At 71.4% G+C, this 56,877-nt stretch carries 51 protein-coding genes and 1 tRNA gene (1 of these 52 only partly in view); 28 read left to right on the forward strand and 24 right to left on the reverse strand.

All coding sequences use genetic code 11. The annotated features are described in order from the left end of the window. The first annotated feature begins 40 nt into the window (after positions 1–40). The 4 genes from ACFYOP_RS16580 to ACFYOP_RS16595 all read left to right on the forward strand — a co-directional run bounded on the left by ACFYOP_RS16580 (position 41) and on the right by ACFYOP_RS16595 (position 3,319). Positions 41–124 (forward strand) — tRNA-Leu (locus tag ACFYOP_RS16580). Between the two features lie 412 nt (positions 125–536). Then, positions 537–2,009, forward strand: coding sequence for a DUF2252 domain-containing protein (locus tag ACFYOP_RS16585; RefSeq protein ID WP_356898082.1), 1,473 nt, complete (start codon positions 537–539; stop codon positions 2,007–2,009). 33 nt (positions 2,010–2,042) lie between these two features. Continuing rightward, on the forward strand, positions 2,043–2,888 hold the full coding sequence (locus tag ACFYOP_RS16590; protein WP_356898034.1) for a J domain-containing protein: 846 nt from the start codon (positions 2,043–2,045) through the stop codon (positions 2,886–2,888). A gap of 86 nt (positions 2,889–2,974) precedes the next feature. After that, positions 2,975–3,319, forward strand: coding sequence for a rhodanese-like domain-containing protein (locus ACFYOP_RS16595; RefSeq protein ID WP_356898035.1), 345 nt, complete (start codon positions 2,975–2,977; stop codon positions 3,317–3,319). 109 nt (positions 3,320–3,428) lie between these two features. Here ACFYOP_RS16595 and ACFYOP_RS16600 read toward each other — a convergent pair whose 3' ends face one another. From ACFYOP_RS16600 to paaA, 6 genes are all read right to left on the reverse strand, one after another. Further along, on the reverse strand, positions 3,429–4,571 hold the full coding sequence (locus tag ACFYOP_RS16600; RefSeq protein WP_356898036.1) for an acyl-CoA dehydrogenase family protein: 1,143 nt from the start codon (positions 4,569–4,571) through the stop codon (positions 3,429–3,431). 178 nt (positions 4,572–4,749) lie between these two features. After that, entirely contained in the window at positions 4,750–5,805 is a 1,056-nt protein-coding gene (locus ACFYOP_RS16605; RefSeq protein ID WP_356898037.1) for a 2Fe-2S iron-sulfur cluster-binding protein, read from the reverse strand. Further along, positions 5,806–6,387, reverse strand: coding sequence for a 1,2-phenylacetyl-CoA epoxidase subunit PaaD (gene paaD, locus ACFYOP_RS16610; RefSeq protein ID WP_356898038.1), 582 nt, complete (start codon positions 6,385–6,387; stop codon positions 5,806–5,808). Further along, entirely contained in the window at positions 6,381–7,163 is a 783-nt protein-coding gene (gene paaC / locus ACFYOP_RS16615) for a 1,2-phenylacetyl-CoA epoxidase subunit PaaC (protein WP_388451874.1), read from the reverse strand. Before paaC ends, paaD begins: the two co-directional genes overlap by 7 nt. 41 nt (positions 7,164–7,204) lie before the next feature. Continuing rightward, complete coding sequence (gene paaB, locus ACFYOP_RS16620) at positions 7,205–7,495, reverse strand: 1,2-phenylacetyl-CoA epoxidase subunit PaaB (RefSeq protein WP_356898040.1); 291 nt, start codon at positions 7,493–7,495, stop codon at positions 7,205–7,207. Continuing rightward, a complete protein-coding gene (paaA, locus tag ACFYOP_RS16625) occupies positions 7,492–8,457 on the reverse strand; it encodes a 1,2-phenylacetyl-CoA epoxidase subunit PaaA (protein ID WP_356898041.1) in 966 nt (321 codons plus the stop codon). Before paaA ends, paaB begins: the two co-directional genes overlap by 4 nt. Before the next feature lie 453 nt (positions 8,458–8,910). Here paaA and ACFYOP_RS16630 point away from each other — a divergent pair, with 453 nt between their 5' ends. From ACFYOP_RS16630 to ACFYOP_RS16645, 4 genes are read left to right on the forward strand one after another with little or no spacing between them, the layout of a single operon-like run. Further along, entirely contained in the window at positions 8,911–9,564 is a 654-nt protein-coding gene (locus ACFYOP_RS16630) for a DUF5819 family protein (protein WP_388451795.1), read from the forward strand. Beyond that, the gene (locus ACFYOP_RS16635) at positions 9,561–10,871 is read left to right on the forward strand and encodes an HTTM domain-containing protein (protein WP_356898043.1); all 1,311 of its coding nucleotides are present in this window, start codon (positions 9,561–9,563) and stop codon (positions 10,869–10,871) included. Before ACFYOP_RS16630 ends, ACFYOP_RS16635 begins: the two co-directional genes overlap by 4 nt. Next, complete coding sequence (locus ACFYOP_RS16640) at positions 10,868–11,542, forward strand: TrmH family RNA methyltransferase (protein ID WP_356898044.1); 675 nt, start codon at positions 10,868–10,870, stop codon at positions 11,540–11,542. Before ACFYOP_RS16635 ends, ACFYOP_RS16640 begins: the two co-directional genes overlap by 4 nt. After that, complete coding sequence (locus ACFYOP_RS16645; RefSeq protein ID WP_356898045.1) at positions 11,500–11,658, forward strand: hypothetical protein; 159 nt, start codon at positions 11,500–11,502, stop codon at positions 11,656–11,658. The genes ACFYOP_RS16640 and ACFYOP_RS16645 overlap by 43 nt, the downstream gene beginning before the upstream one ends. Positions 11,659–11,782: 124 nt before the next feature. On the opposite strand, the gene paaN is transcribed toward ACFYOP_RS16645, so the two are convergent. Continuing rightward, positions 11,783–13,459 carry a phenylacetic acid degradation protein PaaN gene (gene paaN, locus ACFYOP_RS16650; protein ID WP_356898046.1) on the reverse strand — a complete coding sequence of 559 codons (1,677 nt, stop codon included), beginning with the start codon at positions 13,457–13,459 and terminating at the stop codon, positions 11,783–11,785. A gap of 121 nt (positions 13,460–13,580) precedes the next feature. On the opposite strand from paaN, the gene ACFYOP_RS16655 reads away from it, so the two are divergent. Continuing rightward, positions 13,581–15,116 carry a 3-hydroxyacyl-CoA dehydrogenase gene (locus ACFYOP_RS16655; protein ID WP_356898047.1) on the forward strand — a complete coding sequence of 512 codons (1,536 nt, stop codon included), beginning with the start codon at positions 13,581–13,583 and terminating at the stop codon, positions 15,114–15,116. Continuing rightward, positions 15,113–15,706 carry a TetR/AcrR family transcriptional regulator gene (locus ACFYOP_RS16660; protein WP_356898048.1) on the forward strand — a complete coding sequence of 198 codons (594 nt, stop codon included), beginning with the start codon at positions 15,113–15,115 and terminating at the stop codon, positions 15,704–15,706. The genes ACFYOP_RS16655 and ACFYOP_RS16660 overlap by 4 nt, the downstream gene beginning before the upstream one ends. Positions 15,707–15,832: 126 nt before the next feature. On the opposite strand, the gene ACFYOP_RS16665 is transcribed toward ACFYOP_RS16660, so the two are convergent. After that, complete coding sequence (locus ACFYOP_RS16665) at positions 15,833–16,363, reverse strand: Lrp/AsnC family transcriptional regulator (protein WP_356898083.1); 531 nt, start codon at positions 16,361–16,363, stop codon at positions 15,833–15,835. 237 nt (positions 16,364–16,600) lie between these two features. On the opposite strand from ACFYOP_RS16665, the gene pdhA (ACFYOP_RS16670) reads away from it, so the two are divergent. From pdhA (ACFYOP_RS16670) to ACFYOP_RS16700, 7 genes are all read left to right on the forward strand, one after another. Next, entirely contained in the window at positions 16,601–17,740 is a 1,140-nt protein-coding gene (pdhA, locus tag ACFYOP_RS16670) for a pyruvate dehydrogenase (acetyl-transferring) E1 component subunit alpha (protein WP_356898084.1), read from the forward strand. Beyond that, positions 17,737–18,741, forward strand: a complete 1,005-nt coding sequence (locus ACFYOP_RS16675; RefSeq protein ID WP_356898049.1) for an alpha-ketoacid dehydrogenase subunit beta — start codon at positions 17,737–17,739, stop codon at positions 18,739–18,741. The genes pdhA (ACFYOP_RS16670) and ACFYOP_RS16675 overlap by 4 nt, the downstream gene beginning before the upstream one ends. Beyond that, positions 18,741–20,183 carry a dihydrolipoamide acetyltransferase family protein gene (locus ACFYOP_RS16680; protein WP_356898050.1) on the forward strand — a complete coding sequence of 481 codons (1,443 nt, stop codon included), beginning with the start codon at positions 18,741–18,743 and terminating at the stop codon, positions 20,181–20,183. The genes ACFYOP_RS16675 and ACFYOP_RS16680 overlap by 1 nt, the downstream gene beginning before the upstream one ends. Positions 20,184–20,353: 170 nt before the next feature. Further along, on the forward strand, positions 20,354–21,283 hold the full coding sequence (locus ACFYOP_RS16685) for an NTP transferase domain-containing protein (protein ID WP_356898051.1): 930 nt from the start codon (positions 20,354–20,356) through the stop codon (positions 21,281–21,283). After that, entirely contained in the window at positions 21,280–22,704 is a 1,425-nt protein-coding gene (locus tag ACFYOP_RS16690; RefSeq protein ID WP_356898052.1) for a molybdopterin molybdotransferase MoeA, read from the forward strand. The genes ACFYOP_RS16685 and ACFYOP_RS16690 overlap by 4 nt, the downstream gene beginning before the upstream one ends. After that, positions 22,647–23,780, forward strand: a complete 1,134-nt coding sequence (locus ACFYOP_RS16695; RefSeq protein ID WP_388451877.1) for a potassium channel family protein — start codon at positions 22,647–22,649, stop codon at positions 23,778–23,780. Before ACFYOP_RS16690 ends, ACFYOP_RS16695 begins: the two co-directional genes overlap by 58 nt. A 10-nt stretch (positions 23,781–23,790) precedes the next feature. Continuing rightward, complete coding sequence (locus ACFYOP_RS16700; protein WP_356898053.1) at positions 23,791–24,780, forward strand: NAD(P)H-quinone oxidoreductase; 990 nt, start codon at positions 23,791–23,793, stop codon at positions 24,778–24,780. A gap of 83 nt (positions 24,781–24,863) precedes the next feature. Here the strand turns inward: ACFYOP_RS16700 and ACFYOP_RS16705 are convergent, their stop codons facing one another. From ACFYOP_RS16705 to ACFYOP_RS16730, 6 genes are all read right to left on the reverse strand, one after another. Then, positions 24,864–25,406 carry a bacterial proteasome activator family protein gene (locus ACFYOP_RS16705; RefSeq protein ID WP_356898086.1) on the reverse strand — a complete coding sequence of 181 codons (543 nt, stop codon included), beginning with the start codon at positions 25,404–25,406 and terminating at the stop codon, positions 24,864–24,866. A 259-nt stretch (positions 25,407–25,665) separates the two neighbouring features. Further along, positions 25,666–28,530, reverse strand: coding sequence for an ABC transporter permease (locus ACFYOP_RS16710; RefSeq protein ID WP_356898054.1), 2,865 nt, complete (start codon positions 28,528–28,530; stop codon positions 25,666–25,668). Continuing rightward, complete coding sequence (locus ACFYOP_RS16715; RefSeq protein WP_356898055.1) at positions 28,527–29,288, reverse strand: ABC transporter ATP-binding protein; 762 nt, start codon at positions 29,286–29,288, stop codon at positions 28,527–28,529. Before ACFYOP_RS16715 ends, ACFYOP_RS16710 begins: the two co-directional genes overlap by 4 nt. A 299-nt stretch (positions 29,289–29,587) precedes the next feature. Further along, entirely contained in the window at positions 29,588–30,229 is a 642-nt protein-coding gene (locus ACFYOP_RS16720; protein WP_356898056.1) for a PadR family transcriptional regulator, read from the reverse strand. 84 nt (positions 30,230–30,313) lie between these two features. Then, positions 30,314–30,904: a hypothetical protein gene (locus ACFYOP_RS16725; RefSeq protein WP_356898057.1), complete on the reverse strand. Its 591-nt coding sequence runs from the start codon at positions 30,902–30,904 to the stop codon at positions 30,314–30,316. Positions 30,905–31,114: 210 nt separating this feature from the next. Then, on the reverse strand, positions 31,115–32,752 hold the full coding sequence (locus ACFYOP_RS16730; RefSeq protein ID WP_356898058.1) for a protein kinase: 1,638 nt from the start codon (positions 32,750–32,752) through the stop codon (positions 31,115–31,117). Between the two features lie 370 nt (positions 32,753–33,122). On the opposite strand from ACFYOP_RS16730, the gene ACFYOP_RS16735 reads away from it, so the two are divergent. Continuing rightward, complete coding sequence (locus ACFYOP_RS16735; protein ID WP_356898059.1) at positions 33,123–34,676, forward strand: protein kinase; 1,554 nt, start codon at positions 33,123–33,125, stop codon at positions 34,674–34,676. Between the two features lie 40 nt (positions 34,677–34,716). Here the strand turns inward: ACFYOP_RS16735 and ACFYOP_RS16740 are convergent, their stop codons facing one another. From ACFYOP_RS16740 to ACFYOP_RS16750, 3 genes are all read right to left on the reverse strand, one after another. Continuing rightward, complete coding sequence (locus ACFYOP_RS16740; protein WP_356898060.1) at positions 34,717–35,724, reverse strand: phosphotransferase; 1,008 nt, start codon at positions 35,722–35,724, stop codon at positions 34,717–34,719. A gap of 15 nt (positions 35,725–35,739) precedes the next feature. Next, a complete protein-coding gene (locus ACFYOP_RS16745) occupies positions 35,740–36,156 on the reverse strand; it encodes a pyridoxamine 5'-phosphate oxidase family protein (protein ID WP_356898061.1) in 417 nt (138 codons plus the stop codon). A 196-nt stretch (positions 36,157–36,352) separates the two neighbouring features. After that, positions 36,353–37,018 carry a response regulator transcription factor gene (locus ACFYOP_RS16750; RefSeq protein ID WP_356898062.1) on the reverse strand — a complete coding sequence of 222 codons (666 nt, stop codon included), beginning with the start codon at positions 37,016–37,018 and terminating at the stop codon, positions 36,353–36,355. Between the two features lie 326 nt (positions 37,019–37,344). On the opposite strand from ACFYOP_RS16750, the gene pdhA (ACFYOP_RS16755) reads away from it, so the two are divergent. The 5 genes from pdhA (ACFYOP_RS16755) to ACFYOP_RS16775 all read left to right on the forward strand — a co-directional run bounded on the left by pdhA (ACFYOP_RS16755) (position 37,345) and on the right by ACFYOP_RS16775 (position 43,140). Continuing rightward, entirely contained in the window at positions 37,345–38,496 is a 1,152-nt protein-coding gene (gene pdhA, locus ACFYOP_RS16755) for a pyruvate dehydrogenase (acetyl-transferring) E1 component subunit alpha (protein WP_356898063.1), read from the forward strand. A gap of 3 nt (positions 38,497–38,499) precedes the next feature. Beyond that, complete coding sequence (locus ACFYOP_RS16760; protein ID WP_356898064.1) at positions 38,500–39,480, forward strand: alpha-ketoacid dehydrogenase subunit beta; 981 nt, start codon at positions 38,500–38,502, stop codon at positions 39,478–39,480. Between the two features lie 14 nt (positions 39,481–39,494). Continuing rightward, positions 39,495–40,913, forward strand: coding sequence for a dihydrolipoamide acetyltransferase family protein (locus ACFYOP_RS16765; protein WP_356898065.1), 1,419 nt, complete (start codon positions 39,495–39,497; stop codon positions 40,911–40,913). A gap of 245 nt (positions 40,914–41,158) precedes the next feature. Further along, the gene (locus tag ACFYOP_RS16770; protein WP_356898066.1) at positions 41,159–41,815 is read left to right on the forward strand and encodes a GntR family transcriptional regulator; all 657 of its coding nucleotides are present in this window, start codon (positions 41,159–41,161) and stop codon (positions 41,813–41,815) included. Continuing rightward, positions 41,812–43,140, forward strand: a complete 1,329-nt coding sequence (locus tag ACFYOP_RS16775) for an MFS transporter (RefSeq protein WP_356898067.1) — start codon at positions 41,812–41,814, stop codon at positions 43,138–43,140. Before ACFYOP_RS16770 ends, ACFYOP_RS16775 begins: the two co-directional genes overlap by 4 nt. Positions 43,141–43,261: 121 nt before the next feature. Here the strand turns inward: ACFYOP_RS16775 and ACFYOP_RS16780 are convergent, their stop codons facing one another. Continuing rightward, positions 43,262–44,086 carry a maleylpyruvate isomerase family mycothiol-dependent enzyme gene (locus ACFYOP_RS16780; RefSeq protein ID WP_356898068.1) on the reverse strand — a complete coding sequence of 275 codons (825 nt, stop codon included), beginning with the start codon at positions 44,084–44,086 and terminating at the stop codon, positions 43,262–43,264. Between the two features lie 167 nt (positions 44,087–44,253). Between ACFYOP_RS16780 and ACFYOP_RS16785 the strand changes: the two genes are divergently transcribed. Then, positions 44,254–45,057 (forward strand): carbon-nitrogen family hydrolase, encoded by an 804-nt coding sequence (locus ACFYOP_RS16785; protein WP_356898069.1) that lies wholly within the window; start codon positions 44,254–44,256, stop codon positions 45,055–45,057. A gap of 52 nt (positions 45,058–45,109) precedes the next feature. On the opposite strand, the gene ACFYOP_RS16790 is transcribed toward ACFYOP_RS16785, so the two are convergent. Further along, positions 45,110–45,604 carry an LURP-one-related family protein gene (locus tag ACFYOP_RS16790; protein ID WP_356898070.1) on the reverse strand — a complete coding sequence of 165 codons (495 nt, stop codon included), beginning with the start codon at positions 45,602–45,604 and terminating at the stop codon, positions 45,110–45,112. Between the two features lie 219 nt (positions 45,605–45,823). On the opposite strand from ACFYOP_RS16790, the gene ACFYOP_RS16795 reads away from it, so the two are divergent. Next, complete coding sequence (locus ACFYOP_RS16795; protein WP_356898071.1) at positions 45,824–47,629, forward strand: NHL domain-containing thioredoxin family protein; 1,806 nt, start codon at positions 45,824–45,826, stop codon at positions 47,627–47,629. A 58-nt stretch (positions 47,630–47,687) separates the two neighbouring features. Here the strand turns inward: ACFYOP_RS16795 and ACFYOP_RS16800 are convergent, their stop codons facing one another. The 5 genes from ACFYOP_RS16800 to ACFYOP_RS16820 form a co-directional block, all read right to left on the reverse strand. Then, positions 47,688–50,045 (reverse strand): hypothetical protein, encoded by a 2,358-nt coding sequence (locus ACFYOP_RS16800; protein ID WP_356898072.1) that lies wholly within the window; start codon positions 50,043–50,045, stop codon positions 47,688–47,690. A gap of 72 nt (positions 50,046–50,117) precedes the next feature. Continuing rightward, entirely contained in the window at positions 50,118–50,609 is a 492-nt protein-coding gene (locus ACFYOP_RS16805; RefSeq protein WP_356898073.1) for a hypothetical protein, read from the reverse strand. A 528-nt stretch (positions 50,610–51,137) separates the two neighbouring features. Then, positions 51,138–51,476 (reverse strand): hypothetical protein, encoded by a 339-nt coding sequence (locus ACFYOP_RS16810; RefSeq protein ID WP_356898074.1) that lies wholly within the window; start codon positions 51,474–51,476, stop codon positions 51,138–51,140. Positions 51,477–51,562: 86 nt separating this feature from the next. Then, entirely contained in the window at positions 51,563–52,858 is a 1,296-nt protein-coding gene (locus tag ACFYOP_RS16815) for a M18 family aminopeptidase (protein WP_356898075.1), read from the reverse strand. 209 nt (positions 52,859–53,067) lie between these two features. Beyond that, positions 53,068–54,894, reverse strand: coding sequence for an acyl-CoA dehydrogenase (locus tag ACFYOP_RS16820; RefSeq protein WP_356898087.1), 1,827 nt, complete (start codon positions 54,892–54,894; stop codon positions 53,068–53,070). Between the two features lie 217 nt (positions 54,895–55,111). On the opposite strand from ACFYOP_RS16820, the gene ACFYOP_RS16825 reads away from it, so the two are divergent. The 3 genes from ACFYOP_RS16825 to ACFYOP_RS16835 form a co-directional block, all read left to right on the forward strand. Next, entirely contained in the window at positions 55,112–55,561 is a 450-nt protein-coding gene (locus ACFYOP_RS16825) for an SseB family protein (protein ID WP_264245562.1), read from the forward strand. A 116-nt stretch (positions 55,562–55,677) separates the two neighbouring features. Beyond that, the gene (locus ACFYOP_RS16830; RefSeq protein ID WP_356898076.1) at positions 55,678–56,634 is read left to right on the forward strand and encodes a pirin family protein; all 957 of its coding nucleotides are present in this window, start codon (positions 55,678–55,680) and stop codon (positions 56,632–56,634) included. A 112-nt stretch (positions 56,635–56,746) separates the two neighbouring features. After that, a protein-coding gene (locus ACFYOP_RS16835) for an AI-2E family transporter (RefSeq protein ID WP_356898077.1) crosses the window boundary here: on the forward strand, positions 56,747–56,877 show its 5' portion. Its footprint extends 946 nt past the window's final position; the window shows 131 of its 1,077 coding nt (coding positions 1–131); it begins with the start codon at positions 56,747–56,749; its stop codon lies beyond the right edge, outside the window.

Consider the following 56,877-nt stretch of genomic DNA (forward strand, 5'->3'; position numbering starts at 1 on the left):
CGGACCGGACAGGTCGGGCCACCGAAGGACAACACCCAATGCGCGGGTGGCGGAATAGGCAGACGCGCTGGATTCAGGTTCCAGTGCCCGAAAGGGCGTGGGGGTTCAACTCCCCCCTCGCGCACAGCGGAGACGGGTCTCCACCGGACGAAAGTCCTGGTGGGGGCCCGTTTCTCATGTCCGGGGCAGGATTGCGGCAGGTCTCTGGTGGTCTGCGGCAGGTTTGCGGCAGGCCTGGTACAGGTCTGGTCGCGCGCTGGTCCCGTCCGCGATGTTTCACGTGGAACATCCGCCGGGCGACCGGTGTGTCGGCCTCGGGGTTCCCCCTGGTCAATCGGGCCCGCGAGGGGTTGTCCACAGGGGGAGACGGCTGTCCGGGCTCGGCGGTACGGTCGTGGCACTTGACGGTGATGACCTTCGTCGCCGGGGGAGGCGCGGGCATGAGCGAGATCACGGCGTCGGTGCCGGAGCAGCGGCCGGATTCCGGCGGGGACGGTTCGGCGGGCGTGGCGCGGACCGGCTCGGGGAGTCCGTCCATGATCGGCGCCGGTGGGGTGTCCGGCGCGTCCGGGAGCGGCTCCGGTGGCGGGCGGCGCATTCCTGTCGTTCCGGGCTTCGCACCCCGTGCGGCGACACCTGACGGCGTGCGGTCACCGAAGGAGATCGGCAAGGCGCTGCGCGAACGCGTGCCGCGCTCTTCGCACCACGTGATGCTGCCGACGTCCGGGCGGCCCGATGCCGTGCAGGCGGTCGAGGAGTCCAGTCGCGGGCGTGTGCCGGAGCTCACTCCGATCCGGGTGGGGCGGATGGCGGCTTCCCCGTTCGCCTTCCTGCGGGGCGCGGCCGGCTTGATGGGGCACGACCTGGTGGGCACGCCGGTCACCGGTATCGGCGCACAGCTCTGCGGCGACGCCCACGCGGCGAACTTCGGGCTGTACGGGGACGCCAGAGGCCGTCTCGTGATGGACCTCAACGACTTCGACGAAACCGTCGTCGGTCCGTGGGAGTGGGACCTCAAGCGGCTCGCGGTCTCCCTGGTGCTGGCGGGCCGGGTGGCAGGGGCCGACGAGGACGTGTGCCGGGCGGCGGCCTTCGACACCGTGGGCGCCTACCGCCGCACCATGAGGTTGCTGGCCAAGCTGCCGGCGCTCGACGCGTGGAACGCGATCGCCGACGAGGAACTCGTCTCGCACACGGACGCGCGGGACCTGCTCGGGACGCTGGAACGGGTCGCGGCGAAGGCGCGCAACAACACCAGTGCGCGCTTCGCGGCCAAGGCGACCGAGGCCGTGCAGGACGGCGAGGACGGTACGGAGGGCGCCACCGGGCGCCGCTTCGTGGACGCGCCTCCGGTGCTGCGACGGGTGCCCGACGCGGAGGCCGCGGCCGTCGCCGCCTCCCTCGGCGACTATCTGACCACGGTCGGCGAGGACCGCCTCCCGCTGCTCGCCCGCTACGCGATACATGACGTCGCCTTCCGGGTGGTGGGCACCGGAAGCGTCGGCACCCGGTCGTACGTGGTGCTGCTCCTCGACCACCGCGGCGACCCGCTGGTGCTGCAGGTGAAGGAGGCGCGTCCCTCCGTACTCCTGCCGTATCTGGAATCCGTCGGCTTCCCCGCGCCGGAGCCGGTGCACGAGGGGCGCCGGGTGGTACGGGGCCAGAAGCGGATGCAGGTCGTCAGCGACAGCCTGCTGGGCTGGACGACCGTGGAGGGGCGTCCCTACCAGGTGCGGCAGTTCAGGAACCGCAAGGGAAGTGTCGACCCCGCGGCCCTGACGCCCGCCCAGCTCGACGACTACGGCCGGATGACGGGCGCCCTGCTCGCCCGCGCCCACGCCCACAGCGCGGACCCGAGGCTGCTCGCCGGGTACTGCGGCAAGAACGAGGAGCTGGACGAGGCCGTGGCGGCGTTCGCGGTGATGTACGCGGACCGGACGGAGGCCGATCACGCGGATCTGCTGACGGCCGTCAAGAGCGGTCGGACGGCCGCTGAGCTGGGGGTGTGACAGGCCCCCGGGCATCGCCCGTAGGCTGGAGCGGTGACTCAGGATGCCGCCGGGGGACCGACGACCCGGAACGACGAAGAGCAGGCCGCGCCCCACGCCGAGCAGGACCGGCCGGAGGCCCGGCTCGCCAAGGCGGTGGGGGCGGCCGAGCACGCGCTGATCGAGTTCGAGATCGCCGTCGAGACGTTCCGGGTCGAGGTGGAGAACTTCTCCAGGCTGCACCACCAGAAGCTCGGCCCGATGTACGCGCGGCTGGACGAACTGGACGCGCAGATCGCGGAAGCGCGGGCGGCGCACAGCGGTGACCCGGAGGACCTGCGCAAGGCGAAGGAGGCACGGGCCCTGGTGATGCCGATGCCGGGCGTGGACGAGCTGTTCCACGACTGGATGGATTCCGACGGCCTCTCCCCCGAGGCCGCCGCGATGCTCACCGAGCAGCCCGTGCGGGCGCCCAAGCGGGTCCGGCCGAGCGACGAGGCGCGCAAGCTCTACCGCGAACTGGTCCGCAAGTCCCATCCGGACCTGGCACAGGACGAGAGCGAGCGGGCCCGTCGCGACGAGTTCATCGCGCGGGTCAACGCCGCATACGGGCTGGGCGACGAGGCGTCGCTGAGGGAGCTGGCCGAGGAGTGGGCCGCCGGGCCCGTTCCGGCCGCGCCCCGGCCCAGCGAGCGTGACGAGCTCTATGCCCGGCTCGAGTGGCTGGCGCAGCGCAAGGAGCTGCTGACCGTGGTTGCCCGGGAGCTGGAGGAGAGCGCCATCGGAGCGATGCTCAGGATGGCGCCGGACGACCCCGACCGGCTACTGGAGGAGATCGCCGAGCAACTGCTGGCGCAGGTCGCCGAGCGTGAGGCCGACCTGGCCGGGCTGGTGAAGTAGGTTTTCTGGGGCCCTCGGTGGGGCGGGACCGGGAAGGTTCCGCCGACGAACCGGGGTCCTCATACGTACGAGAGAAGGCATCACTCATGAACTTCGCCCCGTTGCCCTCCGTGAACGTCGCGGAGGTACCGGCCGACGGCCTTGTGCTGGACGTACGGGAGAACGACGAGTGGGCGGCCGGGCATGTCGAAGGCGCGCTGCACGTCCCGATGGGCGACTTCGTGGCCCGCTTCGGCGAGGTGACCGAGGCGGTGGCCGACGGACGGCGCGCCCATGTGATGTGCCGGGTAGGCGGCCGCTCCGCACAGGTCACCCAGTACCTGGTGCAGCAGGGAATCGACGCGGTGAACATCGACGGCGGCATGCTCGCCTGGGAAGGCGCGGGACGCCCCATGGTCACGGACAACGGGATCCCCGCCTTTGTGCTCTGATCACCGCGGCCGGCCGGGCGGCCCCGGACGGACGGATGGTTCGGTCGGCGCGGACGGCTCGGGGCGGGTCGGCGCAGGGTTGTGTCCGGCCCGGCGGCGTCGCCGGCCGCTAGCCGAGCGGATGGGCGGCGAGGAGATCGCCGAGAGCCTCCTCGTGGGCGGCCGCGGGACCGAGCGAGAGTTCGAGCTGCTTGGCCCAGGCGTGATAGCGGTGGAGCGGATAGTCGACGTCCGCGCCGAAGCCGCCGTGCAGATGCTGAGCGGTCTGCACCACCCGCCGTACCCCCTCCGACGCCCAGATCTTGGCCACCGCGATGTCCGCCGCCGGCGGCAGCGCCCCCTCGGAGTCGGTGGTGATGCGCCAGGCGGCCTGCCAGAGGGTGGCCTCCATGGCGCGTAGATCGATGTACCGGTCGGCGGCCTGCACGGCCACGGCCTGGAACGTGGCCACCGGGAAGCCGAACTGCTCCCGCTTGCCCGTGTATTCGCCCGTCATGGCCAGCACCCGCTCACCCAGCCCCAGAGCCAGGGCACAGGTGCCCGTGGCGAGCAGCCCGTGGAGCCACTCCCAGGCATCCGGATGGTCGATCAGCTCCCCGTCTTCGATCCGTACCGCATCGAGCCGGACCTCCGCCAGTCGCTCGCCACTTGTGGAGACCTGTTCGGCGAGGCTGACGCCGTCGTTGCCGCGAGGTACGAGGGTGAGGACCGTCCTGCCGTCGACGGCGCGTGCGGGTACAGCGATACGGTCCGCGCACTGCGCCCACGGCACAGCCGTCTGCATCCCGTCGAGGACCCAGCCGCCGGCCGGCCCGTCGGGGCGGTGCGCGGTGACGGCGAGCTCGGCGGGACCGTGGCCGGTGCGGCCGTTGGCCGCCGCCGTGAGCACCAGGTCGCCGCGGCCGGCCTGGGGGAGGACCTCGCTGCGGAGGCCGATGCTTCCATAGCGCTCCACGGCCATCGCGACGGCGCAGGTCTCCAGCAGCGGCACGCGTGCCAGCACCTTGGCGGACTCGCGCAGCACCAGGCAGAGCGCGATGGGGTCGAGTCCGGCACCCCCATGCTCGACCGGCAGCACCAGACCGAGCAGGTCGGAGCCGGCGAGACGGGCCCACAGCGGGCGGTCGAAGTCGTCGGCGACGGCCCCCGCGCTCATCACCGGGCTCGGCACCGCATCGGGCGCCACGCCCGAGAAGACCGCCTCGGCCGCCTCCACGGCTGCCAGGTGCTCCTCGGTGAAGGTGAAGTCCACTGCTCGCTCCCTCCGCGCCACGGCCGTACCTGACGGTTCGTCAAGATAGGTCAGGCCGGGCGCGAAGGGAATGGCCGTGGAGCACGGACCGGGCTGCCGATGGGCGGCGGCCTCCCGGCCGATGGCGCCGGCCGGGCCGGTGGCCGCGCCGGGGAGATCAGCGGTCAGCGGCCATCGATCAGCGGTCGAAGTCCAACTCCACTTCGGTCGTGGCGGGATGGGACTGGCAGGCCAGGACATAGCCGGCGTCCGTCTCCTCCGGCTCGAGCGCGAAGTTCCGGTCCATGCGAACCTCGCCCGACACCAGGAAGGCCCTGCATGTGCCGCATACGCCGCCCTTGCAGGCGTACGGCGCGTCGGCCCGGCTGCGCAGCACCGTCTCCAGGAGCGACTCCCCTTCCTGGACCGCCCAGGTGCCCGACCGGCCGTCGAGCGTGGCCGTGAGGGCGGCGTGGGCCGGCGAGGCGACGGTGGTGGAGAGCGGCGCCGAGCCGTCGTCGACGTGGAAGATCTCCTGGTGGACGCGGCCGCGGTCCACGCCGAGCCCGCGCAGAGCGCGCTCGGCGGCCTGGACGAGTCCGAACGGTCCGCAGAGGAACCAGCCGTCGACAGCGGTCACCGGAAGCAGCGCCGGCAGAAGACCGGCCAGGCGCTCCTGGTCCAGGCGCCCCGACGGCAGGCCGGCCTGCTGCTCCTCGCGGGACAGCACGGTGACGAGCTGGAAGCGGTCCGGGTAGCGGTCCTTGAGGTCCGCCACCTCGTCGAGGAACATCGTGGAGGCCGCCGTGCGGTCGCTGCGGATCAGGCAGAACCGGGCTTCCGGCTCGCTCGCCAGCAGCGTCGCGGCCATGGACAGTACGGGCGTGATGCCGCTGCCGCCCACCACGGCCGCGAAGTGACCCGGCCTCGGCGGGAAGAGGAACCGGCCGGTCGGCGGCATCACCTCGACGGTGTCGCCGACGGACAGCTCCTTGAGGGCGTACGTCGAGAACTCGCCGCCGTCCACAAGGCGGATGCCGACCCGCAGCACGGGAACGCCGCCGTCCGGAGCGGCCGGGGTACAGATCGAGTAGGTGCGGCGGGTCTCCACGCCGTCCACGAGCCGGCGCAGCGCGACGTGCTGGCCGGGTGTGTGGCGGAAGGTCTCGCGCAGCCCGGCGGGCACGTCGAAGGTGACGGCCACCGAGTCGTCCGTGAGCCGTTCGACCGCGCTGACCCGGAGCGGATGGAACATCTACAACTCCTTGAAGTGGTCGAAAGGTTCGCGACAGGAGACGCACCTGCGCAGGGCCTTGCAGGCGGTGGAGGAGAACCTGCTCAGCAGCTCCGTGTCGGTCGAGCCGCAGTTCGGGCAGCGGACGGAGAGCGTCAGCGGCACCGGCTCGCCGGCCGCGTGATGACGGGGCGGCGCTATGCCGAACTCGCTCAGCTTCCGGCGTCCCTCGGCACTGATGTCGTCCGTCGACCAGGCCGGCGCGAGGACCTTGACGACCGAGACGGCCGCCATGCCGTGGTCACGCAGCACCTGTTCGATGTCGGACGTCATGGCCTCGATGGCCGGGCAGCCCGTGTACGTCGGCGTCAGTTGGACCTCGACGCCGGCGGGACCGAGCAGACGCACGCCCCGGATGACGCCGAGCTCGCCGAGCGTCAGCACCGGCAGCTCCGGGTCGGGGACCGAGCCGGCCAGCCTGCGCAGCTCCGCCTCCAGGCTGGTGTCGGCCCCGGGCGCGTCCTGAAGACGCGGCGCGTCCTGGATCTCGGGCCCGCGCTCGGCCTGAGCGTGGGCGGCCCTTCCGGCCGTTCCCGTCACCATGACGCCCCCGGGTGGCTCCGGTGCAGATGCTGCATCTCGGCGAGCATCCGTCCGAACGACTCGGTGTGCAGGCCCTGCCGCCCCGCTCCCGCGGACCAGGCGCCGGTGCGCGCACCGGACGGAACGGTCAGCGTCGCGCGCTCCAGGACCGCCGTGACCCGCTCCAGCCAAAGCCCTTCCAGGGCCGCGAGATCCACCTCGAGCCCGTCCACCGGCTGGAACATCTCGCCCGTGAACCGCCACAGCGCATCGCACGCCCGCTGCATCCGCTCGTGGCTCTCCGCCGTGCCGTCGCCGAGCCTGGCGATCCAGTGCTCCGCGTGGTCCTGGTGGTACGCGACCTCCTTGACGGCCTTCGCGGCGAGCCCGGCGAAGGGCCCGTCGCCGGCCGCCAGCCGCCCGTAGAGCAGGCGCTGGTGGACGGAGAAGTAGAACTGCCGGGCGATGGTGTGCGCGAAGTCGCCGTTCGGCTGCTCGACCAGCTGGAGGTTGCGGAAGGAGCGCTCCTCACGGAGGTAGGCCAGCTCGTCCTCGTCGCCGACGAGGGAGAGCAGCACCCGTGCCTGCCCCAGCAGATCCAGCGCGATGTTGGCGAGGGCCACCTCCTCCTCGAGGACCGGTGCGTGCCCGGCCCACTCCCCCAGCCGGTGGGAGAGCACCAGTGCGTCGTCGCCGAGAGCCAGCGCCGCCGCCGTGTGCCCCGCGGGGCGGTCCGCCGTGGCCGTGGCCGGAGGCGGGGTGTGCTGTGTCGTCGGTGTCGCGGCTGCCGGGGACATCATGGCTGCCGGGGGCGTCGAGGACGTGGTGGGCGTCGTGGTCACAGGTGCTTCACCCCTTCCGGGATCTCGTAGAACGTCGGGTGCCGGTACGGCTTGTCGGCGGCCGGCTCGAAGAACGGGTCCTTCTCGTCCGGTGAGGAGGCGGTGATCGAGGTGGAGGGCACGACCCAGATCGAGATGCCCTCGCTGCGCCGGGTGTACAGATCGCGGGCGTTGCGGAGGGCCATTTCCGCGTCCGGTGCGTGCAGGCTCCCCGCGTGGGTGTGGGACAGTCCGCGGCGAGAACGCACGAAGACCTCCCACAGCGGCCATTCGGTCGAGCTGTTCATGCCGTCGCCTCCACGGACTCGGTGTGCTGTGCCTGGCGCTTCTCCGCGTACGCGGCGGCCGCTTCCCTGACCCAGGCTCCCTCTTCGTGCGCCTGCCGGCGCTGGCTGATCCGCTGCTCGTTGCAGGGGCCGTTGCCCTTGAGGACTTCCTGGAACTCGGCCCAGTCGATGGCGCCGAAGTCGTGGTGTCCGCGCTCCTCGTTCCACCGGAGGTCCGGGTCCGGGAGAGTCAGGCCCAGGGACTGGGCCTGCGGGACGCAGATGTCGACGAAGCGCTGGCGCAGTTCGTCGTTCGAGTGGCGCTTGATCTTCCAGGCCATGGACTGCGCCGAGTGCGCCGACGCGTCGTCCGGCGGGCCGAACATCATCAGCGACGGCCACCACCAGCGGTCCACCGCGTCCTGCGCCATGGCGTGCTGCTCCGGCGTCCCCTGGGACAGGGCGAGCAGCAGCTCGTACCCCTGGCGCTGGTGGAAGGACTCCTCCTTGCAGACCCGCACCATCGCCCGGGCGTAGGGCCCGTACGAGCAGCGGCAGAGCGGCACCTGGTTGGTGATCGCCGCTCCGTCGACCAGCCAGCCGATCGCGCCGACGTCGGCCCAGGTCAGGGTCGGGTAGTTGAAGATCGAGGAGTACTTCTGGCGGCCCGAGTGCAGCTTGTCGAGCAGCTCGTCGCGGCTGGCGCCGAGCGTCTCCGCGGCGCTGTACAGGTAGAGCCCGTGGCCGGCTTCGTCCTGGACCTTGGCCATCAGGATCGCCTTGCGGCGCAGGGACGGCGCGCGCGTGATCCAGTTCGCCTCCGGCTGCATGCCGATGATCTCCGAGTGCGCGTGCTGCGCCATCTGGCGGACCAGCGTCGCGCGGTACGCGTCCGGCATCCAGTCGCGCGGTTCGATGCGCTCGTCGGCGGCCACGGCGGCGTCGAACGCCGCCTGGTACCCATCCGCAGTCACTGCCGTCATCCGGACTCCCCTACCGACCGATCGTTCGGTTCATTGACTTCAATGGTCGGTCGGCGGGCCGTAGGGTGTCAACCCTGTGGATAACCGGGGGGACCGGCGGCGATCGGGGCGGGGATGGATTCCTACGAGGACGAGAAAGGCAATGGGGGCGGAAAAGTGAGCTCCGGGCTGCCTGCGCCACGCCGTGCCCGGCAGCCGGAAGGCGCCCGACCGGACGGTCGCCGAGGGGGCGAGCCGTCGGCCGGGCTCGACGTACGCCGTTCAGGTGACGGCGTAGGCGCCGAGAGCGCCCCTGCGCGCACCGAGGGCCTTCCCGGACAGCGCGAGGCGTCCAAGGCCCCGGTTTCCGCGGTTCCCGGCTCCCTCGCGCCCTCTGCGCGTCCCGACGCTCCCGGGCCGCCCGGCCGGCCCGTCGACTCCGCCGCCCCCGCGGCCTCCGCCACCACCGGTGGAATGGCGGGACTGTCGCTCCCCTATCAGGTCGCGGCCGCCGTGGCGCTCGCGCTGATAGCGGCCCTCGCCTGCGTCCACCTGGCCATGGTGTTTCTGCACGTAGCCCCCTCCAACACCGTGACCAAGCAGCACGGCGAAGTGGTGGACGGCTGGGTGTATCCGGAGTTCGAGCAGAACTGGAAGCTGTTCGCCCCCAATCCGCTCCAGCAGAACATCGCGGTACAGGCCCGGGCCCAGTACACCGCCCGGGACGGCAGCCGCCGCACCAGCGAATGGATCGACCTGTCCGCGCAGGACGGGCGGCACATCCGCCACAACCTCCTCCCGAGCCACCTCCAGCAGAACCAGCTCCGCCGCGCATGGGACTTCTACGCCGGCTCGCACAACAGCGAGAACGAACCCGACGGACTGCGTGGCCGACTCTCTGAGGGCTACATGCGCCGCATCGTGATGCTCCGCCTCGACCGCTACGATTTCGGCGGCCCCGTCGAGCGCGTCCAGCTCCGTGCGTCGACCAGGGCCATCAAGGCCCCGGACTGGAGCGACGAGAAGACCGACACCCGGCCCGCCCACCGCGAACTGCCGTGGTGGACCGTCACCGCCGCGGACCTCCCGGGCGGGGTCGGCGACGACAGGACAGAGGCGGCCCGGTGAAGCAGGTCCAGGACCGCAAGGTCGCCCGCGCCGTCCAACTCGTCACCTCCACGGCCCTCGGGCCGTACCAGAGTGCCGTCGTCCGGATCGGCTTCGCGGCGACCTGGCTGCTGTTCCTGCTGCGCGAGCTGCCCCACCGGCACGAGCTCTACGGACCGGACGGTGCCTGGAGCTGGGAGATGGGCCGGGAGCTGGTCGCCGGCAACAACGCGTTCACCGTGCTCCTGTGGTCGGACAGCGCGCTGTGGTTCGAGTTCGTTTACGGCCTCTGTGTGCTGTCCAGCCTGCTGATGGTACTGGGCTGGCATACCCGCGCGGTGTCGGTGCTCTTCATGGTCGGCGTCCTGTCGCTGCAGAATCGCTCGATCTTCGTGGGGGACGGTGGCGACAACGTCATCCACCTCATGGCCGTCTACCTGGTGCTGACGCGCTGCGCGCAGGTCTGGTCCCTGGACGCCCGGCGGGCGGCACGCAGGCGCGGCCCGGAGCGGACCGGCCCTGGACCCACAGGCACCGAACCCACAGGCACCGAACCCAGGGGCCCCGAACCCACGGACCCCGAACTCGCGCCCCCCGAACGGACAGGATCAGGATCCGAACGGTCCGGCTCCGACCTGGCGGGGCCCGTCCTCTGGGCGGTGCTCGGCGCGGCGCTCTTCGCGGGCACCCTTGTGGGAAGGGTCGGCGGAGACGCGTGGATCCTCGTCCTGTTCTGGGGGGTGTGGGCTGCCCAGGGCCTGTGGTGGGCGGTGAACCGCTTCGCGCCCGACGGCCAGCCGCGCACCCTGCTCGACGTCCTGGCGAACCTGACCCACAACGCCGCACTTGCCGTGATCATGGCCGAGGTCTGTCTGATCTATGCGACCGCCGGCTGGTACAAGATCCAGGGGTCGCGCTGGCAGGACGGCACCGCGCTGTACTACCCGCTCAAGCTGGACTACTTCACCCCCTGGCCGGAGATCTCGGGGATCCTGGCCTCCGGCGGGGTGATGGTCATGCTGCTGACCTACGGCACCGTCATCGTGCAGGTCGCGTTCCCCTTCACGCTGTTCAACCGGCGGGTCAAGAACATCCTGCTGGTGGTGATGATGCTCGAGCACGCGGCCATCGCGGTGCTCCTCGGACTGCCCTTCTTCTCGCTGGCGATGATCGCGGCCGATGCCGTGTTCCTGCCGACGGGCTTCCTGGTCGCCCTGGGAGCCGTGGTGACCCGCGGGTTCTACCGCATGCTGGACGGAAAGGACGCTGCTCCTTCGCCCCAGGTGGAACAGGGGAGCGACGAGCAGCCCCGTACGCTCGTCGGGTGAGCACCACCCAAGAACCGCTTCAGGAAGAACCGCTTCAGTACGACGAGGGGTACGCCCCCGAGGTCGGCGTCGGCCCGCACCCGCTGCCCTGGCCCGAGGACGAGCGGTACGACCGGGAACTGCTGGCCCGGGGCGACCGGCGGAACGTCGTGGACGGCTACCGGTACTGGACGCGCGAGGCGATCGTCGCCGACCTGGACACGCGCAGGCACGGCTTCCACGTGGCCGTGGAGAACTGGGGCCATGACTTCAACATCGGCTCGGTGGTGCGCACGGCCAACGCGTTCCTGGCGAAGGAGATCCACATCGTCGGACGCCGCCGCTGGAACCGGCGCGGCGCCATGGTCACCGACAGGTACCAGCATGTGCGGCACCACCCGGACACGGTCTCGCTCACCGAGTGGGCCGCCGCGGAGGAGCTGCCCATCATCGGGATCGACAACCTGCCGGGGGCCGTGCCCCTCGAACGGACCGAGCTGCCGCGCCGCTGCGTGCTTCTCTTCGGACAGGAGGGCCCCGGGCTCACCGACGAGGCCCGCAAGCACGCCTCCATGGTCTGTTCGATCGCCCAGTTCGGTTCGACACGGTCGATCAACGCGGGCGCGGCAGCGGCCATCGCGATGCACGCGTGGGTGCAGCGGTACGCGGACGTACCGGCGCCGGGCGCCTGACCAGGACGTCCAGCGGCCTGCCCGGGCGTTCCTCGCGGGCCGCGACCCCGGACGCCATGTTCCTGGCGATCGGCACCCCGGAGCAGATCGCCGAGGTGCTCCGCCGCGGCCTGTGAGGCTGGCTGTGGAGCCCGCCGGCGAGTCCTGTGAGGCCGGTTCCTGAGCGGGTGCGGGTGGCGCGGGCCCGTACCCGCCCGGCCCCGCGCCACCCGCACCCGCCTCGTCCCGACAGCCAGACCGTCAGGCCTGGCGGCGGACCTCCACCACACGGAAGCGGTTGGAGACGAAGGCGCCGTCGCACAGCGCCGCGTTCGCCGCGGGGTTGCCGCCGGAGCCGTGGAAGTCGGAGAACGCGGCCGTCTGGTTGACGTACACCCCGCCGGTCAGGTTCAGCGAGAGCTGCGCCGACTCCTCCAGGCAGACCTCCTCGATCGCCCGCTCCGTCTCCTCGGAGGTGGTGTAGGCCCCCACCGTCATCGCGCCCTTGTCCCGGACCGTGCGGCGCAGCAGCTCCAGCGCGTCGGCCGTGGAGTCGACGGCCACCACGAAGGACACCGGGCCGAAGCACTCGGAGAGGTACGCCGGCTCGGAGTCCGCGGAGTCCCAGTGCTTGCGGGCGCCGTCGAGCTTCACCATGACCGGGGTCCGCACCGTCGCGCCGGGGAAGTCCGGGTTGACGACCTCGCGGGACTCCAGCGCGACCTCGCCCAGCTCGGACGCGGCCTCCAGCCGTGCCTTCACGTCGGGGTTGACCAGGGCTCCCAGCAGGGCGTTCGCCCGGGCGTCGTCGCCGAGCAGGCCGCCCACGGCGGCGGCCAGGTCCGCGGCCACCTCGTCGTAGCTCTTGGGGCCGGACTCGGTGGTGATGCCGTCCCGGGGGATCAGCACGTTCTGCGGGGTGGTGCACATCTGGCCGCTGTACAGGGAGAGCGAGAAGGCCAGGTTGGACAGCATGCCCTTGTAGTCGTCGGTGGAGTCGACCACGACCGTGTTGACGCCGGCCTTCTCCGTGTACACCTGCGCCTGGCGGGCGTTGGCCTCCAGCCAGTCGCCGAAGGCGGAGGAACCCGTGTAGTCGATGATCTTGATCTCGGGTCGTGTCGCCAGCGTCTTCGCGACGCCCTCGCCCGGGCGCTCGGCGGCGAGGCAGACCAGGTTCGGGTCGAAGCCGGCCTCGGTGAGCACCTCGCGGGCAACCTTCACCGTGAGGGCCAGCGGGAGCACGGCGCGGGGGTGCGGCTTCACGAGGACCGGGTTGCCCGTCGCCAGGGAGGCGAAGAGCCCCGGGTATCCGTTCCACGTCGGGAAGGTGTTGCAGCCGATGACCAGCGCGATGCCGCGGCCAGCGGTGGTGAACGTCTTCCGGAGCTCCAGCGGGTCGCGCTTGCCCTGCGGCTTCGACCAGTCGGCGGCGGCGGGGGTGCGGGTCTGCTCGGCATACGCGTACGCCACGGCCTCCATGCCGCGGTCCTGGGCGTGCGGGCCGCCTGCCTGGAACGCCATCAGGAACGCCTGCCCGCTGGTGTGCATCACCGCGTGCGCGAACTCATGGGTGCGGGCGTTGATCCGGGCCAGGATCTCCAGGCAGACCAGCGCGCGCGTCTCCGGGCCTGCCTCGCGCCAGGCGCCCATGCCGGCGCGCATCGCCGGCAGCAGCACGTCCAGGTCCGGGTGCGGATACTCGATCCCCAGCTCCGGCCCGTACGGAGAGATCTCGCCGCCGGTCCAGCCGTCGGTGCCCGGCTGGTCCAGGTCGAAGCGGGAGCCGCGCAACGCCTGGAAGGCCGCCAGGCCGTCGGCGGGCGCGCTCTCGCCGTACGCCTTGGGGTGCTCCGGGTGGGGGGACCAGTAAGCGCGCGTGCGGATCGCATCGAGGGCCTGGTCGAGCGTGGGCCGGTGGGTCTCGGTCAGCTGCATGCGGACCAACTCCTCGTCGAGCTGGGCAGGGGAGGATGACAGAGTTAGAGTAACCGAACGATCGGTCGGTACAAGGGGGCCTGTCGAACCTGTGGACAACTCATCCGGGAGGATCGCCTCCATGACCGTCTTCGACTCCACGACCGCGATCGACGTGAGCCGTACCGTCGCCGTCGTCGGCACCGGAACCATGGGACAGGGGATCGCGCAGGTCGCCCTCGTCGCAGGCCATCCCGTACGCCTCCACGACGCCGCTCCCGGACGGGCCGAGGAGGCCGCGGCGGCGATCGTCGCGCGCCTCGACCGGCTCGTGGAGAAGGGACGGATGGCTCCCGCGGCCCGTGACGCCGCCCGCGGCAGGCTCCACCCGGCCGCCGGCCTCCCGGAGCTCGCCGACGCGGCCCTCGTCGTCGAGGCCGTGCTCGAACAGCTTCCGGTCAAGCAGGAGCTCTTCACGGAGCTGGAGAAGATCGTCGCCGACGACTGCCTGCTCGCCACCAACACCTCCTCCCTGTCCGTGACGGCCGTCGCGGGAGCCCTGCGCAACCCGGGCCGCTTCGTCGGCCTGCACTTCTTCAACCCGGCCCCGATCCTGCCGCTCGTCGAGGTCGTCAGCGGCCACGCCACCGAAGAGGAAGCGGCCGCACGGGCCCACGCGACCGCCCTGGCCTGGGGAAAGACGCCGGTGCGCTGTGCCGACACCCCCGGCTTCATCGTCAACCGCGTCGCACGCCCGTTCTACGCGGAGGCGTTCGCCGTCCATGAGGAGCGCGGCGCCGACCCCGCCACCATCGACGCGGTCCTGCGGGAGTCCGGCGGGTTCCGGATGGGGGCCTTCGAGCTGACCGATCTGATCGGCCAGGACGTCAACGAGGCGGTCACGCGTTCCGTCTGGGACTCGTTCTTCCACCACCCGAAGTTCACGCCGTCGCTGGCCCAGCGCCGGCTCGTCGAGTCCGGCCGGCACGGCCGTAAGTCCGGTCACGGCTGGTTCTCCTACGAGGACGGCGCCGACAGCCCCCGGCCGCGGACACAGCCGCCCGCCGCCGCCCCCGCGACCGTGGTCGTCCAGGGCGACCTCGGGCCGGCCGAGCCCCTGGTCGGCATGATCGAGCGAGCCGGGATCACCGTCCACCGAGAGGAGGGCGGCGGCTGCATCGCACTGCCGGGCGGTGTGGAGCTCGGGCTGGTGGACGGCGAGACCTCGTTCGAGTTCGGCGACGGAATCGTCTACTTCGATCTCGCCCTCGACTACGAGAAGGCGACCCGGATCGCACTGTCGGCGTCCGACAGCACCCTCAGGACCATGCCCGAAGCGGTCGACGAGGCCGTCGGACTCTTCCAGGCGCTCGACAAGGACGTCTCACTGATCGGCGACGTACCGGGCATGATCGTCGCCCGCACGGTGGCGATGCTGGCGGACTTCGCGGCGGACGCGGTCGACCGCGGGGTGGCCTCGGCCGAGGACGTGGACACCGCGATGAAGCTCGGCGTCAACTACCCGGCCGGCCCCCTGGAATGGGGCGAGCGGCTGGGCTTCGGTTGGGTGTGCGAGCTGCTGGAGACGCTGCACAAGCGGTACCCCACCGGCCGGTACGCGCCCTCCCTGGCCACCGCTCGCCGTGCGTACGCCGACGACGGGGCGGAGAGCCGATGACCACGGTCAGGCGCGACACCTACACGCCGGAGACGCTGTTGACGGTCGCCGTGCGGATATTCAACGAGCGCGGCTACGACGGGACCTCCATGGAGCATCTGTCGAAGGCGGCCGGGATCTCCAAGTCCTCGATCTACCACCATGTGACGGGCAAGGAGGAGCTGCTGCGCCGGGCCGTCAGCCGGGCACTGGACTCCTTGTTCGCCGTCCTCGACGAGAGCGGCGCACAGCGCGGCCGCGCCATTGAGCGGGTGGAGTACGTCACGCGGCGCACGGTCGAGGTGCTGATGGCCGAGCTGCCCTATGTGACGCTGCTGCTGAGGGTGCGGGGCAACACGAAGACCGAGCGGTGGGCGCTGGAGCGGCGCCGTGAGTTCGACCAGCGTGTCGCGGACCTGATGAAGGCGGCGGCCGCGGACGGCGATCTCCGGGCCGACGTCGACATCCGGCTGGCGACGCGGCTGCTCTTCGGCATGGTGAACTCGCTGGTCGAGTGGTACCGCCCGCAGCCGGGCGGCAGCCACGACGGCGACCAGCTGGCCGAGACCGTGGTGCGGCTCGCTTTCGACGGGCTGCGTACGGCCCCCTGACCGGGCTGTCCGCGACCGGGCTGTCCGCGCCGACAGACCCGGCGGCTCCTGGAGCGGTCCGGCCGGGGCGGGCTCGGCGTACGGCCGGGCCCGTGCTCCGGACGGGCAGGCCGGCCCCGCGGCCGGTCAGGGCGTCTCCGTGTCCGGACCCGTACCGGGGCCGGAGGTCTGTCCCGTCGCGTGATCGAGGTCCGTCTCCTCGAACACCAGCAGCGTCCGGGTCGACAGCACTTCCGGGATGGACTGCAGTTTGGTCAGGACGAGTTCGCGCAGCGTCCGGTTGTCGGGCGTGTGCACCAGCAGCAGCACGTCGAAGTCTCCGCTGACCAGCGCGATATGAGCGGCGCCGGGCAGCGCCTGCAGCTGTTCCCGCACCGTCCGCCAGGAGTTCTGCACGATCTTGAGCGTGATGTAGGCGGAGGCCCCCTGGCCCGCCCGCTCGTGGTCCACCCGGGCGCTGAATCCCCGGATCACGCCGTCGTCGATCAGCCGGTTGATCCGTGCGTACGCGTTGGCACGGGACACGTGCACCCGCTCGGCGACCGAGCGTATGGAGGCGCGCCCGTCCGCCTGGAGCATGCGGAGGATGTCGCGGTCTATCGGGTCCAGCGGGCGAGGCAGCGGCGGCCGTCCCGCGCGGTCCCCGCCGTCGGCCATTTGTTCAGTTGCCACGTCCCCCCGCCTTCCTAGCATGGACGACCTGTCTCCATCTCAAGCTGTGGAGAACCGTTTGTCCACAGGCTGCCCGTGCCTGTAGCCAAAATGCGTCCTCGACCGAACAATCGGTAGGTGAGCACGCCACACCCACGCGTCCTCGACCCGTTTTCTCGTCACCGTTTCTTCATCGTTCGTCGTCGCTCCCACGAGGAGGTGCTCGCGTTGAGAAAGAGCAGCATGACGGTCCAGGAGCTGCCCGGTTCCGCTGCCGTCTACCGGCCCACACCGCCGCCCGCGTGGCAGCCCCGCACCGATCCCGCGCCGCTGCTCCCCGACCCGGAGCCGTACCGCGTGCTCGGCACCGAGGCCGCCGCCTCCGCCGACCCCGAGCTGCTGCTCCGGCTCTACGCGGAGCTGGTGCGCGGCCGGCGGTACAACACGCAGGCCACCGCTCTCACCAAGCAGGGCCGGCTCGCCGTGTACCCGTCGAGCACAGGTCAGGAGGCGTGCGAGGTGGGCGCCGCCCTGGCGCTGGAGGAGCGGGACTGGCTCTTCCCGAGCTACCGCGACACCCTCGCGGCCGTGGCACGCGGCCTGGACCCCGTTCAGGCGCTGACCCTGCTGCGCGGCGACTGGCACACCGGCTACGACCCGCACGAGCACCGCGTCGCGCCGCTGTGCACCCCGCTGGCCACCCAACTGCCCCATGCCGTGGGCCTGGCGCACGCCGCCCGCCTCAAGGGCGACGACGTCGTGGCGCTGGCCATGATCGGCGACGGCGGCACCAGCGAGGGCGACTTCCACGAGGCGCTGAACTTCGCCGCCGTGTGGAACGCGCCGGTGGTCTTCCTCGTACAGAACAACGGCTTCGCGATCTCCGTCCCGCTGGCCAAGCAGACCGCAGCGCCGTCCCTGGCCCACAAGGCCGTCGGTTACGGGATGCCCGGCCGGCTCGTCGACGGCAACGACGCGGTCGCGGTCCACGAGGTCCTCGGCGACGCCGTGGCCCGGGCCCGCCGCGGCGGCGGCCCCACCCTGATCGAGGCGGTCACCTACCGCATGGACGCCCATACGAACGCGGACGACGCCACCCGGTACCGCGCGGACAGCGAGGTCGAGACCTGGCGCGCGCACGACCCGATCGAGCTGCTGGAGCGGGAGCTGACGCGGCGGGGCCTGCTCGACGACGAGGCCAGGCAGGCCGCCACCCGGGCGGCGGAGACGATGGCGGCGGATCTGCGCGAGCGGATGAACGCCGACCCCGTCCTCGACCCCATGGATCTGTTCGAGCACGTGTACGCCCGGCAGACCGCGCAGCTGCGTGAGCAGGCGGCGCAGCTGCGGGCAGAGCTGGACGCTGAGGAAGAGGCGCGATGACCACGGCCGCGGTGAAGCCCGCAACCATGGCCCAGGCCCTGCAGCGCGCGATGCGCGACGCCATGGCCGAGGACCCGACCGTCCATGTCATGGGCGAGGACGTCGGCACGCTCGGCGGCGTCTTCAGGGTCACGGACGGGCTCGCCAAGGAGTTCGGCGAGGACCGCTGCACGGACACCCCGCTGGCCGAGGCGGGCATTCTCGGCACTGCCGTCGGCATGGCGATGTACGGACTGCGGCCGGTCGTGGAGATGCAGTTCGATGCGTTCGCCTACCCGGCGTTCGAGCAGCTGATCAGCCACGTCGCCCGGATGCGCAACCGCACCAGGGGCGGCATGGCCATGCCGATCACCGTGCGGGTGCCCTACGGCGGCGGGATCGGTGGGGTGGAGCACCACAGCGACTCCTCCGAGGCGTACTACATGGCGACCCCGGGGCTGCACGTCGTCACGCCCGCCACGGTCGAGGACGCGTACGGCCTGCTGCGGGCCGCCATCGCCTCCGACGACCCGGTCGTCTTCCTCGAGCCCAAGCGGCTGTACTGGTCCAAGTCCCAGTGGTCCCCCGAGGCGCCCGCCGCGGTGGAGCCGATCGGCCGGGCCGTGGTGCGCCGCCCCGGGCGCAGCGCCACCCTCATCACCTACGGCCCTTCCGTGCCGGTGTGCATGGAGGCGGCACAGGCGGCCGAGGCGGAGGGCTGGGACCTGGAGGTCGTCGACCTGCGCTCCCTGGTGCCGTTCGACGACGAGACGGTCTGCGCGTCGGTCCGGCGCACCGGGCGTGCGATTGTCGTGCACGAGTCCACCGGCTTCGGCGGTCCCGGAGGCGAGATCGCCGCGCGGATGACCGAGCGCTGCTTCCACCACCTGGAGGCGCCGGTGCTCCGGGTCGCCGGTTTCGACATCCCGTACCCGCCGCCGATGCTCGAGCGGCATCATCTGCCGGGAGTGGACCGTGTGCTGGACGCGGTGGCGCGACTGCAGTGGGAGGCGGAAGGCTGATGGCTCAGGTGCTGGAATTCAAGCTTCCCGATCTCGGCGAAGGACTGACCGAGGCCGAGATCGTCCGCTGGCTGGTCTCGGTCGGTGACGTGGTCGCGATCGACCAGCCCGTGGTCGAGGTCGAGACGGCCAAGGCCATGGTGGAGGTCCCCTGCCCCTACGGCGGTGTGGTGACCGCCCGCTTCGGCGAGGAGGGCACGGAACTGCCCGTCGGCGCACCGCTCATCACGGTCGCGGTCGGTGCGGTCGAGGCGCCCGGGACGGGCACGTCCGCCTCGGGCGGCGGCGCGGCGCCCGCGCAGCCGGACGCCTCCGCGTCCTCCGGCGGCTCCGCCGAGTCGTCGGGCAACGTCCTGGTCGGTTACGGAACCGGCGCCCCCGCGGCGCGACGGCGTCGTATCCGCCCGACGCCGGTCGCGCCGACGCCCACCGCGTCGGCCTCCGCCTCCGGAGTCTCCGGCGCGACCAGGGCCTCCGGAGGTTCTACGGCTCCGGTGACCGCTGCCAACGGCAGCCGCGCCGCCGCACCGGCTTCCGCCCGCGGCGCCTCGGCCGGCGCGCAGAACGGTCCCGTGGCCGTCATCTCCCCGCTCGTCCGCAAGCTCGCACGCGAGCACGGCGTGGACCTGCGGACACTCACCGGCTCGGGCCCCGACGGCCTGATCCTCCGGGCCGACGTCGAACGGGCCCTGCGGGCTCCCGAGACGCCGACCACCGCTGTGCCCGCCGCGCCGGCCGTAGCGGCCCACGCGCAGGCCGAGCGCGTCCCGCTGCGCGGGGTGCGCGGAGCGGTGGCCGACAAGCTGTCCCGCAGCCGCCGTGAGATCCCGGACGCCACCTGCTGGGTCGACGCCGACGCGACCGAACTGATGGCCGCGAGGGCGGCGATGAACGCCGCGGGCGGGCCGAAGATCTCGCTGCTCGCGCTGCTCGCCCGGATCTGCACCGCCGCGCTCGACCGCCACCCGGAGCTCAATTCCACGGTGGACATGGAAGCCCGGGAGATCGTGCGGCTGCCGGCAGTGCACCTCGGCTTCGCCGCCCAGACCGACCGCGGACTGGTCGTTCCCGTCGTGAAGGACGCCCACAACCGGTCGGCGGAGTCGCTGACCGCGGAGTTCGCCAGGCTCACGGAGGCGGCCCGCCAAGGGACGCTCACCCCGGCGGATCTGACGGGCGGCACGTTCACGCTGAACAACTACGGGGTGTTCGGCGTCGACGGCTCCACGCCGATCATCAACCACCCCGAGGCAGCGATGCTCGGCGTCGGCCGGATCATTCCCAAGCCGTGGGTGCACCGGGGAGAACTGGCCGTCCGGCAGGTCGTCCAGCTCTCGCTCACCTTCGACCACCGGGTGTGCGACGGCGGCACCGCGGGAGGCTTCCTGAGGTACGTGGCCGACTGTGTGGAGAACCCTTCGGTGCTGCTTCGCACTCTGTAGGGAGCCGGCTGCCGAGCACCGGCCGAGAGACCGAAGAGCCGCAGGCAGGCCGGCGGAAGGGCCGGCACAGCACCAGCAAAGGGTCAGCCGACGGCAGGCAGCAGGGGAGCAGCGGCAGAGAGATCGAACCGGGGCTCCCCGCCCGGACGTTCGCGGACCATACTTCAGGCATGACCGCGACTACGGCGTACGACGCCATCGTCCTCGCCGGCGGCGCCGCCAAGCGGCTCGGCGGCGCCGACAAACCGGCGGTGAGCGTGGGCGGGCGGCCCCTGCTCGACCGCGTGCTGGCCGCCTGCCGGGACGCCGGGCGCACCGTGGTCGTCGGCGGGCGCCGGCCCACCGCGCGCCCCGTCGTATGGGCACGCGAGCAGCCCGAGGGCGGCGGACCCGTCGCCGCCCTCGACGCGGGAGTGCGGCAGACCGGGGCACAGGCCCTCGTCGTGCTGTCGGCCGACCTTCCCTTCCTGGAGACCGGGACGGTGCGGCAGTTGGTCGCCGCCCTCGCACAGCGGGACAGCGAGGCGGTCGTACTGACCGATGCCGACGGCCGCGACCAGCCGCTGGTCGCCGCCTACCGTGCCGAGCCGCTCCGACGTGAACTTGCTCTCCTCGCGACCGAATACGGGAGCCTTTCCGGGCTGCCTCTGCGTCTACTGACCGGGGAACTGGACCTGGCCCGGATCGAGACCGACCCCCTCGCCTCCTTCGACTGCGACACCTGGGGGGACGTCTCCACAGCCCGGGCCCGCATCAGGGAGCATGGGTACGTGCTGGACGAATGGATCACCGCAGTCAAGGACGAACTCGGCATCGAGCTGGACGTGGACACCCACGTCCTGCTCGACCTCGCCCGCGACGCCGCGCACGGCGTCGCCCGGCCCGCCGCACCGCTCACCACCTTCCTGGTCGGCTACGCGGCGGCCAAGGCCGAGGGCGGGCCCGACGCCGTCGCGGAGGCCGCCCGCAAGGCGGCGGCCCTGGCCGCCCGCTGGGCGGACGAGGCCGCGGAGACACAGGGCGGGACAGGGACGGCGGAACCGCCCGGCCGCCCGGCCGACACCGCACCGGGCGCGAGTGGTGGGGACGCCGCGGGATGACCGGTCACGACCGCGAGGCCGCGGCGGCGGCCGGCGGCGAGCGGGCACGGCACGCCACTGCCGGAGCGACTCCGCCCGCAGGGGGCGAGCTGGACGGCGTCGACGAAGCGCTCGCCCTGGTCGGCCCGCGGCCCCCGGACGCCGCGGCACCGGACGCTGCCGCCAAGGGCTCCGCCACGCGCCGGCACCGAGCCGCCGCCTGGCCCGAGGCCCGGGCGCTGGCCGCCCGTACCGGACTCACCGCACCGCCGCGCAGCCGGCGCGTACCACTGGAGCAGGCCGTCGGGCAGGTACTCGCCGAGCCGCTCACCGCGCTGTGCGACCTTCCCTCGTTCGACACCTCCGCCATGGACGGCTGGGCCGTCGCGGGCCCCGGACCGTGGGCCGTGGAGGGCGAAGGGTCGATCCTCGCCGGGCACGGCGCCGACGGGCCCCTGCCCGACGGCACGGCGGTACGGATCGCCACCGGCGCCCGCGTCCCGCCCGAGACCACCGCCGTGATCCGCAGTGAGCACGGCCGTGTCGACGCGGCCGGGCGCCAGCTTCATGCCGACCGCGAGGTGGTCCCCGGGCAGGACATCCGCCCGCGCGGCCAGGAGTGCCGCTCCGGTGACCGGCTGCTGCCCGCCTCTGCCCTGGTCACCCCGGCGGTACTCGGCCTCGCCGCGGCCGCCGGCTACGACGAGCTGGTGACCTTCGTCCGTCCGCGGGTGGACGTGCTGGTGCTGGGCGACGAACTGCTCACCTCCTCGCTCCCCCACGGCGGACTGATCCGGGACGCCCTCGGGCCGATGATCGGCCCCTGGCTGCGGGCGCTCGGAGCGGAGGTGTCGGCCACGCGCCGCCTCGGGGACGACGCCGAAGCGCTCCACCGAGCGGTCACCACCTCCGAGGCGGATCTGGTGATCACCACGGGCGGCACGGCGGCCGGCCCCGTCGACCATGTCCATCCGGTCCTGCGGAAGGCGGGCGCGGAGCTGCTGGTCGACCAGGTCGCCGTACGGCCGGGCCATCCGATGCTGCTGGCCCGGCTGGCGTCCGGGCGCCATCTGGTGGGGTTGCCGGGCAATCCCCTCGCCGCCGTCTCCGGGCTCCTGACCCTGGCCGAGCCCTTGCTGCGCGGACTCGCGGGACGGCCCTCGCCGGCCCCGTACCGGGCGCCCGTACGCGAAGAGGTGCACGGGCACCCGCACGACACCCGGCTCGTTCCGTTCGTGCACCGCGACGGACAATTGGTCGCGCTGCACTACAACGGGCCGGCGATGCTGCGCGGAACTGCGGCGGCCGACGGGCTCGCGGTCGTCCCGCCGGGCGGCGCCCGGCCCGGCGACGAACTGGAGGTCCTCGACCTCCCTTGGGCGACCTGGGCGACCTGGTCGCCGTGGACGCCCTCCGACGAGCCAGGAGGGTGTTTCACGTGAAACTTCCCGGTCACGACGCCATGGCCCGGCACGCGGACGAACATCTCGTCACCGGTCGTGTGAAGCTCCCCCGTAGGATCGTCGAGCAACCGCTGCGCCAGGTGAGCAAGCGACTGCTGATGGCGCTGATGGTGCTCGGCATCACCGTGATGATCGTCTACACCGACCGGGCGGGCTACAACGACAACGCGGACGGGTCCGTCGACTTCCTCGACGCCGTCTACTACGCGACCGTCAGCCTCTCCACCACCGGCTACGGCGACATCGCGCCGGTCAGTGACGGGGCCCGGCTCATCAACGTGCTGCTGATCACGCCGCTGCGCGTGCTCTTCCTCATCATCCTGGTCGGCACCACTCTCGAGGTCCTCACCGAGCGCACCCGGGAGGAGTGGCGGCTGAACCGCTGGAGGTCCAACTTGCGCGACCACACCGTCATCGTCGGCTTCGGCACGAAGGGACGATCGGCGATGCAGACCCTCTGTGCCACCGGGCTGCGGAAGGACCAGATCGTCATCGTCGACCCCAGCTCCAAGGTGATCGACACCGCCAACGCGGAAGGGTTCACCGGCGTCGTCGGCGACGCCACCCGCAGTGACGTCCTGCTCCGGGCAGAGCTGCAGAAGGCCCGTCAGATCGTCATCGCACCCCAACGCGACGACACGGCGGTGCTGGTGACACTCACCGCCCGCCAACTCAACCGCGGCGCGAAGATCGTCGCCGCCGTCCGTGAGGAGGAGAACGCTCCGCTGCTGCGTCAGTCCGGCGCCGACGCCGTGATCACCAGCTCCGGCGCGGCCGGCCGACTGCTCGGTCTGTCCGTGCTCAGCCCCAGTGCGGGCACGGTCATGGAGGACCTGATCCAGCAGGGCAGCGGCCTCGATCTGATCGAACGCCCGGTGATAAAGGCGGAGGTGGGCCGCAACGTCCGGGAGACGGACGACCTCGTGGTGTCCGTCCTGCGGGGCCACCGGCTGCTGGGGTACGACGACCCGGCCGCCAGCCCGCTGCAGCTCACGGACCGGCTGATCACCATCGTCCGCGCGGAGAACGCTCCTCCCGCCAGGGCCTCGGAGTAGCCTCGCCGCCATGCATGCGATCACGATTCCCGAGCCCGGTGGTCCAGAGGCGCTGGTCTGGGCAGAGGTGCCCGATCCGGTGCCCGGCGAGGGCGAAGTCCTCGTCGATGTCGTCGCGAGCGCGGTGAACCGCGCCGATCTGCTCCAGCGCCAGGGCTTCTACGACCCCCCGCCCGGCTCGTCCCCCTACCCCGGTCTCGAATGCTCGGGGCGGATCTCGGCGCTGGGGCCCGGCGTCTCCGGCTGGGCCGTCGGCGACGAGGTGTGCGCGCTGCTGGCGGGCGGCGGTTACGCGGAGAAGGTGGCCGTGCCCGCGGGGCAGTTGCTGCCCGTTCCGGAAGGGCTCGACCTGACGACGGCCGCCGCGCTGCCCGAGGTGACGGCGACGGTGTGGTCGAACGTGTTCATGATCGCCCACCTGCGCCCGGGCGAGACCGTGCTCGTCCACGGCGGCGCGAGCGGTATCGGCACCATGGCCATTCAGTTGGCGAAGGCCGTGGGGGCCCGGGTGGCTGTGACCGCGGGCGGGCCGGACAAACTGGCGCGCTGCGCCGAGTTGGGCGCGGACATCCTGATCGACTACCGGGAACAGGACTTCGTCGAGGAGGTCGAGAAGGCCACCGGCGGCGCCGGCGCGGACGTGATCCTCGACATCGTCGGCGCCAAGTACCTGGACCGCAATGTGAAGGCGCTCGCGGTCAACGGCCGCCTTGCCGTCATCGGCCTTCAGGGCGGGGTGAAGGGCGAGTTGAACCTCGGTGCGCTGCTGCGCAAGCGTGCGGCGGTCACCGCCACCTCGCTCCGGGGCCGCCCGCTCGGTGAGAAGGCGGCGATCGTGGCGGCCGTGCGCGAGCATGTCTGGCCGCTGATCGGCGCGGGCCGGGTACGAGCGGTCGTCGACCGTACGGTGCCGCTCGCCGACGCGGCGGAGGGCCATCGCGCCCTGGAGTCGGGCACCCATGTGGGCAAGGTCGTGCTGACCGCGCCCGACAAGGGCTGAACCAGCCGCCGACGTCACCTGATCGAGCGAGGGCCCGTCCCACCGTCGAAGCGGTGGGACGGGCCCTCGTACGTGCCGTGCGTCTACAGGTACGGTCCGGAACGGATCGCGCCGTGCTGACCGCCCTCTTCCTCGTCGTGCGATGCGCCGGGCGGCAGGGCCCGCCGCATCTGCTCCAACTGCGCCCGTGCGGCCATCTGCTGGGCGAACAGCGCCGTCTGGATCCCGTGGAACAGACCCTCGAGCCAGCCGACCAACTGGGCCTGCGCGATCCGCAGTTCTGCCTCGGACGGGATGGCGTCGTCGGTGAAGGGGAGGGAGAGGCGCTCCAGTTCCTCGACGAGCTCGGGCGCGAGCCCGTCCTCCAGCTCCTTGACCGAGCCGGCGTGGATCTCCTTGAGCCGTACCCGGCTCGCCTCGTCGAGAGGTGCTGCCCTGACCTCCTCCAGCAGCTGCTTGATCATGCTGCCGATCCGCATGACCTTGGCCGGTTGTTCGACCATTTCCGTCACCGGGACCTCGCGCGACTGGTCGTCACCTTCACCGCCGCCGAGAGCCATCCCGTCCTGTCCCACGACGAGGACGTGGGGGCTCTCCTGCGACCGTTCATTCCTCGGCATCTCCATGCCGTCCATTCTCTCGTACATGCGCGTCACCACACGGTGTGCCCCCGTAGGAGAGTGATCCACCCTCCTACGGGGGCACAAAACCGCTGGACATGGACCTGCCGGGCGGACTCCGGCCGTCGGATCGCCGAGTTTCGCCGGTCACGACGGCCCGTCGCATGCTGTTACGACGCGCCGCACAGGAGCCATGCCGCGGTCACGGCGCGCCACGCCGGTGTCACGTCACACCGCTCAGGTCACCCCGCTCACGTCACCCCGCTCACGTCGCCTCGCGCCGGGCGAGGGCGCCGCGGGAGCGGGTGACCAGGGCCGCGAGCAGCGCGGCGCCCACGGGGACCGCGACGAGCAGGGCGGCCAGCGTCGCCCAGGGCACGACGATCGGCACGTACGGCACCGAGCCCGCTCCACCCCAGCCCTCGTCGAGAGCCCTTTCGTACCAGGTGGTCTGCTGACGCTGCTCCGTGAGCCGCAGCCCGATCGCCGGCAGCACGCCCGCCGCCGAGCCGAGGACCACCCCCATCGCGGCCACCACCCCGCACTGGAAGCCGCTGAGCGTCCTGCGGACCCTCGGCGGGGCGCCGACCGCGGCCAGCGTCTTCAGGTCGGCCTCCGCGTCCGCCTGGGCGAGCCCGGTGGCGATGCCCGCCGCACCGATCGTGATGAGTCCGGCGAAGACGGTCAGCGCCAGCAGGATGATGCTGTTCTCGCTGGTGTAGCCCTCCTCGATGTGGAGGTCGATCGCGGTGCCCGTCTTGTCCAGCTCGCCGTCGAGCCGCTGCCGCTGCTCGCTGCTGGGCATGGTGTCGGTCGTGTAGTACGCGCCGAACGGCGCCGTGGTCATGCCCGCGGCCTTGGCCGCCGACGGCGACAGCAGCAGGGGCAGGCCGTACGACTTCGACGTGTCCGGCATCTGGTGGGCGGTGAAGGTCTTCATCTCGCCGGGGATCTTCTCGCCCTTCTCGGCGGCCCGGTCCGCGGCGTCCATGTCCGTGACCAGCCGGATGTCGACCTTCCCCCGGGCGTTGACGTTGCGCTTGTCGAAGGACACGACCCCACCCGCGGCCAGGGCCTTCTCGGCCGCCGGGTCGTCGATGCCGAGGACCTTGAGCAGCTTCGCGTCGCCGATCATCAGGCCGCCGTCGGCGTGGACTCCGCCGCCGTTGTTCTGCTCGCACCGCCAGTCCTCGGCCAGCTTGCGCCGTTCGGCCTTGGTGAACTTCTCCGCCGGGTCCTCGTTCGGCTTGGTGGGGTCCCAGGCCCACAGCGGGCACTCGTTCGCCTTGGGCACGACGATCTCGTAGCGGCCGCAGCCGTCCCCGTCGTCGAAGCGCGTGCAGCCCGGCTTGCCGACGACCACCCGGTCCACGTCTGCCCGCACGTCCACGGGCAGCAGCTTCTGCACCGTGTCGCGTACGGCGGGCACGTCCCGGCCGCCACCCTCTTGGATCACCATGGAGACGGCGCCGTGGGGCAGTTGCGCCGTGTACTCGGCCTCGCCCTGGGCGTCCCTGCTCGCGGCGTAGGTGGCGACGGCCACCGTGCCGGCGACGGCGGCCAGCACCGCTGCCACCGCGGGGGCCGTACGACCCCGGTTGCGCACGGCGTCGCGCAGCGCGAGCCGGGGGGAGAGCGGCAGGATGCCGCCGATCCGGCCGAACAGGCCCACCAGCGCGGGAGTCAGCGCGACCACGCCCAGCTCGGCCAGGGCGCTGCCGCCCGCGACGACGGCGAACTGGTCCGTCATCGTCGATCCGTACAGCGCGATCGCCGCACCGAGGGTCACCGCGATCAGTCCGATGACCGGCAGCACTCGGCTGCTGCGGCGCACCCCGCGGCGGCCGGTGAGCGAGGCGAGCACGCTCTGCCGGGACGAGGTGATGGCCGGGACGATCGCGGCCAGCAGCCCGGTCAGCACGGCGAGCAGCGCGATGCCGAGCAGTTCCAGCGGCCGTACGTCGAAATGGCCGAAGCGCTTGCCCATGTACCCCTCGAGCACGGGCTGCAGCAGATAGGTGAGGATCAGACCGAGGACCGTGCCCACCACCGCGGCGGCGACACCGATCACCAGACCACCGCCGAGCACGATGGCCCGGATGTGCCGCCGGTCGCCGCCGTTGGCGCCGACCAGTCCGAGCTGGCGGCGCGAACGACGGGCGCCGACCGCGAAGGCGGGGCCGGCCAGCAGACAGATCTCCAGCATCGCCAGGCCGACGACGGTGCCGACCGCGGCGAGCGCGGCGGCCTTGGCGGCCGTGCTCGCCTCGAAGTTGCCCCAGCCCTCCTGCTGGAAGAGCGGAACCTCGGAGTCGGCGGGCGGGTTCAGCGCCACCGCCCTCGAACTGACCTTCACGCCCTTGGCGTTGATGTCCTTGACGATGTTCCACGTGAAACCACCGGAAACGGTCGCCAGGATCGTCGTCGAGGGCGACGTGCCGGAGTAACCCCCGGCCTTCAGCGCCTTGTCGAGCGGCGCGAGCATCGCGCCCGGCAGCGCGTTGACCTGGTCCGTGTCCAGAGCGTTCGGAAGTTCGTACGAGCCGACGATGTGGTACGGACGGTCGAAGCCGCGCGCGGTGACCGCGGAGCCCACCTTCAGGCCGCTGCTCTCGAGGAAGTGGGTGGTCGCGGCGACCTCGTCGGTCTTCTGCGGCAGCCGGCCGTCGACGACGTCCAGGATGCCCTCGGCCATCGGGTCGGTGGACTTGAGCTCACGGATCTCGGTGTGCAGGAGACCGTGCGTCGTACGGAGCTTCGCGGAACCGGTGGTGTCCGTCAGCGTCTTGGCGCCCGCGGGCAGGGCCTTCGCGAGGTCCGTCCTCCCGTCCGGCCACGGCTTGTCGGAGAAGTCGGCGACCGGGCTGTAGTTGGTGCCGTCCGGGGACTGCATGATCGGCTCGCCGCCCACGCCCGGGTCGGAGAGTCTGCCGTCGGCGGCGCCGAGAGAGCGCTCGAGGCTCTGCTCGGTGGAGAGCTGGGAGCTTCGGACGGTGAGGTCCACGGCGCTCACCCCGACGATGGGGAGGGCGATCATGGACAGGACGAGGAAGCTGCGTCCCTTGGAGCGCCAGGCGTCGCGGCGCGCGATTCGGATCGCGGCACGCCAGGAGTGGTACCAGGTCATCACAGTTCTGCCGCCTGGCCGGAGAGCAGCGAGTCGGCCTGGCTGCGGACGGTCTGGTCGACGACCGCGCCGTCGCGCAGGAACACCACGCGGTCGGCCCAGGCGGCGAAGCGCGGCTCGTGGGTGACGAGGATGCCGGCGGCACCGGCGTCGCAGCGCGAGCGCAGCAGGGCGAGGACGGACTCGCCGGTCTCCGAGTCCAGGGCGCCGGTCGGCTCGTCGGCGAGGACGAGACGGCGGTCGCCCACGAGGGCGCGGGCGATGGCGACGCGCTGCTGCTGGCCGCCGGACATCTCGTCCGGGAAGCGATCGGCGAGGTGACCGAGGTCCATCTCCTCAAGAGCGGCGACGGCTTCGCCGCGGGCCTTGCGGGCGGAGACGCCGTCGAGTTCGCGCGGTAGGGCGACGTTCTCCGCGGCGGTGAGCGCCGGGATGAGGTTGTAGTCCTGGAAGACGTAGCCGATGCTGCGGCGTCGCAGCGCGGCGAGCGTCTTGCGGTCGGCGGTCGTGATGTCGGTGTTCTCGACGATCACGCGCCCCGAGGTCGGGGTGTCGAGGCCGCCCGCGATGGTCAGCAGCGTCGACTTGCCCGAGCCGGACGGACCCATGACGGCGACGAGTTCGCCGGGGAAGACGTCGAGGTTGATGCCGCGCAGGGCATGCACCTCGGTGGCGCCGCTGCCGTGCACCCGGGTCAGTTGCTGGAGTTGCAGGACGGGTGGCTGTGACGGCTGAGACTGCTGTGAAACCTGTTCGGACACGGGTGGGTCCCCCCTTGGACGGACGCGTACACACGAGCGGTGCACGGAGAGGTGATACGAGCGGTGAGCGGTCGGCCGGGTGGGCCGATGCGGATCGGTGGTGAGCCGCCGGCCGGGTGGGCCGATGCGGATCGGTGGTGAGCCGCCGGCCGGCCCGCCAGGGCCGGTGCGTGCGGTGGAGCGGCCGGTACGGCGCCGGGGCGCGCGGTCGGCGGTTCGGTGCCGCCCCGGATGCCCTGCATGGGGCCGGGGCTCCGGGGCGGGCGTGAGCCCTCCCTTCCGGATCGTGGGCGCGAGGTCTAGTCGGCAGGCGTGGCACGCCTGCCGGTGGCCGCGGCCGCCTGCGGGGCCGGGGTGGGCGGCACGGCGGCCCCGGCCCCGCGCCCGGCCGCGCCGGCGGCCGAGAGCCTGATGAGCCGGACCTCGCAGTGGTCGAGCCAGCGGGCCTCCGCCTCGGTCTGGAAGATCAGCTGTTCCAGCACGAGCAGCCAGGCCACGTCGTCCCGCTCCTGCGAGCCCCCGCTCTCGATGGCGGCGAGAGCCTGGGCCTTGAGGCGGGTGTAGTCCTGCATGGCGTTCACCGTGTGGTGGCGCTGCGACTGGATGACGGCGCGGATGTCCACCCCGGGCGCGCCGACCGCCATCGCGAGCTTGATGGCCAGTTCGTCACGGGGCGGACTGCTGCGGTCCACCGGGGTCTCGAACCAGGTGCGGAGCTCGGAGCGGCCGGCGTCCGTGATGACGTAGAGCGCGTGTCCTGCCTCGTCCTCGCCGCTCTGCGCGACCATGCCGTCGCGTTCCAGGCGGGCCAGCGTCGTGTAGACCTGGCCCACGTTCAGGGGCCAGGTGGCGCCCGTGCGGGATTCGAACTCCGAGCGGAGCTGGGACCCGTAGCGGGGACCGTGTTCGAGCAGGGCGAGGAGCCCGTGGCGAATGGACATACTCAGTATGTATACCGGGTATGTCGCTCGCGGCAACCATCGCTGGACGGAGACTCGGCGTCCGTCCTGAGGGGGACGCGGCGGTCAGCGGCGCCGCAGCCGCACGCCGAGGAAGCCGATGCCGAGGCCCATCAGAGCCATCCCGACGCCCAGCGACAGCGGCGAGATCTCCTGGGCGACGGGTGCGGGTGTCCCCTGAGGTGCCTGGTGGCGGGCGGCGGCGGGCTCGCTCCGGTGCGGCGCCGGTGTCGGCGCGACCCAGGCGTCGCCGGGCTTCTCCGACTCGAGTGCCTCGTCCTCCGGAGGGAGGGTGTCCGCGGAGGGCTCCCCGTCGCGGGTCGGCTTCGCCTCGGCGGACCTGGACGGCGAAGCGGGCTGCGAGGACTTCGCCGCCGTGGCGCTCGCCGACGGCGATGCCGCCGCGGCGGGCGTACGCGAAGGGGGCGCCGACGGGGTGGTGCTCGTGCTCGGTGAGGGCGTCACCTGCCGGCCGGGCCGCGGGCGCCCCTCACCGGCCTGGCGCCCCGCGAGCGAGGCCGAGGCCGTCGGCTTCGGGGACTTCTCGGGAGCCTTCGGCTCGTCGGCGGCGTACGCGGCGGGCGCGGGCGCGAGCAGCAGCAGCGAAGCAACGGTGATCGCGCATCGCGTGTGCAGTCCTGGAGTCGCTGGAGTCACCGGATGACCCCTCCCCGTGCCGAGGTGCCGCTGCCGACATATCGGACTCAGGGTCACATGGCGGAGGATCTCCGGCATCCCGTGCATCGATCGCCGGCCGGAGCCCGGTCCGGGTGCCACGCCCCCGCCCGCGCGGCACAGCGGCCCGGCACACAGTGTGCGTACCGGGCCGTTCGCGCGGACGGCACCCGTGCGGGCGCCGCGGAGTGCTTACTCCGGATAGCCGCTGGAGACCTCGAGGGTGAAGTTGGCCTTCTCCGGGTCGACCTCCGACCTGGCTAGCGGGAACTGCGAGATCACCACGCCCTCGCCCCACTGGCCGTTCGCCTTCTCCCGCTCGGTGAACGTCCAGCCCGCGGCCTGCAGACACGCCTTGACGGAGAGGATGTCCTTGTAGACGAAGTTGGGAGCGTCGACCTTGGAGGGGTCGTTGTAGCTCTCCCGCGCCTCCGAGCACTCGGTGCTCTTCATCGTGCGCTCGCGCTCCGGCCCCTTGTAGCCCGCCTTCGCCGACTCGCTCGTCGTCGGGTCGCCGCCGGCCTCCGTGCTGGAGTCCTTGTCCTTGCCGTTCAGCGTGATCGCCGTGATCAGACCGCCGATGGCCAGCACCGCCACCGCGATGGCGCCCACGACCACCGGCATGTTCCGCTTCCCGCCGCCGTTGCCGCCGGCGGGCGGCTGCTGGTGCTGCGAGATCGTGTACGGCGGCGGGGTGCTGGTCGCCGGAGGCTGCGACTGGTACGCCGGGGCCGGCGTCGGGTAGCCGTAGTGCGGCGCGGGGGCCGGCGCCGGCGTGGGCGCACCGTACGGACCGGGTTGATACGGCGTCTGGACGCCGCTCTGCGGTGCCGGGGCCGACTGGTCGAGCGGCGGGAAGACGGCGGAACCGACGCCCGCGCCGCTGGTCGCCGGTGCGCCGGTGATGATCACCGGAGCGCCCGTCTGCCCGGCGCCCGTGATCCGCGCGCACTCGTCGCGCATGGCCGCCGCACTCGGAAACCGCTCGTTCGGGTTCTTCTTCAGCGCCCGCGCCACCAGCGCGTCCATCGCGGGAGTGACGGAGCGGTTGATTGTGGAGGGCGCGACCGGCTCCTCCTGCACATGCGCGTACGCGATGGCCAGCGGCGAGTCCGCGTCGAACGGCAGCCGGCCGGTCAGCAGCTGGAAGAGCATGATGCCGACCGAGTACAGGTCGGAGCGGGCGTCCACGCCGCGCCCCAGCGCCTGCTCGGGCGACAGGTACTGCGGGGTGCCGACGACCATGCCGGTCTGCGTCATCGAGGTGACGCCCGACTGCATGGCACGGGCGATGCCGAAGTCCATCACCTTGACGATGCCGCGCTTGGTCATCATCACGTTGCCGGGCTTGATGTCGCGGTGGACCAGGCCCATCTCGTGGCTGGTCTCCAGCGCGGCCAGCACGTCGGCGGTGACCTTGAGCGCCTTGTCGGCGGGCATCGCACCGTACTGCTGGATGTCCGTGGCCAGCACGGAGCCGAGCGGCTGGCCCTCCACGTACTCCATGACGATGTACGGCATCACGCCGCCGTCCCCCGCGGCGGAGCCGCTGTATGTCACAGCGTCCTCACCCGTGTCGAAGACGGACACGATGTTGGTGTGGGAGAGCTTGGCCACGGCCTGCGCCTCGCGCCGGAACCGCTCGCGGAAGGACGCCTCGCGGCCCAGTTCCGTGTGCAGCGTCTTGATCGCGACCTGGCGGTCGAGCGCCGAGTCGTAAGCCAGATAGACGGAGGCCATTCCGCCTTCGCCGAGCAGATCGCGAAGCTGATACCGGCCGCCCGCCACGGAACCACCCGCATAGCGGCCCTGCGCGCCGTCCTGGCTCATGACTGTGCATCCCCCTCGGCGCGGTGGTCCGACCGACCGGCCCGCGATGGTTCGCTGCTGCGTGGCGATCCTGGCCCCGGGAACCGAGAAACCTGGACCGTGATCCCGTATTACGGGGCAAGTCTGCCGCAGGGGTCCGACACGTCAAGCCACGGGTCCGTTCCGTGACCGTACGCACAACAAGCGTCTCGGAAGCGTTACAGGAACCGGATGGAATTTGCGCCGCCCGGCGCCAAGAGGGTTTGATGGCCGGTCTCTCTCGGATCCGGCCTGCCGCGCCAAGGCTGTAGCGTGACGTGGCACAGCACCACGAGCAATGGCACCCCCGCAAGCACAGTACGCGCGCGGACAGATACGACGGCGAGGACTGATGGCACCCGAACCCGGAGCAGACGGCAGCGGAGTGCCGGATTCTGCGGACGCCTGGGGTGTCGGCGGACTGGTCGGCGACGGCCGCTACCGCCTGACGCACCGTCTCGGCCGTGGCGGAATGGCGGAGGTGTTCGCGGCGGAGGACGTACGGCTCGGCCGTACCGTCGCCGTCAAGCTCCTGCGCGCCGATCTCGCGGAGGACCCGGTCTCCAAGGCCCGCTTCACGCGCGAGGCCCAGTCGGTCGCCGGCCTCAACCACCATGCCGTGGTGGCGGTCTACGACTCCGGCGAGGACGTGGTGGGCAGCCAGACCGTCCCCTACATCGTGATGGAGCTGGTCGAGGGGCGCACGATCCGCGATCTGCTCCTCAACGCGGAGGCGCCGCCGCCCGAGCAGGCCCTGATCATCGTCTCGGGCGTCCTCGAAGCACTCGCGTACTCCCATCAGCACGGCATCGTGCACCGCGACATCAAGCCCGCCAACGTCATCATCACCCACTCAGGCGCGGTCAAGGTGATGGACTTCGGCATCGCGCGCGCCCTGCACGGCGCGCAGTCGACGATGACCCAGACCGGCATGGTCATGGGCACGCCGCAGTACCTCTCTCCCGAGCAGGCTCTCGGCAAGGCCGTCGACCACCGCTCGGATCTGTACGCGACGGGCTGCCTGCTGTACGAACTCCTCGCCCTGCGCCCGCCGTTCACCGGTGAGACGCCGCTCTCCGTCGTCTACCAGCACGTGCAGGACATCCCGGTGCCGCCGTCGGACGTGTCGGACGCCGTGCCGCCCGAGCTCGACGGTCTGGTCATGCGCTCGCTCGCGAAGGACCCGGACGACCGGTTCCAGAGCGCCGAGGAGATGCGCGGGCTGATCCAGTACGCGCTGCAGATGCTCCAGCAGCAGGGCAGCCACAACGGCGGCTGGAACACCGGCCCGGTCCATCTGTACGAGGGCGGCACCGCCGCGACCAGGGGCATGACCGGCGCGACCGCCGCGCACTCCGGCCACGGCGAGACGTCGCAGGGCCCGATCCTTCCGCCGATGAACCCGAACGACGGGAGCTACGACGGCGGTTACGGCGGCGGACAGCGCGGAAACGGCGGGGGCGGGCGCGGCAAGGTGTGGCTGCTCGCGGCGCTCGCCGTGATCGCGGTCGTCGCCGGCATCGCGTTCGCGCTCGACAAGGCCGGCGACCCCGGGGGCAACAACCCGGGCGACGGCAAGACGGTCTCCGAGTCGCCGAGCACGACGCCGGAGGAGACCCCGTCGCCGACGGAGCATGAGACCGAGCGGTCCGAGGACCCGGACACGTCCACCGGCGGCAACCAGTGGCCGACCTGGACCCCGTCGGACCAGCCGTCGTTCACCCCGAGCACGCCGCACACGCCGTCCGACGACCCGACCCCGACGGGCCCCACCGACGACCCGACGGACGACCCGACGGACGACCAGAGCGACGATCCGACGGGCGACCCGACCGGTGGAACCCCCACCGGCGGTCCGACCGGCGAGCCGACGGGCAATGCCGGCGGGGAGCCCGGCGAGGAGTGAGGCGGGGTCTCGCCGCGGCCGGCCGAACCCGCCGGCCGGCTCACCCCGCGAACGCCTCGCACACCGCCTCGTACTCCTTCGTCCACCAGACCGCCAGGGCCGACACCGCGGGAAACAGCGGGTCGGCCCTTCGGTCGTGCAGCTGGTAGCGCCAGCGCAGTATCCAGAAGTCGTTGAGCCGCTCCCACCACACCCGGTGGACGGCCGCCCGCAGTTCGGCCGCGTCGGCGCCCGTCGCCCGCCGGTAGGCCCGCGCGTACGCCCGGACCTTCGTGAGCTCCAGCCGGCCGTTCGGCGTGACGAAGAAGATCACCGCGGCCCGCACAGCCTCCTCCGCCCTCGGCTGGACCCCCAGCCGGTCCCAGTCGACGATCGCGGCCGGCTCGGCCCCCCGGTAGAGCAGGTTCAGCGGGTGGAAGTCGCCGTGCACCCAGCCGCCCGCGCCGCCCGGCGGCGGCCTGCGGCCGGCATGGCGTTCGAGCAGCGCGCGCCGCTGCAACAGGCGGTGCTCCGCGAGGGTGTCGAAGGAGTCACGCGGCCGGGCGGACCGGGTCAGCTCCAGCAGCTCCTCGATGAGGGCGAACGTCTCGTCGGGGTCGGCGCTGCCGTGCTCGGTGCGCTCCTGCGCGCCGGTGTCCATGACCTGGGCCAGGCAGGTGTGGACGAGACCGAGGAGCGATCCGAGCCGCCGTGACTGGCCCGCGCTGAGCTGGGCGCCGCTGCGGTGGCGGCCCTCGATCCAGGGATGCAGGGCGTAGCAGTGGCCGCCGATCACGGCGACCGTGGCCCCGTCGCCGTCCGCCAGCGGCGGGGCGACGGGCACATGGAGGGCCTGGAGCCGCCGGGTCGCCCGGTGCTGGCGAGCGATGGCCTCGTGGTCGCCGTCGAGGTGGTGCTTGAGGAAGTACGCCCCGCGGGTGGTCGAGAGGCGGTAACCGCGGTTCAGGAGCCCCTGGGTGACGGGTTTGCAGGAGAGGGGTTCACCCGGGTTCTCGTAGCGGCGCAGAAGCGCGGTGACGGGCGGAGCGTTATCAGATGAGCGCGGCACCCGCCAGATGTTAGATCACGGAATGTGCCGCTCCGGCTGCTCTCCGGATCGGTCCATCGTGTGCACGGTGACGAAGCGCGGCTCGATGCGCAGATAGGCCGGCCGGAACTCCTGGTCGTCGATCCGCCGCGGGCACGGCCCGAGACGCTCCAGCTCCTCGTCCGTCGGCCGGGCCGTCTCCGCGGTGCCGGTGAACTGGACCGACCACAGCTCCGCCGCCCCCGAGCCGAGGTTGTCCGCGCCGTACGCCACCACGCTGCCGCAACATGCCCGCTGGTGGTCGAAGGCCGCGTGCGGGCGCAGCAGCACCCGGCCGTCCGTCACGATGTGGCGGGCCGGGACCAGGAAGGGCATGGCGCGGAGGCTGGCGGCCAGCCGGCCGTACGGGACGCGGTCCAGCAGCTCGACGGCGTGGAGTTCCTCAAGGGACATGAATTCCACTCTGCGTGACCGACGACTCCGCTGTGTAGGGTCACCGGCCCTCAACCGCCGGGACCAAGGTCCCGGAACGGGGCGTGACGCCGTTAGCCCGAACGAGTGATGACACGGGCCTCGGCCTGCTGACGGCGCCGATCACGGGACGCGCGAGCACCCGCCGCCGTCCCCGGACACCGCCCGCCCCGACCACTCAGTGGTGCTGGCGCTCCGCATCCATCCTCGCCACGAACGCGGCCGCCTGCGCCCGTCGCTCCATGCCCAGCTTGGACAGCAGGCTGGAGACGTAGTTCTTGATGGTCTTCTCTGCCAGATGGAGCCGTTCCCCGATGGCGCGGTTGGTGAGCCCCTCGCCGATCAGGTCCAGGATCCGGCGCTCCTGGTCGGTGAGGTTCGCCAGCCGGGCGTCGCCGCTCGGCCTGCCGCCGTCCCGCAGCCGCTCCAGCACCCGGGCGGTGGCCACCGGGTCGAGCAGTGACTTTCCGGCCGCGACGCCGCGAACCGCCGTCAGCAACTCGTTGCCGCGGATCGCCTTCAGTACATATCCCGAGGCCCCGGCCATGATCGCGTCGAAGAGGGCCTCGTCGTCGGCGAAGGACGTGAGCATCAGGCACTTGATGTTCTCGTTGCGCGAACGGACCTCGCGGCAGACCTCGACGCCGCTTCCGTCCGGCAGGCGTACGTCCAGCACGGCGACGTCGGGGTCGGTCGCAGGGATCCTGACCAGGGCGTCTTCCGCGGTGCCGGCCTCGCCGACCACCTCGATGTCGGACTCCGCAGCGAGAAGTTCATGAACGCCGCGCCGGACCACTTCATGGTCGTCGAGTAGGAATACCGTGATTTTTCCCGTTTCGTGCACAAAGGGAGTCTCACATATTGAGTCTTCCCGTGCCGGGGGTGGCCGGTATACCGTGCCCGTGTTCCGGCGGCCTGCAGGGCTGTGACCAGTGGTTGTTCCCCTATTTCTCGATTTACTTGGAAATCCAAGCAAAATCGCAGGTCAAATGGGGTTTCGCAGTAATGCTGCCCACTGGGTAACGTGCCTGTGACAGGACGTTCGCCGGGACACCTGTCACGCCCGACCTCCGGCCTTGCCGCACACACCCCGTGCGCGGGCCGGGAAGCGGGCGAGCCGCACTGGTTTCCGGCGGACCCCGGGGGCCGGACCGACGGAGGAGCACGCACGTGACCGTGGAGAGCACTGCTGCCGCGCGTAAACCGCGACGCGCCAGTAAGCGCGCCAGCGCCGCCAAGAAGCCGCAGAGTTCCGAGCCCCAGCTCGTACAGCTGCTGACGCCCGAGGGCGAGCGCGTCCAGCACCCCGAGTACGACATCGACCTGACCGCCGACGAGCTGCGCGCGCTGTACCGGGACATGGTCCTGACCCGCCGCTTCGACGCCGAGGCCACCGCCCTGCAGCGCCAGGGCGAGCTGGGTCTGTGGGCGTCGCTGCTGGGTCAGGAGGCCGCCCAGATCGGCTCCGGCCGCGCGCTGCGCGACGACGACTACGTCTTCCCGACCTACCGCGAGCACGGCGTCGCCTGGTGCCGCGGGGTCGACCCGACGAACCTGCTGGGCATGTTCCGGGGTGTGAACCACGGTGGCTGGGACCCGACCGTCAACAACTTCCACCTGTACACGATCGTCATCGGCTCGCAGACGCTGCACGCCACCGGCTACGCCATGGGCGTCGCCAAGGACGGCGCCGATTCGGCCGTGATCGCGTACTTCGGGGACGGCGCCTCGAGCCAGGGCGATGTCGCGGAGTCGTTCACGTTCTCCGCGGTCTACAACGCCCCGGTCGTGTTCTTCTGCCAGAACAACCAGTGGGCGATCTCCGAGCCGACCGAGCGGCAGACCCGCGTCCCGCTGTACCAGCGCGCGCAGGGCTACGGCTTCCCCGGCGTCCGCGTCGACGGCAACGACGTGCTGGCCTGCCTGGCCGTCACCCGTTCCGCCCTGGAGCGGGCCCGCCGCGGCGAGGGCCCGACGCTCGTCGAGGCCTTCACGTACCGGATGGGCGCGCACACCACCTCCGACGACCCCAGCAAGTACCGGCACGACGACGAGCGGGCGGCCTGGGAGGCCAAGGACCCGATCCTTCGGCTGCGTACCTATCTCGAGGCGGAGGGCCACGCCGACGAGGCGTTCTTCGCCTCCCTCGACGAGGAGAGCGACACGCTGGCCAAGCGGGTGCGCGAGGCGGTGCGGGCGATGCCCGACCCCGAGGACATGGCGATGTTCGACCACGTCTACGCGGACGGGCACGCGCTCGTCGACGAGGAGCGCGCGCAGTTCGCCGCGTACCAGGCATCGTTCGCCGAGGAGGGCAAGTAAGCCATGGCTGTTCAGAAGCTTCCCCTCGCGAAGGCGCTCAACGAGTCGCTCCGCAAGGCCCTCGAGACCGACCCCAAGGTCCTGATCATGGGTGAGGACGTCGGCAAGCTCGGCGGCGTCTTCCGGATCACGGACGGGCTGCAGAAGGACTTCGGCGAGGACCGGGTCATCGACACCCCGCTCGCCGAGTCCGGCATCGTCGGCACCGCGATCGGCATGGCCCTGCGCGGGTACCGCCCCGTGGTCGAGATCCAGTTCGACGGTTTCGTCTTCCCCGCGTACGACCAGATCGTCACGCAGCTCGCCAAGATGCACGCCCGTGCGCTCGGCAAGATCAAGCTGCCGGTCGTCATCCGCATCCCCTACGGCGGCGGCATCGGCGCGGTCGAGCACCACTCCGAGTCCCCGGAAGCGCTCTTCGCGCACGTCGCCGGCCTCAAGGTGGTCTCCCCGTCGAACTCCGCCGACGGATACTGGATGCTCCAGCAGGCCATCCAGAGCGACGACCCGGTGATCTTCTTCGAGCCGAAGCGGCGCTACTGGGACAAGAGCGAGGTCGACACCGAGGCCATCCCCGACCCGCTGCACGTCGCGCGCGTCGCCCAGGCCGGCACCGACATCACGCTGGCCGCCTACGGTCCGATGGTGAAGGTCTGCCTCGAGGCGGCCGCCGCCGCGGCCGAGGAGGGCAAGTCGGTGGAGGTCCTCGACCTGCGCTCGATGTCCCCGATCGACTTCGACACCGTCCAGACGTCCGTCGAGAAGACCGGGCGGCTCGTCGTGGTCCACGAGGCCCCCGTCTTCTACGGCTCCGGCGCGGAGATCGCCGCTCGCATCACCGAGCGGTGCTTCTACCACCTGGAGGCCCCGGTGCTGAGGGTCGGTGGCTTCCACGCCCCGTACCCGCCGGCACGGCTCGAGGAGGAGTACCTTCCGGGTCTTGACCGGGTGCTGGACGCCGTCGACCGCTCGCTCGCGTACTGAGGAGTGCCGTGACCATGACGCAAGACACTTCCCTCCGCTTCCGCGAGTTCAAGATGCCCGACGTGGGCGAGGGACTCACCGAGGCCGAAATCCTCAAGTGGTACGTCCAGCCGGGCGACACCGTCACCGACGGCCAGGTCGTGTGCGAGGTGGAGACGGCGAAGGCGGCCGTCGAGCTGCCGATCCCGTACGACGGCGTGGTGCACGAGCTGCGCTTCGCCGAGGGCACCACCGTCGACGTCGGCACCTCGATCATCACGGTCGACGTGGCGCCGGGCAGCGACGAGGCGGCGCCCGCGGAGGCCGCGGCCGTCCCCGCCGCGCAGACCGAGGCGTCCCCGGTGGCGGAGGCCGCCGCCGAGGCGGAGGAGGACAAGCCGAAGGGCCGCCAGCCCGTCCTCGTCGGCTACGGCGTCGCCGAGTCCTCCACGAAGCGCAGGCCCCGCAAGCAGGCCGGCGCTCCCGAGCAGACCGAGGCCGCCGCCGCCATCCAGGCGGAGACGAACGGCCACGGCACGCAGGCGGCGCCGCGTCCGCTCGCCAAGCCGCCGGTGCGCAAGCTCGCCAAGGACCTCGGCATCGACCTGGCGACGGTCACCCCGACCGGCCCCGACGGCGTCATCACCCGCGAGGACGTCCACGCGGCGGCCACGCCGGAGCCCGCCCCGGCCGCCGCCCCCGAGCCTGCCCCGGCTCCGGTCCAGGCCGCTCCCGAGCCCGCCGCGGCCGGTGCGCGCGAGACCCGTGTGCCGATCAAGGGCGTACGGAAGGCGACCGCGTCGGCGATGGTCGGCAGCGCGTTCACCGCGCCGCACGTCACGGAGTTCGTGACGCTCGACGTGACGCGCACCATGAAGCTCGTCGAGGAACTCAAGGCCGACAAGGACATGGCGGGGCTCCGGGTCAACCCGCTGCTGCTCATCGCCAAGGCCCTGCTGGTCGCGATCAAGCGGAACCCGGGGGTCAACTCGGCCTGGGACGAGGCCAACCAGGAGATCGTGCAGAAGCACTACGTCAACCTGGGCATCGCGGCGGCCACGCCGCGCGGTCTGATCGTCCCGAACATCAAGGACGCGCACGACAAGACCCTGCCGCAGCTGGCGGAGTCCCTGGGCGAGCTGGTCGCCACGGCCCGCGAGGGGAAGACCACTCCGGCGGCGATGCAGGGCGGCACGGTGACCATCACCAACGTCGGCGTCTTCGGCGTCGACACCGGTACGCCGATCCTGAACCCCGGCGAGTCGGCCATCCTCGCGGTCGGTGCGATCAAGCTCCAGCCGTGGGTCCACAAGGGCAAGGTCAAGCCCCGTCAGGTCACCACGCTGGCGCTCTCCTTCGACCACCGCCTGGTCGACGGCGAGCTGGGCTCCAAGGTCCTCGCGGACATCGCGGCGATCCTGGAGAACCCGAAGCGCCTCATCACCTGGGCGTGACGGCCTGACGGCCTGATGTCCCGTTCCACGTGAAACACCCGGCCGGGCCCCTGCCCGGCCGGGTGTTCGCGTCTCCGCTGCCCGGCGACCCGTCGCAATCCCGGCCGGCAGGGCGCGCCGCGGAGACGCGTGCCCCCGACGCACCGGCCGTGAGCGGGGCTGACCCCGGGCCGGTAGACCCGGGGCCCCGTCCGTATCCCGGACGCGGCTTTCTGGTTGAACGCTGTTGTATCTAAGCTGTGTGCATGTCCGCCGCCACCACCGTGAAGCAGCCCCCTGCCGCAGAACGCGTCTACACCCACATCAAGCAGGCCGTCCTCGACCGCCGTTACGAGGGCGGGACGCTGCTCACCGAAGGTGAACTGGCAGAAGCCGTGGGGGTGTCCCGCACCCCCGTCCGGGAAGCGCTGCTCAAGCTCGAGGTGGAAGGGCTCATCAAGCTCTATCCGAAGAAGGGCGCACTCGTCCTCGCCGTCTCCGCGCAGGAGATCCGGGACGTGGTCGAAACCCGGTTGCTGGTCGAGGAGTTCGCGGTGCGCAAGGCGGTGCCGGCGCCCGCCTCGCTCGTCGCGCGCCTGGAGGAGCTGCTGGCCGAGCAGCGGCGTCACGCCGACGCCGGCGACCTCGCCGCTTTCGCCGTCAGCGACCGCTGCTTCCACGCCGAGATCGTCAAGCACGCCGGCAACGAGATCCTCTCCCGGCTCTACGACCAACTCCGCGACCGCCAGCTGCGGATGGGCGTCGCGATGATGCAGGCCCTCCCCGACCGGGTGTCGCGCAACTACGAGGAGCACGCCGAGATCCTGGACCGGATCAAGGCGGGTGACGCCGAGGGCGCGGCCGGCTGTGTGCACGTCCACCTCGGCCGGGTCGAAGTGCTCGTCCGGGGTGCGGGCCGGTGAGCCCCACCCCGGTCTCCCTGCCCGGCGATCCGCCCGGCGGCCGGCGGGCCGCCGCGGTGTGGGGCATCGGAGTGGCCGTCTACTTCGTCGCGGTCATCTTCCGTACCAGCCTCGGCGTCGCGGGACTCGACGCCGCCGACCGCTTCGGCGTCAACGCCTCCGCCCTGTCCACCTTCTCCATCCTCCAACTGCTGGTCTACGCGGGCATGCAGATACCCGTCGGCCTCATGGTCGACCGGCTGGGCACCAAGAAGGTGCTCACCATCGGCGTGGTCCTCTTCACCGCCGGCCAGCTCGGCTTCGCCCTGTCGCCCTCGTACGGGACGGCGCTCGCGGCCCGCGCGCTGCTCGGCTGCGGCGACGCGATGACCTTCATCAGCGTGCTGCGCCTCGGCTCCCGCTGGTTCCCCGCGCGGCGCGGCCCGCTCATCGGGCAGGTCGCCGCGCTCTTCGGCATGGCGGGCAACCTCGTCTCGACCCTCGTCATCGCCCGCATGCTGCACGGCATGGGCTGGACGGCCACCTTCGCGGGCAGCGCGGCCGCCGGAGTGCTGGTGCTGGTGCTGCTCTCGCTGTTCCTCTCCGACCACCCCGAGGGCCACGAACCCTCGCCTGCCTTCGGCGGGGAGACCCCACTGCCCGCACGGCACGCCGGCCCCGCCTTCGTACGGAAGCAGATCGCCGCGTCGTGGCGTGAGCCCGGTACCCGGCTCGGCATGTGGGTCCACTTCACGACCCAGTTCCCCGGCATGGTGTTCCTGCTGCTGTGGGGCATGCCGTTCCTGGTGGAGGCACAGGGCATGTCCCGGGAGGGCGCGGGCGGCCTGCTGACGCTGGTGGTGCTCTCCAACATGCTGGTGGGTCTCGTGTACGGGCAGGTCATCGCCCGGCACCATGGGGCACGGGTCCCGCTGGCGCTCGGTACGGTCGGCTCCACCGCGACCCTATGGGCGGCCACCATCGCTTACCCGGGCGGCTCGGCTCCCATGTGGCTGCTCGTCACACTCTGCACGGTGCTCGGCGCGTGCGGGCCGGCGTCGATGATCGGGTTCGACTTCGCCCGCCCGGCCAATCCGCCGGAGCGGCAGGGGACGGCGTCCGGAATCGTCAACATGGGCGGTTTCATCGCCTCGATGACAACGTTGCTCGCGGTGGGGCTGCTGCTGGACGCGACCGGCGGCGACTACCGGATCGCCTTCTCGTCGGTGTTCGTGCTGGAGGCGCTCGGCGTCGCCCAGATCCTGCGGCTGCGCGGGCGCACCGCGCGGCGCGAGCGCGAACGCCTGGTGGCCAGCCGGGTCGAGGCGGTGCACGTCCCGGCGTGACGGCTGCCGGGACGTGCGGGGGTGTACGGGTCTACGAGGCGCGTACGGGGCGTACGCGGCGTGACGGCAGGCCCCGGGCTCCGCGTGCTTCGGGAGGTGCCGTCACACCCCGCCCGTTCGGCTACGGCGTGACGGCGAACGCGCGCAGGATGGCCTCGGCCAGCTCCGTGTCCCCGTCGACCTTGATCCGGTCGGGCACCGCGGCGGCCCGGACGCGTCCGCAGGCCAGCCGGTAGTACGTCTCCCAGTCCATACCGATGGTCGCCTGCGGGCCCAGCGAGGGAGAGCCGTCGATCGAGCCGCGGCCGTCGGAGTCCACCCGCACGGTCCGCAGGAACTCGACCGGCCCGTGGACGTCGAGGACGACGGCCGAATTGGTGGGCGCGCCCGCTTCCTTGGCGACGACCTTGGGCAGGCCCTGGAGGAGGACGTCCCGGGCGACGTACGCGCCCGGGGAGTCGAGGTTGCCCGGCCTGTTCAACGCGGACCGCAGGTCCTGCTCGTGCACCCACGTGTCGAAGGCGCGCATCCGGTAGGCGAGTTCGAGCGGCTGCTCGGCGCCGAGCGGTGCACGGACCTTGGTCTCCGGGCTGCGGTTCTCGTTCCGCAGCTGCCGGGCCCGGCGGATCATCGTGTACTCGAGCTCGGAGGTCATCTCCGGCGCCGTGTGGTGTCGGCGCACATCGACCTGCATCTCCATGTAGCGGGCGAACTCACTCTGCACATGGTAGAGATCGCGCGGCAGCGAGTGGATCGGCCGCGGGTCGCCGAGCATCTCGCACTCCATACCGATGACGTGCGAGACGATGTCCCTCACCGACCAGCCCGGGCACGGCGTGGCGCGGTTCCACTCGCCCTCGACGAGCGGCCCGACCAGTTCGGCTATCGCTTCGACGGCGTGGGTCCAGGCATCGGCGTAGTTCTGGAGGCTGGGATGGACGGTCACGGGACCCCTCGGCGGTCGTACGCGGACAAACTGGACTGGCAGCGCTGTGGGGGTCCGGGGGTGGCCCCCGGATGAGCACAGTACGCTGCCCGAAGGCACCCCGGCAGTGCTTTCGTGTGACGATCGTAGGCCCGTGTTGACGGCTCGAATGCCAGGACGGTGGTAGTGTGCGCGCCTCCCTCATCCAGATTGCGGTAGAACCGGACGAATCGGTCGATTCCCGTAGGCGGCGCGTGGCCGCGCTGGTGCGGGAACAGGCGGACGCCGAACTGGTGGTCCTGCCGGAGTTGTGGCCCGTCGGAGCCTTCGCCTACCAGCAGTTCGCGCAGGAGGCCGAGTCGCCCGCCGGCCCCACCTACGAGGCCATGGCCGGGGCCGCGCGCGACGCGGGCGTCTGGCTGCACGCCGGCTCCGTCGTCGAGAAGGCCGCCGACGGCACGCTCTACAACACGGCTCTCGTCATCTCCCCCACGGGAGAGCTCGCCGCCTCCTACCGCAAGATCCACCGGTTCGGCTTCGACAAGGGCGAGGCAGTGATGATGGGCGCGGGCGAGGAACTGGTGACCGTGTCCGTCGCCGGAGGGCTCACGCTCGGTCTGGCCACCTGCTACGACCTGCGCTTCCCCGAACTGTTCCGCGGCCTGACCGACGCCGGCGCCCAGGCGCTCGTGGTCCCCGCGGGCTGGCCCGCCCGCCGTCGGGACCACTGGACCCTGCTGGCCCGCGCCCGCGCCGTCGAGAACCAGGCGTACGTCCTCGCCTGTGGCACCGCCGGCACCCACGCGGGCGTCGAGCAGGCCGGTCACAGCATCGTGGTCGACCCGTGGGGCGAGGTTCTGGCGGAGGCGGGACCGGACGAGGAAGTGCTCACGGTCGACCTCGACCCGGCGAAGGTGGCGAAGACGCGCGAGGTCTTCCCGGCTCTCAAGGACCGCCGCCTGGGCCTGCCGGCCCCGGTCACCCTGCGCTGACCCCGTTCCTGCCACCCTCCGCTGACCCGGCCGGACCGGCCCGCCGCCCCTTTCAGCCGTCCTCGCGCTCCTTCTCCGCCATCCGGATCACACAGACGGCCACCGCGATCATCAGCGCCGCGTCCGCGTCCTCGCGCACGACGTCCACCCCGTACGTCTCCCGCAGGGTCAGCCACCGCCGGGAGATGTGCGCCAGCAGCTCGCCCTCGTACTCGACCGCGAACTCCCGGTCCAGGATCCGCCCGCTGACGTCCAGCTCCGTCCCCTCCACGAGCGCCACCCGGTAGTGGTTGCGCAGCAGCGACAGCCGCTTCCTGCGGACCGTGGCGAGCGGGTCCCCGTCCCGCTCGATCGTCATCGCGTCCCGGAGGCTGAACATCTTCTGCCGCAGCGTGATCAGCACCCGTCCGTCCGGATCCTTGATCTCCAGGGTGTCCCGCAGCCGCATCGCCTTCCCGTCGACGAGGAAGGCGTGCCGCCCGTGCTCGTCGTCGATCCAGTAGTCGTCGCCGATCGCGAAGATCTTGTCCCGCACCAGATATTTCATGACGGATGCGTACCCCGGCGGGCGCTGCCGGATGGGGTCATCGCCCCACGTGCACGCGTTCGGGCCCGGTATCGGAGGTCTCAGACCTGGTGTTCCACGCGGTGGCGGATGCACGCGTCCGGATGGGACCGGGCCGTCGCCACCGCCGCTCCCTCTGCCGCGTAGGCCCTGCCCCACGCCTGTGATCCGGCACTCGTACCAGGATGGCAAGCTTGAAGCATGAACGATGCCGCCCCGGCGCCCACCCCCGCGCCCGCGCCCCGACGTGCCCGTGTCCGTGCTCCCGAGCTGATCGGCAAGGGGGGCTGGCTCAACACCGGAGGCAATGACCTCGCCCTCGCCGGCCTGCGGGGACGGATCGTCATTCTCGATTTCTGGACCTTCTGCTGCATCAACTGCCTGCATGTCCTCGACGAGCTGCGCGAGCTCGAGGAGAAGCACCGCGACACCGTGGTGATCATCGGTGTGCACTCGCCGAAGTTCGTGCACGAGGCCGAACACCAGGCCGTCGTCGACGCCGTCGAGCGCTACCAGGTGCATCACCCCGTCCTCGACGACCCCGAGCTCGCCACCTGGAAGCAGTACGCGGTGCGGGCATGGCCCACGCTCGTCGTCATCGACCCCGAGGGGTACGTCGTCGCCCAGCACGCGGGCGAGGGGCATGCGCACGCCATCGCGAAGCTCGTGGCGGAGCTGGAGGCCGAGCACGCGGCCAAGGGGACGCTGCGGCGCGGTGACGGGCCGTACGTCGCGCCCGAGCCGGTCGCCACCGATCTGCGCTTCCCCGGCAAGGCGCTCCGGCTGCCCTCCGGGAACCTGCTCGTCTCCGACACGACCCGGCATCAGCTGGTCGAGCTGGCGGCGGACGGCGAGAGCGTCGTGCGCCGCGTCGGCGACGGGGAGTTCAACGAGCCGCAGGGCCTCGCCCTGCTGCCCGACGGCCGCGTCGCCGTGGCCGACACCGTCCATCACTCCATCCGCGCCTACGACCCCGGGACCGGCACGATCGAGCTGCTCGCCGGGACCGGGAAGCAGTGGTGGCAGGGGTCGCCCACCGCAGGGCCCGCGACCGAGGTGGCGCTCTCGTCGCCGTGGGACGTGGCCTGGTGGGGCGACCGGCTGTGGATCGCGATGGCGGGCGTGCACCAGCTGTGGACGTACGACCCCGCGGCGGGGACCGTCCGGGTCGCGGCCGGCACCACCAACGAGGGGCTGGTCGACGGCCCGGCGGCCGAGGCGTGGTTCGCGCAGCCGTCCGGGCTCGCGGCGACCGACGACCGGCTGTGGATCGCCGACTCCGAGACGTCGGCGCTGCGCTGGATCGACCGCGAGCTGGTCGTCCACACCGCCGTCGGCACCGGGCTCTTCGACTTCGGCCACCGCGACGGCGCCGCCGAGCAGGCGCTGCTCCAGCACCCGCTGGGGGTGACCGCGCTGCCCGACGGGTCCGTGGCGGTCAGCGACACGTACAACCACGCGCTGCGCCGTTTCGACCCGGCGACCGGCGAGGTGACGACCCTGGCCACCGATCTGCGGGAGCCGAGCGACGCGGTGCTCGACGGCGAGGAGATCGTCGTCGTGGAGTCGGCGCGGCACCGGCTGACCCGGCTGCGGCTGCCCGAGGAGGCGGTGCGCGTAGAGGCCGTCGCCCACCGCACGCAGCGCGCCGCCACCGACGTGGCGCCGGGGAGGCTCCGCCTGGACGTGGTCTTCGAGGCCCCCGCCGGGCAGAAGCTCGACACCCGGTACGGCCCCTCGACCCGGCTGCTGGTCTCCGCGACGCCTCCGGAGCTGCTGCTCGCGGGCGACGGCGCGGGCACGGACCTGTCCCGTGAGCTGGAGATCGACGCGGCGGTCGGGGAGGGCGTGCTGCACGTCTCCGCGATGGCGGCGTCCTGCGACGACGACCCGGACAACGAGTACCCGGCCTGTCATGTCCACCAGCAGGACTGGGGCGTGCCGCTGCGGGTCGTCGAGGGTGCCGCGGATCGGCTGCCGCTGGTGCTGGCGGGGATGGACGCCTGACGGGCCGCGGAACAGCCCGGGCCGTGGGCACGGCGCGGGCGGCTCTGCAGGCTCTGCGTCAGGCCGACACGGCCTCCTGTTCGTCCGCGCCGCCGTCCACGGCGCTCTCGTCGGGCCCGGATTCCTCCGTGGCCCGGCGGCGCAAGTTCTCCACATCGGTTTGGATGCCGATGAGCAACTCGTGCAGGTCTTGGAGGACTTGAACGGACACGAGCGGGGTGTGGCCACCGATTTCCGGTTCGAGTTCCTGGAGGTGGTCGAGAGCGTCCCTGGCCTGTTCCACGCCCAGACGCAGGGCCCTGCGGTGCTCTGCGGCCCGCTGGCTCGGCGGCAGCGGCGCCTCGGGCTCACGCGGCGGCGGGAGCAACTCGGTGGGGTGGGACGGCTCCAGGGAGCCACCGAGGACCGGGGAACCACCACCACCAATGACCGAGGAGTCCGTGTCCGTGATGACAGTGGCCGAGGGACTCGCGGCCGGAGGGACGGTGTTCGCCGCGGCCGGGGCCGCGGACGCCGCAGGCGCGGGAGACTGCGGAGCCATGAGGTTCTTGTAGCGCTCCGGGTCGGACGCCGCGACGACGTCCCACTCGTAGAGCAGGACCGGAACCCCGTCGTCGTCCTTGGCGATCTTGTCCGGGGCGTCGAGGTCGACCTTGAAGTACTGGTACGGCTGCTCGGGGGACTCGGTGACGTCCTTGCCGATCAGTCCCCGCTTGGTGACGGCGTTGCGCGGCACGTCGTCACTCCGGAAGGTATTGGCGGCCGACGCCAGGGTCCACAGCCCCAGTTCGTTGCCCTGGCGGCTGAGCCCCTCGACAACTCGGTAGGTGTCGAGGCGGAACGGCACGCCGCCCTTCTCCTTCGGGGCGCCGAGCGACGACCCCACGTTCCTGGTGAGCAGCTTGTCGGCGATCAGCGCCACACCGCCGGCCACGGCGAGGGTGCAGCGTGCGTCATCGTCACCGTTCATCGCGGGCTCGATCAACGTCGTGAAGTCGTCGGTGGGACACGGGGACCAGGCCTGCAGGGTGTCAGCCGTCAGAACGCCGCCGTTGCCCCACGAGTTGCGGGCCTGCTTGGTGACGGGCTTCTTGCGCGACCGCCAGGGCAGGTCGATGATCGGGCCGAGGAGTTCCCCGAAGCCCTTCACGCTCATCCGCTGGTCGCCCTTGATGGACTTGGCCTGCTCCTTGAGGAGGTCGTGGAGATCGGGCTGGGTCAGGGCGCTGACCAGGTACACCGCTCGCCACAGCGCCGTTCCCGGAGGTGTTGGGGTCCCGCCGAGCGCCTGCGGGAATTCGTCCACGGAGATGCGGCCCACGGCCAGCCCGTAGACGTTCTGCAGCTCGGTGGTGTTCCACGGGAGATCGCCGTGCTGGATCAGTCGCTTCAGAGCGCGCGTGATCACCTCGACGTTCTGTGCGGCGGTATCCCACTGCCGGAATTCGACGTGAACGGAGGCCAGCACGGAGCGTATCGCGTCATCGAAGATGTCCTCCGGGGACAGCGCCCGGCCCGAGTGCCCTTCGATGCCGACGGCGATCTGCGTGGGCACGACGTACGACTGGGCGATCTGGGCTGCGCGCACCCCCGGCTCCGCGCTGTCTATCTCGCTGTTGAATTCATCCCGCAGCTTTTGGCGCCATTGACCACGGTGCTTGGCGAGGCGCCTACCGAGACCGGGGCCTGTGGCACCCGCGGTGAGCCCGCCCAGGAGAGCGTCACGCGCCAGTGCCGCCGCGTCCGCGGGGTCGGAGCCGGGCCCCGCGAGCACCGCCCAGGCGCTGGCGAGGCGCGTGATGCCGTCCCGGACGACGAGTGCGTGAAACGACTCGGTGCCGTCCTCGAAGGCGATCTCGACGGGGTGCGTGATGAGGTTGCGGGTGACCGAGCGGGTCAGGATGGAGGTCGCGTAGCTGTTCATCGACAGGGTGCCGTGAATGGTCTGCCAGACGTGATTCTGCAGGTGAATGGGGTCCTGGTAGACATACCGGACGACAGCGCCGGGGCGGCCGTCGAGGTTGACGCCATGCACCTGCGGGTCGGGCACCTCCAGGACTTCCATGCCGGTGCGCGGCTGGATCCCCGGGAACAATTCGCTCATCAGGCAGCGGGTGACGACCGAGCGCAACGTCGCGCCCTCCACGTGCTCGACCATGAGCAGCCCGTTCGGCTCATCCGGAGTCGCGGCCAGCTGGACGGACATCGCCTCTGGATGGGTGCTGGCCAGGGCGACCGCCTCCCACGACGCGGAGGTCAGCCGGGTTCCCGGATTGGCCTCGCCCGCTGCTATCACCTTGGTGGCGTGCACGTCGGTGGACTCATACGGGAGTTGGGACGGGACGTTGGTCACTTGGATGACGTCATTGCCCCACGAAACCTCCATGGAGAACGTCGTAGGTACGTCGATGGTCATGGTGTGCCTCCAAGACGGTGGTACGAAGGGGGCGCAGAGCGGTCCAACTCTGCGCCTCCTGTGGAAAGTTGATCAGAGCTCGACCGGCTCCGCGGTGCCGGGGCCGAGGCCGCCGCCCAGGTACTTGTCCAGGTCGAACTCGTCAGCCAGCGGATGCACGTGCCGGACGAGGCGGGCCAGGCAGGCCAGGAACTTGGCGATTCCGTACGCCCGCGAGAGGTCGCTCGGGGACAGCGCGTGCCCTGCCAGCATCGGCCCGGCGGGCAGCGGCTCCGTCATCACGTCGCCAGCGGCGAGGTCGTAGCAGACCGGTCCTCGGGCCTGCTGGAGGAAGACGATTCCGGTCGGGTCCTCGCGGGAGAGGTGAGCGAGCAGCTGCTCGACGATCTCGTCCGGCCCCAACTTGCCCATGTGGACGATGGCTGCCGTCGCCGGGAAGTCCTCGACGCTCGCCAGCATGCGGCGGAAGACCCGTCGGCCGTGGGCGCGCTGCCCGGACTGGGTACCGGCGGCCTCGCGGACGGCACCGCGCCCCGCGAGCGCGTCCTGCGGCTTCGCGTACATCTCCCAGCCACGCGATCCGGAACACGGTGGATGCAGCCCCCTGAGCCAGGGCTGGAGAGACGGGACTCCGCCCGGAGTGACGTGAAGCCCGACGGCGGTGCTCCGGGAGCGGAACGCGGATATGGCGACCAGGGACAGCCGTCGACGGCTTATATCACTCTCGACATCACTTGTCAAGCGGTTAGGTTCATGGCGGCGGGCGGCGATCATGAGAAGTCTCCGGGTTCGACAGGGGCAGTCGTCCCGACCAGCCAACTTCCCGCGAGCTGCGCGAAGTTGGCGGCGGGTACGGCAAGATTAGCCCTCCGGCGGTACCAGAGAGGTCACTTTTAAGAACTGGGCCCGGATGGTGGCCGTGGTGGACGGCGTGCGCGCGGGGACGGCGCGAGGGCGGACGGTCGCTGCCCATCCCGGAAACCGCAGGTGGCGCAGGGTGTGATTGGCTGCCCAAAAGCCTATGTGGACGGTGGGGCGGAAGTGACGATGTAGACGGAGGCGTAGAAGAAATACGTCCGATGCCGCGTCAGCTCAGCTCAAGTTTGCCTTAGCCAATGGGTAGTTGTCGAAGACCTGAGGCAAGGGGCTCACGCCAGCCTGGTCGAGTTGGGCGAGGGCGCTGGCGACGGCTGTGACGTGGCCGAGTGCGCTGTCCTTTTCGATGACCCAAACATGGGCGTTCTCTGACGTAGGAAGCGTCATGGGCACGGTGATCAGCCCCAGGGACTTGAGGTTCGCACTGATCTCGGCACACAACTCAGCACTGAGTCGGGCCCGTTCCGGTGCCGCGTACCGCTTGACGAAGCGCATAGAGAACCGCTTGACGCCGTGATCGACCTCAACGGCATGCTTGATAATTGTGAAGTCCATAACTCGGTAATCTACTGAATTATGGACCGAGTTGGAAAGAGTGCGGCGCACAGTTGCTCCCCGTACGCGGCGCGCCGCACTTGAACTCAGCCTTCGAGGAACGCCACCAGCGCGTTCGCCAGCAGGTACGGGTCGTCGGCGCCGCAGAGTTCGCGGGCGCTGTGCATCGACAGGATCGCGACGCCGATGTCGACGGTGTGGATGCCGTGGCGGGCCGCGGTGATCGGGCCGATGGTGGTGCCGCACGGCATCGCGTTGTTCGACACGAAGGTCTGCCACGGCACGCCGGCCTTCTCGCAGGCGGCGGCGAAGTACGCCCTGCCCTGGCCGTCAGTGGCGTACCGCTGGTTGACGTTGACCTTGAGGATGGGGCCGCCGTTGGCGCGCGGGTGGTGCGTCGGGTCGTGGCGCTCGCTGTAGTTGGGGTGCACGGCGTGGCCGGTGTCCGAGGAGAGGCAGACGGTGCCGGCGAAGGCGCGGGCCCGGTCCTCGTAGCTGCCGCCGCGGGCGAACACCGAGCGCTCCAGCACGGAGCCGAGCAGCGGGCCGTCGGCGCCGGTGTCCGACTGGGAGCCGTTCTCCTCGTGGTCGAAGGCGGCGAGCACGGGGATGTACGGCAGGCCGGCGGCCGCGGAGACCGCCGCCAGCGCGGCCGTGGCGGCGTGCACGGAGATGAGGTTGTCCATCCGGGGACCGGCGACCAGCTCCCGGTCGCGCCCCAGATAGGCGGGCGGCTCGATCGAGTGGGGCATCAGGTCCCAGCCGCTGACCTCGCCCTCGGCGAGTCCCGTCTCCTGCTCGAGGAAGCGGATCAGGTCGCCCTCCTCGACGTCGCCGAGCCCCCAGATCGGCTGCATGTGGCGCTGCCGGTCGAGCTTGAGGCCGTCGGTGTTGACGGAGCGGTCGAGGTGCACGGCGAGCTGCGGTACGCGCAGCAGCGCCCGGTCGACGTTGACCAGCCGGTGGGTGCCGTCGCGCAGGGTGAGCCGGCCGGCGATGCCGAGGTCGCGGTCGAGCCAGGTGTTGAGGAGGGTCCCGCCGTAGACCTCGACGGCGATCTGCCGCCAGCCGTGGGCGCCGGTGTCGGGCAGCGGCTTGACGCGCAGGTTCGGCGAGTCGGTGTGCGCGCCGACGATGCGGAAGGGGGTGTGCGCCGAGGCGCCCTCCGGCACGTACCAGGCGATGAGCGCGCCGCCGCGCCGCACGTACTTGCCACCGGTGGTGGAGTCCCAGGCGTCGGTCTCCAGGACCTCCCGGAAGCCGGCCTTCTCGAGCCGCTCGGCCGCTGCGGCGACTGCGTGGTACGGCGTGGGTGCGGCCGTGAGGAAGGCCATGAGGTCATCGGTGTGGCCGCGATCGAAGCGGGCAGGTTCGCTGCTCATGAAGTTCACCTTAACGAGGGTTGCCGCCGTGCCGTATGCCGGTTCGCGGAGCAGGGGGCGACGGTCCGACGCCGCTGCGGCAGGCGGTCGGACTCGGTTCTCCCCGTGGAGGGACTCTCCGGCCCGAGCGACAGGCTGCCCGGCGCGAACGACCGTGCCGCCGCCCGGACGAGTCGGGCGGCGGCACAGTCCATGACGAGCGGCGCGGGCTAGAACGCGGCCTCGTCCAGGTCCATCAGGGAACCGTCGACCGTCTCGGCGAGCGCGCGCTCGACGGAGACGCCCGGCAGGACGTTGGCGGCGAAGAACTTCGCGGCCGCGATCTTGCCCTGGTAGAACGGCACGTCCTTGGCGGAGGCGGTCTCCAGCTTCTCGGCGGCGACGGCCGCGCCGCGCAGCAGCAGGTAGGCGACGACCACGTCACCGGAGGCCATCAGCAGACGGGTGGTGTTGAGGCCCACCTTGTAGATGTTCTTGACGTCGTCGCCGGTGGCGATGAGGTCGTTCGTCATGGTGCCGACGATCGCCTCGAGGTCCACGGCGGCCTTGGCGAGCGCGTCGCGGGCGCCGGCCAGCTCCTCGCCGCCGGTGCCGACCGCGAGGAACTTCTTGATCTCCTCGGAGAGGGTGTTCAGCGCCTGGCCCTGGTCGCGGACGATCTTCCGGAAGAAGTAGTCCTGGCCCTGGATGGCGGTGGTGCCCTCGTAGAGGGTGTCGATCTTGGCGTCGCGGATGTACTGCTCGACCGGGTACTCCTGCAGGTAACCGGAGCCGCCGAAGGTCTGGAGCGACTGGGCCAGCTGCTCGTACGAGCGCTCGGAGCCGTAGCCCTTGACGATCGGGAGCAGCAGGTCGTTCAGCGCGACCAGCGCCTTGGCGTCCTCGCCCGCGGCCTCCTTGACGGCGATCTCGTCCTGGATGGAGGCCGTGTACAGCACCAGGGCGCGCATGCCCTCGGCGTACGCCTTCTGCGTCATCAGGGAGCGGCGCACGTCGGGGTGGTGCGTGATGGTGACCTTGGGGGCGGTCTTGTCCGCGAAGTTCTTCAGGTCGGGGCCCTGGACGCGCTCCTTGGCGTACTCCAGCGCGTTCAGGTAGCCGGAGGAGAGCGTGGCGATGGCCTTCGTGCCGACCATCATCCGGGCGAACTCGATGATCATGAACATCTGGCGGATGCCGTCGTGCTTGTCGCCGATCAGCCAGCCCTTGGCGGGGTGCTGGTCGCCGAAGGTCATCTCGCAGGTGTTGGACGCCTTGAGGCCCATCTTGTGCTCGACGTTCGTCGCGTAGACGCCGTTGCGCTCGCCCAGCTCGCCGGTCTCCCAGTCGAAGTGGTACTTGGGCACGAGGAAGAGGGAGAGGCCCTTGGTGCCGGGGCCGTGGCCCTCGGGGCGCGCCAGCACGTAGTGGAGGATGTTCTCCTCCATGTCGTGCTCACCGGAGGTGATGAAGCGCTTGACGCCCTCGATGTGCCAGGAGCCGTCGTCCTGCTGGACCGCCTTGGTGCGGCCGGCGCCGACGTCCGAGCCGGCGTCCGGCTCGGTGAGGACCATGGTGGAGCCCCAGCGCTTCTCGACTGCTATCTCGGCGATCTTCTTCTGCGCCTCGTTGCCCTCGTCGAAGAGGACGCCGGCGAAGGCGGGGCCGGAGGAGTACATCCACACGGCCGGGTTCGAGCCGAGCAGCAGCTCCGCGTAGGACCAGATCAGGGAGCGGGGCGAGGTGGTGCCGCCGATCTCCTCGGGCAGGCCCAGGCGCCAGTACTCGGAGTCCATGAAGGCCTTGTAGCTCTTCTTGAAGCTCGCGGGGACCGGGGCGGTGTTGGTCGCGGGGTCGAACACCGGCGGGTTGCGGTCGGCGTCGGCGAACGACTCGGCGAGCTCGTTCTCCGCGAGGCGGGCGATCTCCTCGAGGATCGACTTGGCGGTGTCGACGTCCATCTCCGCGAACGGGCCGGTGCCGTACAGCTTGTCGCGCCCGAGGACCTCGAAGAGGTTGAACTCGATGTCGCGGAGATTCGACTTGTAGTGCCCCATGGCGACGGCTCCGTAAAGATCGGAAGTTGGATGGCTCATCCACGTACCAGCAAGTAGCTCCGATGATGCTACCCGTCGGTAATAAGATGCAACCCTGACCGGCCATCTGTGACAAGACTCGCCCGGGCCGCGCGCCCTGCGGCGGCGCCCGCCGCGCGTGCGGCCACGATACGGGCGGTGGCCCCACCGGGTGTGTGCGTTCAGTACTCTTGCGGGCATGTACGGCTACGACCAGGCCCCGGGCGCCCAGCAGCAGTACGTGCCCCAGCAGCCCTCCTACGGGGAGCAGCCGCTGTACCCCGAGCCGTCGCCCCCGTCCCTGGCGGACGCGGTGCGGGCCTTCACGACGGGGTCGATGTCGGCCGAGGACTTCCAGCAGATCTTCGCGACGTCGAAGGTCTACTGCCCGCGCGGCGACAACCCGGGCTTCCTGGCGCTGCACAACACCCAGCAGCCGGTCATCCCGATGTTCACCACGCTCAAGGAGCTGCGCAGGTACGCCGGCAAGGAGTCCAAGTACTTCGTGATCACCGGCGCCGAGGTGATCGACCTGCTCCCGACCGGGTACGGCTTCGTGCTCGACATGGAGGGGGACCACCGGATGGTCTTCGACGCGAAGGCGGTCGAGCAGATGGTCGACTTCGCGATGCGCAGGATGTACGGCTAGCGACCGCCGAGGCTCACGCCTGGAACGCCCGGAAGGAATTCCTTCCGGGCGTTCGCCGTTCCTGGTGGCAAGAAGTTCATTGTTCAACTAAAGTGTTCGAACAAGGAGGTCCCGCCATGCCTGCAGTGACTGTCGAGAACCCGATCACCCTGCCGAGCGTCGCCGCGCCCGCAGAGGCCCTGCCGCGGCCCGTGCTGGCCGTGTCCACGGCCCCGAGCGGCTTCGAAGGAGAGGGATTCCCGGTGCGTCGCGCGTTCGCCGGGATCAGCTACCAGTACCTCGACCCGTTCATCATGATGGACCAGATGGGTGAGGTGGAGTACGCCGCCGGAGAGCCGAAGGGCACCCCCTGGCACCCGCATCGCGGCTTCGAGACGGTCACGTACCTGATCGACGGCACCTTCGTCCACCAGGACAGCAACGGCGGCGGCGGGACCATCCAGAACGGCGACACCCAGTGGATGACCGCCGGCAGCGGCCTGCTGCACATCGAGGCCCCGCCCGAGTCCCTCGTCACGTCCGGCGGGCTGTTCCACGGACTCCAGCTCTGGGTGAACCTCCCCGCGAGCGACAAGATGATGGACCCGCGCTACCAGGACATCCGCGGCGGCCACGTGCGCCTGCTGACCTCCCCGGACGGCGGTGCGCTGCTGCGGGTGATCGCCGGTGAGCTGGGCGGCCACGAGGGCCCCGGCATCACGCACACCCCGATCACGATGATCCACGCCACCCTGGCGCCGGGCGCCGAGATCACCCTGCCCTGGCGCGAGGACTTCAACGGCCTGGCCTACGTCCTCGCGGGCCGCGGCGCGGTCGGGCGGGAGCTGCGGCCGGTGCGGACCGGGCAGACCGCCGTCTTCGGCGACGGCGGCTCGCTCACCGTCCGGGCGGACGACGCCCAGGACTCGAACACGCCCGACCTGGAGATCGTGCTGCTCGGCGGCCGCCCGATCCGCGAGCCGATGGCGCACTACGGCCCGTTCGTCATGAACACCCAGGCGGAGCTGCGGCAGGCCTTCGAGGACTTCCAGAAGGGTCTGCTGGGCACCGTCCCCGCCGTCCACGGCATGTAGCTCCGCTCGCGACGCGTACGACGACCGACGGCCCGTCACCGGTGTGACGGGCCGTCACCCGTGCGGACCGGGTGGGCGGGACGGGCATGGGCCCGCGTGGTCGGGTGGGGCTGTGCCCCTGTCGAATCCGCTGCTGCCCGAGCCCGTGAAGCGCCTCGCCGCCTGGTGCGCCGTCGCGCTGCTCGTCGCGGGGGTCGGGGCGGTCGGCGTCTGGCTCGTCGTCAAGTTCCAGACCGCCGTGAC

It is taken from the genome of Streptomyces sp. NPDC006294 (assembly GCF_042870895.1).
In the GTDB taxonomy this organism is placed as follows: Bacteria; Actinomycetota; Actinomycetes; order Streptomycetales; family Streptomycetaceae; genus Streptomyces.

Coding starts and splice junctions, on each gene's coding strand:
- ACFYOP_RS16585 (WP_356898082.1), top strand. CDS start 537: ATGATCGGCGCCGGTGGGGTGTCCGGCGCGTCCGGGAGCGGCTCCGGT.
- ACFYOP_RS16595 (WP_356898035.1), top strand. CDS start 2,975: ATGAACTTCGCCCCGTTGCCCTCCGTGAACGTCGCGGAGGTACCGGCC.
- ACFYOP_RS16605 (WP_356898037.1), bottom strand. CDS start 5,805: ATGTTCCATCCGCTCCGGGTCAGCGCGGTCGAACGGCTCACGGACGAC.
- paaD (WP_356898038.1), bottom strand. CDS start 6,387: ATGGTGACGGGAACGGCCGGAAGGGCCGCCCACGCTCAGGCCGAGCGC.
- paaC (WP_388451874.1), bottom strand. CDS start 7,163: ATGTCCCCGGCAGCCGCGACACCGACGACACAGCACACCCCGCCTCCG.
- paaB (WP_356898040.1), bottom strand. CDS start 7,495: ATGAACAGCTCGACCGAATGGCCGCTGTGGGAGGTCTTCGTGCGTTCT.
- paaA (WP_356898041.1), bottom strand. CDS start 8,457: ATGACGGCAGTGACTGCGGATGGGTACCAGGCGGCGTTCGACGCCGCC.
- ACFYOP_RS16630 (WP_388451795.1), top strand. CDS start 8,911: ATGGCGGGACTGTCGCTCCCCTATCAGGTCGCGGCCGCCGTGGCGCTC.
- paaN (WP_356898046.1), bottom strand. CDS start 13,459: ATGCAGCTGACCGAGACCCACCGGCCCACGCTCGACCAGGCCCTCGAT.
- ACFYOP_RS16655 (WP_356898047.1), top strand. CDS start 13,581: ATGACCGTCTTCGACTCCACGACCGCGATCGACGTGAGCCGTACCGTC.
- ACFYOP_RS16660 (WP_356898048.1), top strand. CDS start 15,113: ATGACCACGGTCAGGCGCGACACCTACACGCCGGAGACGCTGTTGACG.
- ACFYOP_RS16665 (WP_356898083.1), bottom strand. CDS start 16,363: ATGGCCGACGGCGGGGACCGCGCGGGACGGCCGCCGCTGCCTCGCCCG.
- pdhA (WP_356898084.1), top strand. CDS start 16,601: ATGACGGTCCAGGAGCTGCCCGGTTCCGCTGCCGTCTACCGGCCCACA.
- ACFYOP_RS16675 (WP_356898049.1), top strand. CDS start 17,737: ATGACCACGGCCGCGGTGAAGCCCGCAACCATGGCCCAGGCCCTGCAG.
- ACFYOP_RS16680 (WP_356898050.1), top strand. CDS start 18,741: ATGGCTCAGGTGCTGGAATTCAAGCTTCCCGATCTCGGCGAAGGACTG.
- ACFYOP_RS16685 (WP_356898051.1), top strand. CDS start 20,354: ATGACCGCGACTACGGCGTACGACGCCATCGTCCTCGCCGGCGGCGCC.
- ACFYOP_RS16690 (WP_356898052.1), top strand. CDS start 21,280: ATGACCGGTCACGACCGCGAGGCCGCGGCGGCGGCCGGCGGCGAGCGG.
- ACFYOP_RS16700 (WP_356898053.1), top strand. CDS start 23,791: ATGCATGCGATCACGATTCCCGAGCCCGGTGGTCCAGAGGCGCTGGTC.
- ACFYOP_RS16705 (WP_356898086.1), bottom strand. CDS start 25,406: ATGGAGATGCCGAGGAATGAACGGTCGCAGGAGAGCCCCCACGTCCTC.
- ACFYOP_RS16720 (WP_356898056.1), bottom strand. CDS start 30,229: ATGTCCATTCGCCACGGGCTCCTCGCCCTGCTCGAACACGGTCCCCGC.
- ACFYOP_RS16730 (WP_356898058.1), bottom strand. CDS start 32,752: ATGAGCCAGGACGGCGCGCAGGGCCGCTATGCGGGTGGTTCCGTGGCG.
- ACFYOP_RS16735 (WP_356898059.1), top strand. CDS start 33,123: ATGGCACCCGAACCCGGAGCAGACGGCAGCGGAGTGCCGGATTCTGCG.
- ACFYOP_RS16745 (WP_356898061.1), bottom strand. CDS start 36,156: ATGTCCCTTGAGGAACTCCACGCCGTCGAGCTGCTGGACCGCGTCCCG.
- ACFYOP_RS16760 (WP_356898064.1), top strand. CDS start 38,500: ATGGCTGTTCAGAAGCTTCCCCTCGCGAAGGCGCTCAACGAGTCGCTC.
- ACFYOP_RS16765 (WP_356898065.1), top strand. CDS start 39,495: ATGACGCAAGACACTTCCCTCCGCTTCCGCGAGTTCAAGATGCCCGAC.
- ACFYOP_RS16770 (WP_356898066.1), top strand. CDS start 41,159: ATGTCCGCCGCCACCACCGTGAAGCAGCCCCCTGCCGCAGAACGCGTC.
- ACFYOP_RS16790 (WP_356898070.1), bottom strand. CDS start 45,604: ATGAAATATCTGGTGCGGGACAAGATCTTCGCGATCGGCGACGACTAC.
- ACFYOP_RS16795 (WP_356898071.1), top strand. CDS start 45,824: ATGAACGATGCCGCCCCGGCGCCCACCCCCGCGCCCGCGCCCCGACGT.
- ACFYOP_RS16800 (WP_356898072.1), bottom strand. CDS start 50,045: ATGACCATCGACGTACCTACGACGTTCTCCATGGAGGTTTCGTGGGGC.
- ACFYOP_RS16805 (WP_356898073.1), bottom strand. CDS start 50,609: ATGTACGCGAAGCCGCAGGACGCGCTCGCGGGGCGCGGTGCCGTCCGC.
- ACFYOP_RS16810 (WP_356898074.1), bottom strand. CDS start 51,476: ATGGACTTCACAATTATCAAGCATGCCGTTGAGGTCGATCACGGCGTC.
- ACFYOP_RS16815 (WP_356898075.1), bottom strand. CDS start 52,858: ATGAGCAGCGAACCTGCCCGCTTCGATCGCGGCCACACCGATGACCTC.
- ACFYOP_RS16820 (WP_356898087.1), bottom strand. CDS start 54,894: ATGGGGCACTACAAGTCGAATCTCCGCGACATCGAGTTCAACCTCTTC.
- ACFYOP_RS16825 (WP_264245562.1), top strand. CDS start 55,112: ATGTACGGCTACGACCAGGCCCCGGGCGCCCAGCAGCAGTACGTGCCC.
- ACFYOP_RS16830 (WP_356898076.1), top strand. CDS start 55,678: ATGCCTGCAGTGACTGTCGAGAACCCGATCACCCTGCCGAGCGTCGCC.